This window comes from Treponema bryantii NK4A124 (assembly GCF_000421345.1).
Lineage (GTDB): Bacteria > Spirochaetota > Spirochaetia > Treponematales > Treponemataceae > Treponema_D > Treponema_D bryantii_B.
Genome location: NZ_ATWV01000011.1, coordinates 57672 through 115342, shown reverse-complemented (window position 1 = coordinate 115342; position 57671 = coordinate 57672). Strand labels below are relative to the sequence as shown.

At 42.8% G+C, this 57671-nt stretch carries 44 protein-coding genes and 1 tRNA gene (2 of these 45 cut by a window edge); 28 read left to right on the top strand and 17 right to left on the bottom strand.

The features are described from left to right. A protein-coding gene (locus G626_RS0111720) for an exonuclease SbcCD subunit D (RefSeq protein WP_022932977.1) crosses the window boundary here: on the top strand, positions 1-295 show its 3' portion. The gene continues 839 nt to the left of window position 1, outside the view; 295 of the gene's 1134 nt are visible here — the last part of the coding sequence; the start codon falls outside the window, past its left edge; its stop codon occupies positions 293-295. Further along, complete coding sequence (locus G626_RS17650) at positions 295-3066, top strand: AAA family ATPase (RefSeq protein WP_022932976.1); 2772 nt, start codon at positions 295-297, stop codon at positions 3064-3066. The genes G626_RS0111720 and G626_RS17650 overlap by 1 nt, the downstream gene beginning before the upstream one ends. Here the strand turns inward: G626_RS17650 and G626_RS0111710 are convergent. From G626_RS0111710 to G626_RS0111695, 4 genes are read right to left on the bottom strand one after another with little or no spacing between them, the layout of a single operon-like run. After that, positions 3063-4583 carry an NAD(P)H-hydrate epimerase gene (locus G626_RS0111710; RefSeq protein ID WP_022932975.1) on the bottom strand — a complete coding sequence of 507 codons (1521 nt, stop codon included), beginning with the start codon at positions 4581-4583 and terminating at the stop codon, positions 3063-3065. The genes G626_RS17650 and G626_RS0111710 overlap by 4 nt on opposite strands. A gap of 19 nt (positions 4584-4602) precedes the next feature. Further along, complete coding sequence (locus tag G626_RS0111705; RefSeq protein WP_022932974.1) at positions 4603-4977, bottom strand: hypothetical protein; 375 nt, start codon at positions 4975-4977, stop codon at positions 4603-4605. A 1-nt stretch (position 4978) separates the two neighbouring features. Further along, on the bottom strand, positions 4979-5947 hold the full coding sequence (gene lgt, locus G626_RS16505; protein ID WP_022932973.1) for a prolipoprotein diacylglyceryl transferase: 969 nt from the start codon (positions 5945-5947) through the stop codon (positions 4979-4981). A gap of 10 nt (positions 5948-5957) precedes the next feature. Further along, positions 5958-7106 carry a nucleotide-binding protein gene (locus G626_RS0111695; RefSeq protein ID WP_022932972.1) on the bottom strand — a complete coding sequence of 383 codons (1149 nt, stop codon included), beginning with the start codon at positions 7104-7106 and terminating at the stop codon, positions 5958-5960. 71 nt (positions 7107-7177) lie between these two features. On the opposite strand from G626_RS0111695, the gene G626_RS0111690 reads away from it, so the two are divergent. The 4 genes from G626_RS0111690 to G626_RS17645 are packed head-to-tail and all read left to right on the top strand — an operon-like array spanning position 7178 to position 11443. Next, entirely contained in the window at positions 7178-8668 is a 1491-nt protein-coding gene (locus G626_RS0111690) for a S41 family peptidase (RefSeq protein ID WP_051142234.1), read from the top strand. A 12-nt stretch (positions 8669-8680) separates the two neighbouring features. Next, entirely contained in the window at positions 8681-9517 is an 837-nt protein-coding gene (locus tag G626_RS0111685; RefSeq protein WP_022932970.1) for an RsmE family RNA methyltransferase, read from the top strand. Between the two features lie 3 nt (positions 9518-9520). Beyond that, positions 9521-10261, top strand: a complete 741-nt coding sequence (locus tag G626_RS0111680) for a WecB/TagA/CpsF family glycosyltransferase (protein ID WP_022932969.1) — start codon at positions 9521-9523, stop codon at positions 10259-10261. Between the two features lie 21 nt (positions 10262-10282). Next, complete coding sequence (locus G626_RS17645) at positions 10283-11443, top strand: sigma 54-interacting transcriptional regulator (protein WP_022932968.1); 1161 nt, start codon at positions 10283-10285, stop codon at positions 11441-11443. On the opposite strand, the gene recQ is transcribed toward G626_RS17645, so the two are convergent. Continuing rightward, positions 11427-13289 (bottom strand): DNA helicase RecQ, encoded by a 1863-nt coding sequence (recQ, locus tag G626_RS0111670; protein ID WP_022932967.1) that lies wholly within the window; start codon positions 13287-13289, stop codon positions 11427-11429. The genes G626_RS17645 and recQ overlap by 17 nt on opposite strands. 46 nt (positions 13290-13335) lie before the next feature. Here recQ and G626_RS0111665 point away from each other — a divergent pair. Further along, a tRNA-Leu gene (locus G626_RS0111665) sits at positions 13336-13418 on the top strand. Positions 13419-13456: 38 nt separating this feature from the next. Here the strand turns inward: G626_RS0111665 and G626_RS0111660 are convergent. Beyond that, positions 13457-15031: a YifB family Mg chelatase-like AAA ATPase gene (locus G626_RS0111660; protein ID WP_022932966.1), complete on the bottom strand. Its 1575-nt coding sequence runs from the start codon at positions 15029-15031 to the stop codon at positions 13457-13459. 292 nt (positions 15032-15323) lie between these two features. On the opposite strand from G626_RS0111660, the gene G626_RS0111650 reads away from it, so the two are divergent. The 4 genes from G626_RS0111650 to G626_RS0111635 all read left to right on the top strand — a co-directional run bounded on the left by G626_RS0111650 (position 15324) and on the right by G626_RS0111635 (position 21172). After that, positions 15324-16751 carry an MGH1-like glycoside hydrolase domain-containing protein gene (locus G626_RS0111650; protein WP_022932964.1) on the top strand — a complete coding sequence of 476 codons (1428 nt, stop codon included), beginning with the start codon at positions 15324-15326 and terminating at the stop codon, positions 16749-16751. A gap of 12 nt (positions 16752-16763) precedes the next feature. Continuing rightward, a complete protein-coding gene (locus G626_RS0111645; protein ID WP_022932963.1) occupies positions 16764-18293 on the top strand; it encodes a Ppx/GppA phosphatase family protein in 1530 nt (509 codons plus the stop codon). Between the two features lie 61 nt (positions 18294-18354). Beyond that, positions 18355-20493: a polyphosphate kinase 1 gene (ppk1, locus tag G626_RS0111640; RefSeq protein WP_022932962.1), complete on the top strand. Its 2139-nt coding sequence runs from the start codon at positions 18355-18357 to the stop codon at positions 20491-20493. A 97-nt stretch (positions 20494-20590) separates the two neighbouring features. Beyond that, positions 20591-21172: a hypothetical protein gene (locus G626_RS0111635; RefSeq protein WP_022932961.1), complete on the top strand. Its 582-nt coding sequence runs from the start codon at positions 20591-20593 to the stop codon at positions 21170-21172. A gap of 48 nt (positions 21173-21220) precedes the next feature. Here the strand turns inward: G626_RS0111635 and G626_RS0111630 are convergent, their stop codons facing one another. From G626_RS0111630 to G626_RS16490, 6 genes are all read right to left on the bottom strand, one after another. Then, complete coding sequence (locus G626_RS0111630) at positions 21221-21868, bottom strand: L-threonylcarbamoyladenylate synthase (RefSeq protein WP_022932960.1); 648 nt, start codon at positions 21866-21868, stop codon at positions 21221-21223. Further along, entirely contained in the window at positions 21865-22506 is a 642-nt protein-coding gene (locus tag G626_RS0111625) for a histidine phosphatase family protein (protein WP_022932959.1), read from the bottom strand. Before G626_RS0111625 ends, G626_RS0111630 begins: the two co-directional genes overlap by 4 nt. Positions 22507-22514: 8 nt before the next feature. Continuing rightward, positions 22515-24626, bottom strand: a complete 2112-nt coding sequence (locus G626_RS0111620; protein WP_022932958.1) for a helicase-associated domain-containing protein — start codon at positions 24624-24626, stop codon at positions 22515-22517. Continuing rightward, a complete protein-coding gene (locus tag G626_RS16495; RefSeq protein ID WP_022932957.1) occupies positions 24619-26361 on the bottom strand; it encodes a DNA repair helicase XPB in 1743 nt (580 codons plus the stop codon). The genes G626_RS0111620 and G626_RS16495 overlap by 8 nt, the downstream gene beginning before the upstream one ends. A gap of 95 nt (positions 26362-26456) precedes the next feature. Beyond that, positions 26457-27521 (bottom strand): PTS transporter subunit IIC, encoded by a 1065-nt coding sequence (locus G626_RS0111610; RefSeq protein WP_022932956.1) that lies wholly within the window; start codon positions 27519-27521, stop codon positions 26457-26459. Between the two features lie 226 nt (positions 27522-27747). Further along, positions 27748-28434: a YkgJ family cysteine cluster protein gene (locus tag G626_RS16490; RefSeq protein WP_022932955.1), complete on the bottom strand. Its 687-nt coding sequence runs from the start codon at positions 28432-28434 to the stop codon at positions 27748-27750. A gap of 374 nt (positions 28435-28808) precedes the next feature. On the opposite strand from G626_RS16490, the gene G626_RS0111600 reads away from it, so the two are divergent. Further along, positions 28809-29825, top strand: a complete 1017-nt coding sequence (locus G626_RS0111600) for a LacI family DNA-binding transcriptional regulator (RefSeq protein WP_022932954.1) — start codon at positions 28809-28811, stop codon at positions 29823-29825. A gap of 40 nt (positions 29826-29865) precedes the next feature. Here G626_RS0111600 and uvrC read toward each other — a convergent pair whose 3' ends face one another. Next, a complete protein-coding gene (gene uvrC / locus G626_RS0111595; RefSeq protein ID WP_022932953.1) occupies positions 29866-31842 on the bottom strand; it encodes an excinuclease ABC subunit UvrC in 1977 nt (658 codons plus the stop codon). A gap of 3 nt (positions 31843-31845) precedes the next feature. On the opposite strand from uvrC, the gene G626_RS0111590 reads away from it, so the two are divergent. After that, on the top strand, positions 31846-33378 hold the full coding sequence (locus G626_RS0111590) for a fibronectin type III domain-containing protein (RefSeq protein WP_022932952.1): 1533 nt from the start codon (positions 31846-31848) through the stop codon (positions 33376-33378). A 26-nt stretch (positions 33379-33404) separates the two neighbouring features. After that, positions 33405-36647 (top strand): tetratricopeptide repeat protein, encoded by a 3243-nt coding sequence (locus G626_RS0111585; RefSeq protein WP_022932951.1) that lies wholly within the window; start codon positions 33405-33407, stop codon positions 36645-36647. Here the strand turns inward: G626_RS0111585 and G626_RS0111580 are convergent. Together G626_RS0111580 and murJ are read right to left on the bottom strand one after the other, a co-directional pair. After that, the gene (locus G626_RS0111580; protein WP_022932950.1) at positions 36644-37792 is read right to left on the bottom strand and encodes a M24 family metallopeptidase; all 1149 of its coding nucleotides are present in this window, start codon (positions 37790-37792) and stop codon (positions 36644-36646) included. The two genes, G626_RS0111585 and G626_RS0111580, sit on opposite strands and share 4 nt — an antisense overlap. After that, a complete protein-coding gene (gene murJ / locus G626_RS0111575) occupies positions 37789-39414 on the bottom strand; it encodes a murein biosynthesis integral membrane protein MurJ (protein WP_022932949.1) in 1626 nt (541 codons plus the stop codon). The genes G626_RS0111580 and murJ overlap by 4 nt, the downstream gene beginning before the upstream one ends. Before the next feature lie 130 nt (positions 39415-39544). Between murJ and G626_RS0111570 the strand changes: the two genes are divergently transcribed. The 7 genes from G626_RS0111570 to G626_RS0111535 all read left to right on the top strand — a co-directional run bounded on the left by G626_RS0111570 (position 39545) and on the right by G626_RS0111535 (position 48220). Further along, positions 39545-41257: an adenylate/guanylate cyclase domain-containing protein gene (locus G626_RS0111570; protein ID WP_022932948.1), complete on the top strand. Its 1713-nt coding sequence runs from the start codon at positions 39545-39547 to the stop codon at positions 41255-41257. Then, the gene (locus tag G626_RS0111565; protein ID WP_022932947.1) at positions 41236-42720 is read left to right on the top strand and encodes a hypothetical protein; all 1485 of its coding nucleotides are present in this window, start codon (positions 41236-41238) and stop codon (positions 42718-42720) included. The genes G626_RS0111570 and G626_RS0111565 overlap by 22 nt, the downstream gene beginning before the upstream one ends. Positions 42721-42747: 27 nt before the next feature. Then, a complete protein-coding gene (locus tag G626_RS0111560; RefSeq protein WP_156003318.1) occupies positions 42748-44166 on the top strand; it encodes a hypothetical protein in 1419 nt (472 codons plus the stop codon). Further along, positions 44159-45856, top strand: coding sequence for a peptide ABC transporter substrate-binding protein (locus G626_RS16485; protein WP_022932945.1), 1698 nt, complete (start codon positions 44159-44161; stop codon positions 45854-45856). The genes G626_RS0111560 and G626_RS16485 overlap by 8 nt, the downstream gene beginning before the upstream one ends. 189 nt (positions 45857-46045) lie before the next feature. After that, entirely contained in the window at positions 46046-47389 is a 1344-nt protein-coding gene (locus tag G626_RS0111550) for an acetate kinase (protein ID WP_022932944.1), read from the top strand. Positions 47390-47561: 172 nt separating this feature from the next. Continuing rightward, positions 47562-47855 carry a type II toxin-antitoxin system HigB family toxin gene (locus G626_RS0111540; protein ID WP_022932943.1) on the top strand — a complete coding sequence of 98 codons (294 nt, stop codon included), beginning with the start codon at positions 47562-47564 and terminating at the stop codon, positions 47853-47855. Beyond that, positions 47855-48220 (top strand): helix-turn-helix domain-containing protein, encoded by a 366-nt coding sequence (locus tag G626_RS0111535; RefSeq protein ID WP_027727149.1) that lies wholly within the window; start codon positions 47855-47857, stop codon positions 48218-48220. The genes G626_RS0111540 and G626_RS0111535 overlap by 1 nt, the downstream gene beginning before the upstream one ends. Before the next feature lie 95 nt (positions 48221-48315). Here the strand turns inward: G626_RS0111535 and G626_RS0111530 are convergent, their stop codons facing one another. Next, complete coding sequence (locus G626_RS0111530; RefSeq protein WP_196800489.1) at positions 48316-48633, bottom strand: helix-turn-helix domain-containing protein; 318 nt, start codon at positions 48631-48633, stop codon at positions 48316-48318. A gap of 125 nt (positions 48634-48758) precedes the next feature. Here G626_RS0111530 and G626_RS0111525 point away from each other — a divergent pair, with 125 nt between their 5' ends. The 4 genes from G626_RS0111525 to G626_RS0111510 all read left to right on the top strand — a co-directional run bounded on the left by G626_RS0111525 (position 48759) and on the right by G626_RS0111510 (position 55823). After that, positions 48759-49256 (top strand): hypothetical protein, encoded by a 498-nt coding sequence (locus G626_RS0111525; RefSeq protein WP_022932941.1) that lies wholly within the window; start codon positions 48759-48761, stop codon positions 49254-49256. Between the two features lie 163 nt (positions 49257-49419). Beyond that, positions 49420-51378, top strand: a complete 1959-nt coding sequence (locus G626_RS0111520) for a substrate-binding and GGDEF domain-containing protein (protein ID WP_022932940.1) — start codon at positions 49420-49422, stop codon at positions 51376-51378. A 217-nt stretch (positions 51379-51595) separates the two neighbouring features. Next, positions 51596-52768, top strand: coding sequence for an acetylornithine/succinylornithine family transaminase (locus tag G626_RS0111515; RefSeq protein WP_022932939.1), 1173 nt, complete (start codon positions 51596-51598; stop codon positions 52766-52768). Further along, entirely contained in the window at positions 52749-55823 is a 3075-nt protein-coding gene (locus G626_RS0111510) for a hypothetical protein (protein WP_022932938.1), read from the top strand. Before G626_RS0111515 ends, G626_RS0111510 begins: the two co-directional genes overlap by 20 nt. A 128-nt stretch (positions 55824-55951) precedes the next feature. Here the strand turns inward: G626_RS0111510 and G626_RS0111505 are convergent, their stop codons facing one another. Continuing rightward, positions 55952-56617, bottom strand: a complete 666-nt coding sequence (locus G626_RS0111505; protein ID WP_022932937.1) for a hypothetical protein — start codon at positions 56615-56617, stop codon at positions 55952-55954. A gap of 157 nt (positions 56618-56774) precedes the next feature. Between G626_RS0111505 and G626_RS0111500 the strand changes: the two genes are divergently transcribed. The 3 genes from G626_RS0111500 to G626_RS0111490 all read left to right on the top strand — a co-directional run. Then, entirely contained in the window at positions 56775-56981 is a 207-nt protein-coding gene (locus tag G626_RS0111500) for a hypothetical protein (protein ID WP_022932936.1), read from the top strand. Further along, positions 56968-57306, top strand: a complete 339-nt coding sequence (locus tag G626_RS0111495) for a type II toxin-antitoxin system PemK/MazF family toxin (protein WP_022932935.1) — start codon at positions 56968-56970, stop codon at positions 57304-57306. Before G626_RS0111500 ends, G626_RS0111495 begins: the two co-directional genes overlap by 14 nt. A gap of 96 nt (positions 57307-57402) precedes the next feature. Continuing rightward, a protein-coding gene (locus G626_RS0111490; RefSeq protein ID WP_022932934.1) for a tetratricopeptide repeat protein crosses the window boundary here: on the top strand, positions 57403-57671 show its beginning. The gene runs 637 nt beyond the window's last position; the window shows 269 of its 906 coding nt (coding positions 1-269); it begins with the start codon at positions 57403-57405; the stop codon falls past the right edge of the window.

Below are 57671 nucleotides of genomic sequence, written 5' to 3'. Positions count from 1 at the left end.
TGAAAAAGATACTAATAATCATGAAGATTTTATTGATATTATTCTGACAGATGAAAACGAGGTTATGGATGCGCTTACAACCCTTCGTTCAGTTTATCCGAATGTAATTAAAATTACTTATGACAATAAAGCAAGCAGGGCTGCTGAAGAAACTGAACAGCTTGGCGCTATGAATGCACAGAATCCTATGGAAATCTTTGAAGCCTTTTATACATCCAGAAGAGGAGCTGATATGGATGATGAGCAGAAGGATTATGTGAATTCTCTTATTGAAAAAATCTGGGGAGAAAACTGATGAGACCTCTTAAGCTTGTAATGACAGGATTTGAATCCTATAAAGACAGAACAGAAATTAATTTTGAAGAACTGGGAAACAGAGGACTTTATCTGATTACCGGTGATACAGGTGCCGGTAAGACAACTATTTTCGATGCTATAACCTTTGCTCTCTACGGAAGTCCCAGCGGGGCAGACCGAAATGTAGAAATGCTGCGTTCACATTTTGCAGATGAAAATACTCCGACTTTTGTTGAACTGGATTTTGAAGCTAATGGGAAAAAATATCATATCAAAAGGAATCCGGAATATGAGCGTAAGGCCTTGCGGGGGGAAGGTATAACAACAGAAGCGGCAAACGCAGAATTACAGCCTGACGGGCAGGAGCCGCTTTCCGGAGTTTCTAAAGTAAATGCCGAAATAGAAAGAATTCTAAACCTCAAAAAAGAGCAGTTTTGCAGTATCGCAATGATTGCACAGGGCAGGTTTCAGCAGCTGCTGCTTTCGAAAAAAGATGATAAAGAACGTTTGTTCCGTGAGCTCTTTCATACAGAAAAGTATGAGAGCTTGCAAAATCAGTTAAAGAGCGATAAGAGCCAGGCTCTTGCTTATTTGAATGAATTAAAGCTGCGTATGGGAGAGGCTTTATCTGGATTTATTTTCAGCGAAGAAGATGAGGAAGCAGAAAAGATAAATCAGATAAAAAACTCTTCGTATGTAAAAGAAGAAGATTTTGAGTTTTTGAAGAACTTTGCTGCTAAGGATGAGAAAAAACTTTCGGAGCTTATTTCACAAATAATTGAAAATGAGAAAAAACTGGAAAAGGTAAATGGAGACCTTCAGGCAGGAAGTGAAAGAATTAAAACGGAAGAAAAACTGACTGCTGCAGAAAAAAATCTTTCCGAGAAGGGAAAAAATCTTGAGGGCTTGAAAGAGGTTGTTACCAGAGCAGAAAAAGAGGCAGAAAAGCTGCCGGGGCTTGAAAAAGAAAAGACATTACTGGAAGCTTCCTTAAAAAAATATGAAGAAATATCAAAGAAAGAAGATGGATTAGAAAAACTGGGTGAAGAAATCAAGACAGCAGAAAAAAAAGAAATTGAACTTGAAGAAAAGAAAAATAAATATGAAGCTGCAATTGAGACGGCTAAAGTAGAACTGGCTGCCTTGAAAAATGCCGGAGAAAAAGCCAGCTCTTATGAGATTAGTCTGGAAAAAATATCAGAAGAAGAAAAAGAAATAAAAGATATAGAAAAGCGTCTTAGTGAACTGATAAGAAAAAAAGAAGAGCTTGTCATTTCACAGAATAAGGTTGAGCAGATAAATTCTCTTGTAGTCCAGACTAACAAAAAATATACAGATTTACTCAGACTATTTAATCTGGAGCAGGCAGGTATTCTTGCAGAAAAGCTTGAAGAGGGTTGCGAATGTCCTGTCTGTGGTTCAAAAGACCATCCTCATCCGGCAGTAAAATCTTCGGAGGCTCCAAACCAGACAGAGGTAGAGGAAGCAAAAAAAGAAGCAGATAGAGTAAGCAGTCAGTCAACCAGCCTTGCTGTTGAAGCTGCTCAAAAGAAAACTGAAGCTGCTAATTCTGAAGCAGAAATCAATAAGCTGCTTAAAAAGTATTTTTCATCTCTTTCTGCTGCAGACAAAGAGCTTGCTTCCGAAATTGTAAAAAGAAAAGAAAGTCTGCAGAAGGATTATGAAGAAACAGAAGCTAAACTTCTTGAAGAAAAGAAGGCAAAGTTTCGCCATGAAGAAATAGAAAAATCTCTGCCGGAAATAGAGAGCAGCCTTAAGCAGACAGAAAATGAAGCTTTAGAAAACAACTCAAAAATGGCTGGTTTGAAGGCAAAACTTGAAACAGAAGCAAAGAATCTTGAAGCTGAAAAATCGGGGCTTAAATATAAAACTTTTGCAGAGGCTCAGAAGAGTTTTATGCTTCTTGAAAATCAGATAACACAATTAAAGGGTGCCTTCGAGTCTGCAAATAATAACAGAAATGACTGTGAAAAAGAAATAGAAAATTTGAAGGGTGAAATTAAAAGTTTAAATGAACAACTGAAAAAAACACAGGCCCTTGATATGGAAAAGCTTAACAAAGAAAAACTTAAGCTTTATGAAGAAAAGAATTCTATGAATACCCAGCGTGATTCTTTGAGTGAACGGAAAGGAATAAATCAGGAAAGTCTTAGAAAGATAGAAGCGCTTATTCCGGAAATTGAAAAGGCAACAGATCGGTACAATATGATAAGTGCACTAAGTGATGTTGCAGCCGGTTCAAACCGTGGGGCCCGAGGCAGACCTTCTCTTGAAACTTACGTACAGATGAATTGCCTGGATTTGATAAATCGGAGGGCTAATCTGCGTCTTAAGAAAATGACAGATAATAAATATGAGCTGCGACGCAGGGTAGAAAAAGATGGTTCCGAACTTGGTCTTGATCTGAATGTAAAAGATTTTTATACCGGACGAGAAAGAGAAGTTCAAACTCTTTCTGGTGGTGAACAGTTTCAGGCATCGCTTTCACTTGCACTTGGACTCGCAGATGAGATTCAGGATAATGCTGGCGGAATAAAGCTGGATGCAATGTTTGTAGACGAAGGATTTGGAACTCTCGATTCTGAAACCCTGAATAAGGCAATGCGGGCCCTGGAAGATCTTTCTCAGGGTGAAAAACTTGTTGGAATTATTTCACATGTGGAAGAGCTCGAAAACCGTATTCCGAAAAAGATTTGCGTAAAGAAAGATGCAAGCGGCGTAAGTCATGCCAGCTTGATTCAAGATTAAAGTAAAGATAAAAATACTTCCGGTGTAAGGTTATAGTTTTCAGAGCCGGTCTTTTGAGAAATCAAGGCGTGGTGTTCCGCGGCGGTTATTGCGGCAGATTTTGCTGGGTAGCCTTGTGCAAGGAGGGCTGCGGCCATTCCTGCGAGAAGGTCACCGCTGCCACCTTTTGCGAGGGACTGCGCTCCGTCTGTGATTACAAAAGTTTCTCCCCCGCATGCAATAAAAGTGTTTGCGCTTTTCATAATCACGGTGCTTTGAGGGAAGCGTGTCGTAAGGTAATTACCGGCAGCAATTCTTGATTCGGGGCTTTCTGCGAGTGCTTCGATAGAAAAATCTCCTTCCGCTCCGCAGTGTTCAAGCAGCCGCTTGAGTTCCGAAAGATGAGGTGTAAGAATGATTCTGGCGTTCTCTATGCTGTTTAAGCTGTCGAGAAATGCCGGGGTTTCAGGGGAAGTCAACATTCCTGCATCCAGGACTGCAGCTGGAGAGGTCGTTGAAGTCTGTGAAGTCCGGCTGCCGGATGATTTAAAAGAGTAAAACCAGTCTGTCAGAATTTTTGCGGTATCTTTTGAGAAGTCAGAAAAACCAGAGCCGGCAAGAATACAGCTTGTCTTTTTAGGAAGGCAATCAGAAATCATAAGGGCCGGCGAAATTTTAAACTGATTCAAATCGGAGCTGTTTGATTTTAAAAGGCTTGTAAGCCCGCTGCCAAAACTCATTGCTGCAGAGGCAGCGAGAATTGCGGCACCGGATTTATCACCGCAAAGCACTGCAGTGTGACCAAACTTTCCCTTGTGAACGGCGCGGTTTTTGCGAAATGGTAATTCGCGGTCTTCGGGCTCGACCAGAAAGAGATCATTTACCTGCGTCTGCAAAGATGATGATTCTGTGTCTGCTTCAAATTTTTCTCTTGCAATTCCCAGATCTGCTACAATAATCTTTCCGCTTACTGCCTTTGCAGTGTCAGAGTAAAGGGCCAGCTTCTGGCATCCCATTGTAATACTGTAATCTGCAGAAAACTCAAGAGCAGAAGGAATATCGCAGGCAAGTTTGCAGGCCCGGCTTTTGTTCATAATGTCTATGATTTTTTTTACATCAGGAGAAAGCGTACCGTGGAAACCAGTACCATAAATACAGTCTGCAATATAGTCATCAGCAGTCAGGGATTTGCATAGTTTTTCAAAGAGAATCTGGAAGTCAGGCTCTTCTGAAGCATTAATTATTTTCAGACCAAGTCTTCTGCACATTTCATACTGAGTTTTAGCTTCCTCGGCAGCAGGGGCTTCAAGAGCAAAAACAGTTACGTTTATCTTTGTCTGTAAAAGTCTTGCAAGAGCATAACCGTCGCCGCCATTATTGCCTTTGCCGCAGACGATTACAAGGCGGCTTTCTTTTGTGCAGAATTCCGCCATTGCCCTTGCTGCGTTTTCCATCATCAAAAAGGGGGGAATGGCAAATTTTTCTTTTGCCTTTTTTTCGAGTTCCGAGGCTTGCTGACAGCTGAAAATTCTTTGCATCTGCAGTGACCGATTTTATTTAGTTAAAAATTTCTTTGAAGGTATTACCGATTTCTTTTCCGGCTTCTTTAAGGTCCTCACCGGCTTTTTTACCAGCTTCCTTAATATCCTTTCCGGCTTCTTTTGTGCCTTTTTTTATTGCTTCCTTGTCTTTTGAAGCTTCTTTTTTGGCTTTAGCCTTCTTTTTTTCGAGTTCTTTTTCTGTTCTTTCAATTTTGCGATTAAGGGCAGCTTCACTTAACTCGGCATATTCACCGGCATGAGTCTTCATTTTAGTAAGCTCAAGTTCAAGAGCAACAATATCTTTTGTGAGATCTGAGTCTACGGCAAAGATGGCAGGCTGAAGAAGTGTGATAACAGAAAGTACAAGAGCAATTTTTTTAGCTTTAATCATTTTAATTCTCCTTTTTAGAAAGACGCCAGTCGACAAATGCATAAATAAGAGCAAATGCAATCATTAAAAAGCAGAGTATCTGACCGGTAGAAATATTTAAGAGTGATGTTGATGTATACAAAGGTGCGTTTGTATCTTTAGCAATTCTGTAGCCGAGATCTGCATCCGGTTCACGGAAGTATTCAATAAAGAAACGGAAAATACCGTAGCCGCCTGCGTAAATTGCACCGAGCATGCCGTCGAATTTTTTATGCTTGCGGCAGAACCAGATAATCAGCCATAAAACAATGCCTTCAAAAAAAGCTTCGTAAAGCTGACTAGGATGGCGGGGAAGATTTACGAGTCCGCTGCCGGAAAGTTCCATTCCGATTTTTGCAGCGAAGTCCTGTACCCATGGGAGTCTTGCAGAAAAACGTTCAGCATCAGGGAAAACCATACCCCATGGCATTGTAGTTATACGGCCATAAAGTTCGCCGTTCAAAAAGTTTCCGAGGCGGCCAAAGGTGTAGCCCAGTGGAATGGCACAAACCATTGCGTCGCTGAATTTAAGAAAAGAGCGCTTTTTGATTTTGCACCATATAAGCATTCCAAAAAGACCGCCGACAAAACCACCGTGGTAAGACATTCCGGCAAGGCCTGTAAAATGACCGGATGCATCGAAAGGCCAGAAAATCAGCCAGGGCTTATGGCGGTAGAGTCCGCTTGTGTCATAAATCAAAGTTGAAAAAATTCTGGCACCAATTAAAAGAAAAATGATTCCTGTGAAAATAAAACTGAACAAATCATCTTCAGTAGTTTTGATGCTTTTTGAATCAAGAGCACCTTCGGTCCAGACCTTACGAAGAATAAAGTATGCAGTAGCAAAAGCAAATGCGTACATAAGGCCGTACCAGCGCAAAAGTTCAAGAAATTTTACACCCGGGAAAATCTGTGGGTGAATCCATGAAGGGTAGTTGATGTATAAAAACATGTTGTAATCCTTAAAGCTTAAATCCCTGCTGGCTTGCTTTTATCAGCTTAGACTTAAGCAGGTTGTTTTCCTTTCGCAGCTGGGTAATTTCATACTGCTGGGTCTTTATCATTTCTGCAAGCTCGCTGATGGAAAGTGAACCGCTTGAAACAATATCATCAATTCCGGAAAGACGGAAGTTGAAGTCTTCATTTGCATCTTCTTCAACATCCTGGAAGTTGTCGCCGTTAAAGCTGTCCGGATTAAATTCTGCGTCAAACTCGTGAGCTGGTGTAGAAATCACCTTGTCTGCAATACGGTAAATTGCCTGACCAAGTACAGACTGAGGCTTATAAACTACAACCGGCAGCTGAGAAGCAAGAGCCTTATCCTGCAGCATATCGCGGTACATAAGACCAAGGTATTCAATTTCAAGACCAAGATACTGATTGCAGGAAGATTTGATTCTCTGTGCGCGGTCGGCATCCTTAGGGTCTTCAATCATATTCATAACAAGACGAGGACGAAACTGCTGCATGCGGTTAATGAAAAGCTGGGTAGTCTGAGGATCCTGCTGAGCAAGTCCCTGAATCAGCTGCGGAATGTAGAGCTTCTGCATTGCAGCTGAATCTTTTTTAAGTTCGTCCAGGTAGGCGCGGCCAGGAGTTCCTTTTTTGAAGGTAGTGTAAAGCAGACGGAAAACAGCGTTTTTCAAAAAGAGATAGCCGTTTAAGGTTGCAGTAACAGCCGGAGCCGAAACGATAATTCCCTGCGGAGAAAGAAGGAACATGTCCAGAATAAACTGATGAGTACCTGCACCAAGGTCAAGAATTATATAATCTGTATCAATATTCTTAAGGTTTTTGATGAGTTTAACTTTCTGTAAATGTTTAAGCGAAGTGAGGTCTGGAATCTGGCTGTCGCCCGCAATAAAGCTTACATTCTGATAGTCGGTTGGCTGAATGATTTCGCGGAAATCATTTTTTTCTGTAAACCATGAGCCAAGACTTGCTTTTCCCGGTCTCTGACCGATTACGAGATGAAGATTTGATGCACCAAGGTCGAGATCGGCAAGAACTACGCGTTTTCCCTGCTGACCAAGTGCAATTGCTAAGTTTGCAGATAAAAGGCTTTTTCCAACACCGCCTTTTCCACTTGCTATAGGTATTATTTGTGACATAGCATTGATTATACCACAATTATCTATAAAAAGGTAGATTTTTTGGTTTTTGTGTCATACAATATATGATTATGAAGAAAATCATTAAGATTATTGCGGTAGCTTTTCTGCTTTGCTCATTTCAGTGTTTTGCCGAGTCTTCGGTCGAAAATGATTCAAAAATCACCAGTTTTCAGTATGTAAAAAAGCTTAATTCTGTTTTTGATTTTGTTCAGCAGAATTATGTTGATGAAATAGATCCAAAAATCCTTTATGAAGGTGCTCTTAAGGGCATGCTTGATGCAATCGGCGACCCTTATACCCTTTATCTTGATTCAGATTACATGAGAGATCTCAACGATACAACCTCAGGCAGTTTTGGCGGCGTTGGTCTTTCAATTTCAAAGGCAGCAGAGTCTACTCCAAGTAAGCCTGCTTATGTAGAGGTTGCTTCTCCAATCGAAGATACTCCGGGTGCCAGAGCAGGAATTCAGGCCGGAGATTTGATTTCTGCAATCGACGGACTACCAACTCCAAGCATGACAATGAATGAAGTTCTTGCTCACCTGCGCGGAGAAATCGGAACACCTGTTACCGTAACAATTCTGCGTGGAAGCAGCATGAAGTTTGATGTAACACTGATTCGCGCCCTTATAGAAGTTCCGACTGTAAAGTATGGAATGATCGAAGGAACAAAAATCGGCTATGCCCGCCTTATTCAGTTTACTCCGGATACAGCCCAGCGCCTTCAGGATGCTTTAGACAGCTTTGAAAAGAAGGGCTATGAAGGGCTGATTATTGACCTTCGCGATAATCCGGGCGGACTCATTACTTCTGCCGTAGATGTTGCAGATAAGTTTATTGATAACGGTCCTATCGTTTCTACAAAGAGCCGCCTTCTTTTTGAAAATACACAGTTTTCTGCAAATAAGGATAAAACAACAGTTCGCCAGGGGTTGCCGATTGTTGTACTTATAAACAAGGGTGCAGCAAGTGCTTCAGAAATTGTTTCAGGTGCCCTTAAAGATTATCATCTTGCATATCTGGTTGGAGAGCGTACTTACGGAAAGGGCTCTGTACAGCAGGTAATTCCTCTCAGCAATACAGACGGAATCAAAATCACTATGGCCCGCTATTATACTCCTAGTGATATGAATATCGACAAAATTGGAATTCCGCCGGATGAAGAAATTAAGAATCTTGCAGACTTTAATGAAGATGAAGAAAAGCTTTATGTTGATATGATTAAGTCTGAAATTATCAGCAAGGCAGCGGAAGCAAAGCCAAATATGACAGAGGCTGATATTGCGGCAGAAGCTGTTAAGGTTGCAAAGGAATATCCTATTGATCAGAGAATTATCCGCCGTCTTATCCGCATTCAGGTGCAGAAGACACAGCCGGCCGTTCTTTATGATTTAGATTACGACCTTCAGCTTAAGGCTGCAATTAATGCTGTTCAGAATAAAGAATTTGCTAATATGCTTAAAAATACAAAGACCTTGCGTCAGCTTCAGGAAGAGGCTGAAGATTCTCAGCCTACAGATGGCAAAGGTCTTACTGCAAGCAGCAGCATAAAGAAATAACTTTAATTCAAGATGCGGCAACTCATTGTAGAAAATAGACAGATTCACAAGGGGCTTATTCAGCTGGAAGGAAAGGATTACCGCTATTTAAGGCAGGTACTCAGGGTACGTGCCGGCGATATGATTAGTGTAAGACTACCGGACGGTAGTTTGAATAATGCAACTGTTGCAAAGATTGATGAAAACAACCGTTGCATAACCCTGCAGATTTGTGCGGCTACCGGTGGAACTATAACCAGAGGAGTTCAGGCAGAAGAGATTTCTGCGGCAGGAACTTCCGGAAGGGTTGAATACTGGCTCTTTCAGTTTTTGCCCAGACCTCAGAAATTTGAACTTATTGTAAGGCAGGCTACAGAATGCGGAGTGGCAGTAATTGTTCCGGTTATTGGTGAATATACGGAAAAAAGTTCTGTCCAGGCCCTTGAAGGTGCAAAAAAAGAACGTCTTGAACGCATTATAAAAGAGGCCCGTCAGCAGAGCGGCTCTCCGGTGGATACCCGGGTTACTGAGCCAATGAGCCTGGAGCAGGCAATTGATTCGTGGAAGCGTGGTTTCGATACGGCCTCCGGCCTACTCAACCACCAGAATGTTGCCTTTGTACTTTCGGAACGTGATGATTGCAGCGGTAACCTGGGGGGGGCAGTGCAGAAGGCGGGTGGCCTTGATAAAATCAAAAAGGCTGCAATAGCAGTTGGCAGCGAAGGCGGAATAAGTCCTGACGAGGTAAGGCTTCTTGAAGAAAAAGGTCTTTTTGTTCCGATTCATTTTGCCGTAAATATATTAAGGTGCGAAACAGCGGCTCTTTATGGAATTGCAGCTGTACAGTCAATGATACTAGGTGGGGTGTAATAAATGTCAATTAAACGCATTTCTTTAATAGGGGTTCCAGTAGATGTAATACAGCCGGAAAATCTTGAGAACGAAGTTCTTGAGCTGCTTGCAAAGCCGGGGACAAAACAGATTGTTTTTCTTTCAATCTGGAATCTTCTTAAAGCCAGACACAAGGGCGTTTATTCAGAATGCATTCAAAATGCAGATTTAATTATTCCAATTTCAAAGAGTATTCTTAAAGGAGCCAAGTTTCTCAAAAAGGATATTCCAGTACGCTATAATCCATTTGAAGCTGTAATCAGAATCCTTTCGATTCTCGACTCTCATTACAAGACCCTATACCTTTTTGGTTCAAGCAAAAAAACAATCAATAAGGCAGAAAAAAATATCAAAGATACCTTCCGCAATTTACGTGTAATCGGCCGTTATGGCGGATATTATCCAAAGTCTGTAGAGGATGATATTGTCGAAGCTATCTATAAAGCTCAGCCTTCTCTGGTTCTGCTCAGTGACGGAATTAAAGAAAAAAACTGCTGGCCTTATAAAAGACGCAACCGTTTTTCTACCAGCATCTTCCTTTACTACAAGGATGCCTTTGGAATTTTTTCAGAGCGTGTAAAACGGGTAAAGGAATCAACCTTCAATAAAGGACATGAAATATTTGTTGAGGTTCTTCATAACCCCTTCAAAATATTTTTGCTTTTGCCATTCATGTGGTATATAATTGTTTTGGTTTGGTACAGACTTTTTAGACATAATTAGTCGTGCCATTTTGGAGAGAATGTGCCTGACGTTCAGGATGTTATAAGCTTGTCGCTGGTTTCAAGGCGACAGGATATTGTAAATTTTATAGAGGCTATGTGTCCGGATGAAATACTTCTGACAATAGCCTCTGGTTTTTCTACATTATCGTTAACAAATACAAGACTCTTGCTGATAGATGCTTCGCTTTTCAAAGATTATGATTTAAAAAATCTTGAATACGGAGAAAAATGCGCCGAGTTTTCAATTTGTATACTTCCTCAGGATATACCTTCTGAGGTAATGATGTATGTGGAAAGAAACTTCAGATATATAATTCCTTTCCCTGTAAATGCTGATTACTTCCGTTCTTTTGCACTGCGTGTTGCGGGAGAAACAGTAAAGATAAAAAAAGGTTATATTTCTCAAAAATTGACTCAGGAAAAAATTCCGGAATCTTTTTTCGGCTATTTTCTGGGAAATTCCAGCATCATAAAAAAAGTCAGAGGACAGATTCTCAGGGCAGCATATTCAAGAGAGCCTGTACTGATTCTTGGAGAAACCGGAACCGGAAAAACAACTGCGGCAGAGGTTATTCATACCATGTCGGAAAGACGCGAGAAGAAGATGGTAAGCGTCAGTCTTTCTACAATTGTGGAGACACTGGCAGAAAGTGCCTTTTTTGGACATGTACGCGGCTCTTATACAAATGCAGAAAGTGAATGCCGCGGTTATTTTGAAGAGGCAAATGGAAGCAGTCTTTTTCTGGATGAACTTGGAGTTGCTTCAACTTCTTTGCAGGCAATGCTGCTTACAGTACTGGAGACAGGAAACTATAAAAAAATCGGCGAAAGTAAAGAACATCATACAGATGTAAGAATGATTTTTGCAACAAATGAAAATCTGGAAAAAATGCTTGGCAACGGTCGTTTTCGAAAGGATCTGTATTTTCGTATTTGCGACAATCTTATCTGCATTCCTCCGCTAAGAGAACATAAAGAAGATATAAGGGGAATGGCAGAAAATTATCTTGATCCGGGGGTAATGATTACCGATGAGGCAGTGGAGCTGCTTCAGGAATACAGCTGGCCTGGAAATATCCGGGAGCTGCATAAGTGCCTGCGTAGGGCCATGCTGAACAGCGGAAATAATGTGATTACAGCGGATATGATAGACTTCGGTGAAATCAGCTTTCCTCAATAAGCTGCAGAATGGCCCTGCCGAATTCTTCGGCCTTAAGACGACCTATTCCATAAACATTCAAAAGTTCGCCCCTGTTTTTAGGCTTTTTTGCGGCCAGATCGAGAAGAGTTTTGTCTCCAAAAATCATGTAAGGAGCGATATTCAAATCATCGGCTTTTCGTTTTCGCCATGATTTAAGTTTTTGAATGATTGCTTCGGCCTGAGCGTCATTCACTGCCGGTTTTTCTGCAACAATTTTTTCTCCGCGGACATTCGTGTTATAGCGCAAGCCGGTTTGACGCATAGGCAGCATGAGGGAATCTCTGGAAGCAACAAAACGTTTTCCTGCTGTCGTTAATTCGAGGATGTTATAGTCGCCGGTTTTTCTAATATAATTTTCTGCAATCAGAAGGTCACACAGTTCCATCCATTCCTGCTTTGAATATTCAGTTCCAATGCCCCAGGTTGAAATTTTGTTATGACCGTTATCAATTATGCGCTGAGCTTTTGATCCCAGCAGTACGTCTGTTACATATCCTGCACCAAATCTCTGATTTGTTCTGATTATACAGCACATAAACTTCTGGGCAGGAATAGTAACATCTTTGAGTTCAGCAGCAGGAGAAGAACAGATGTCACAGCAACAGCCTTCTGGAGATTCGGGATTCTTCTCATAAGTTTCACCGAAATAAGCCAGCAGGGCTTTTCTTCGGCAGGTTCTGCTGGTGGCATAGTGAATCATTCCCTGTAAAAGAAGTTCTGCTTTTTCAGGGTCGGCAGAGTCATCTATAAAATATTTGATTTTGTGAATATCGCCCGGGCTGTAAAGCAGGAGGGCAGAAGATGGAAGACCGTCGCGTCCAGCACGGCCGATTTCCTGATAGTATTCTTCAATTGATTTTGGTAAATCATAATTGATTACATAGCGGACGTTCGGTTTGTTAATCCCCATACCAAAAGCGATTGTTGCGACAATAATCTGAACTTCATCCTTAATAAACAAGTCCTGATTTTTTGCGCGTACTTCATCAGAAAGGCCTGCGTGGTAGGGCAGGGCAGAATAGCCTTTTTTATCCAGAGTCTGAGCAATCTCTTCTACCTGTTTGCGCGAATTACAATAGATGATTCCGCTTTCGCCTGCATGTTTTCTGATGTAGTTGATTACAGTTTCCATTGCGCCCCGTTTTGGCTGAACTTCAAGAAAAATATTTTCGCGGTTAAAGCTTGAAATGAAAACCTTTGGATTTTTCATTCCCAGATTTTTACAGATGTCCTGACGTACATGCTCTGTTGCAGTTGCCGTAAGTGCCAGCATTACTGCATCAGGGAAAAGGTGGCGCACAGAAGCGATTTCAAGATAATCCGGGCGAAAGTCGTGGCCCCATTGAGAAACACAGTGGGCTTCATCAATTGTTATGCTGGAAATTTTTAGTTCAGGGCTTGTAAGAAGTTCCCGGATTCTACTGGTAGCCAGTCCTTCTGGAGAAAGATAAATGATTTTCACCTGACCCGATTTGATTTCTTCTGTTGTTTTGCAGTAGTCTTCCCAGCTTAAACTGCTGTTTAGAAATGCAGACTGAATGCCTGCTGTTTTGAGGGAAGAAACCTGGTCCTGCATCAACGAGATCAGGGGAGAAACAACAACGGTTATGCCTTTAAGAATAAGGGCAGGCAGCTGATAGCAGAGAGATTTGCCGCCGCCGGTAGGCATTACTGCCAGGGTGTCGCGGCCTTTGAGTACGTTTGCGATGATGTCTTTTTGAAGAGGACGGAATTCATCGTAGCCGAAAACAGTTTTTAATACGAGCTTTGGATCTGAGCCTTCAAAGGCGTTTGCAACAATTTTCACATAATTATTATAACACATTTCTACTTGATTTATCCTCCTGTTTTTGATATATTTAGCAAATCACGCCGGAGTGGTGGAATGGTAGACACGACAGACTCAAAATCTGTTGCGAGCAATCGTGTAAGAGTTCAAGTCTCTTCTCCGGTATCTGAAGGCTTCCTGTTTCAGGAAGCCTTTTTTTTGCTTTACAGCTCCGGGACCAGGTTTGTGCAGAGTTTATGAAACTCGACTGCCTCGGTCATGTGTTCCGCGGTAATGTCTTTGGAGCCGGCCAAGTCGGCTATGGTTCTTGCGACTTTGAGGCAGGATGAAATGGCGCGGGGCGAAAAGCCGTAGCGTAAGGTTGCGTTGTCGAGCAGCTTGCGGCCCTCTGTGTCCAGAGGACAAAAGTCGAGAATCTCCTGAGGTGAAAGACGGGCGTTTTTTATTCCCTGGCGTTTGCGCTGGGCTTTTACGGCGCGGGCTATGTCCCGGCGGATTTCTTCAGTTGTTGTCAGGCCCGGTCTTTCTTCTATGTCTGCTTCCTCTTCACTTTTATTTTCAACAAATACACGAAGGTCTATGCGGTCCAGCAGGGGAGCAGAAAACTTTTTCCAGTAGAGTTCAATGCTCTTGAGGCTGCAAAGGCATATTTTTGAATGTGAGCCGTAGTTACCGCAGGGGCAGGGGTTTACCGCCATGAGCAGCTGAAAGCGGGCCGGGTAGGTTGTACTGCGACCGGCTCGGCTAAGGGTTATGGTGCCGTTTTCCAGAGGAACACGGAGCATCTGAAGAACGGACGAGCGGAATTCTGCCGCTTCGTCCAGAAAGAGGACTCCGTTGTGAGCCAGTGAGATTTCTCCCGGCCGGCAGGTTGGACCGCCGCCACAGATGCCTTCGATGCTTGCAGTCTGGTGTGGAATCCTGAATGGCGGAATTCTTATAAGAGGTTCTGAAGGCTTTATAAGGCCTGCCAGAGACCAGATTCGTGTAACAGACTGGGCCTCGTCTGTCGTCAGTACCGGATTTATTGCCGGGAACTTCTGGATAGCCATAGTCTTTCCGCAGCCCGGAGCTCCCAGGGCTATCAGGTTGTGTCCTCCAGCGGCTGCAATCTGCAGGGCCCTTACCAGCTGCCTCTGCCCCTTGAGTTCTGCATACTCGTAGCCAGGCGCAATTTCAGGAAAGTAAACCCCATCAGTTTCCGTACAGCCGGCAGGAAGAGCCCCTTCACCTGTGCCCAGAGAAGAGCGGGATTCGTAAAAGGAAATGTCGCTCAAAGCCCGAAAGGCGTTTTCCAGCGAATCGGCCCCATAAACCTGAACTCCAGCAATCTCGCGGGCCTCATCTGCGTTCTGGACAGGAACAATGCAGCGCATGACCCCGCAGGCTGCCGCAGTAGAAACTGCCGCGTGAATCCCCTTAACTGCCCTTACATTCCCGGACAACTCAAGCTCTCCCATCACTAAAACAGGATCGGACAGAAAATCTGTACGGCCATCGGCCACGGCTTTTGCTGCCAGAACTCCCAGCGCTACAGGAAGGTCAAAGCCGGCTCCTTCTTTACGCAAGTCGGCCGGGGAAAGAGAAATGAGAACTCTCTCCGGCGGATACTCGAAGCCCGAATTACGAATCGCCGCCTGCATGCGTTCCCGGGATTCCTTTACAGCCCCGTCCGCCAGCCCTACAATATCCGTCGCAGGAATCCCGCGGCGTAAATCAACTTCCACAGTAACCAGTGCCCCTTCATATCCGAAGGGAGAAAACGAATAAATCTGCATAATGCCTCCACAGATAAAGTAGACAGACTTGTATCGTTTTAGGCAGTTTTTTGGAAAAAAAGTTTAAAAAAATTGCAGATTCCGGTAAATTTTGAAAAAAATCAGGAAAGAGGAGAAATTTTCTACTTTTTTTCAAAAAATCAGCTCTTACCCCTTGAATATGAAAAAAAAATTTGTATAATTTTGCGAAATTTTTTATCTATTTTCGAAAAAGTGTGTTATATTATATGTAGCGGTTTTGTCCTCTAAGCTTTCAGGCACCGCTATTAACCGCAAAAAGTAGGAGTTGCTTGTGAATAAGCACGATTTTCCAAAAATCCATTTTTATGATCAGGATTTTGTAGACATTTATAATAAGACATGGTCTTGGGTTTCTTCTTTGTGGATTAACCCGGAAACCGGAGAGCAGGATTCAGAGGGCTTATTTATTTATCCGGAAAAGGACAAGCTGATTATCAATCAGTTTGAGTCTATCTTCTCAACTTTCTTCCTTGTATATTCAAACAGGAATTTTGATGCCTGCAAGAATATCGATTATTTTTATGCACGTCAGGAAAAGTCTGGAGCTATCCGCTGGAAGTATGATGTTAAGACAAATCAGCCGGTTCTCGAAAAGGACAATAAAGAAGGTGTAGGTCTGCCTCTTTTTGCATTTGCAGAATACAATCTCTTCCATAAATCAGCTAATAAAAAGCGCATTAAGGATGTAATGCCTGCCCTTCAGAAATATATGGCATGGCTGGATGATACATTTAAAAAGCCAAACGGACTTTATTCAGTTCCTGTAAGTGCTTCTTCAATGACAAACTCTCCTCGCGAGAAGGTTTATTATCCTGTAGATTTTAATGCCTGCATGGCAATCAATGCATCTTATATGTCGGCTCTTGGTGATATTCTTAACGACAAGGATATCAGCTTCCAGTACCGCAAGATGTACTTCTCACTTAAGACAAAAATCAATTCTCTTATGTGGGATAATAATTCAGGCTTCTACTATGATCTTGATAAGGAAGAAAAGCAGACTAAGGTAAAGACAATCGCTTCTTACTGGACAATGCTTGCAGAAATCCCTAATGCTGATAAGGCAGATCTTCTTGTAGCTCATCTTAATAACCCTAAGACTTTTGGTACAGAACATCCGTTCCCAACTCTTAGTGTGGATAACCCTAACTTCAGCGAAGACGGAAACGGCTACTGCGGTTCTGTAATGCCAGCCTTCAACTTTATGGTAATCAAGGGCCTCGAAAAATATGCTCAGTATGAGTTTGCCCGCGAATGTGCAATCCGTCACCTTTACTTTGTTCTCGAAGGTCTTATGCCTAACGAAAACAAGCAGCCTGGTGACCTCTTTGAAGCTTACCTGCCTAACAAAGAGGGCCGTGCAAAAATTAACAAGAAGGACTGGGCTCGTTCCCGCTATCTTCTTACAGCAGGCCTTTCTACAATCGCACTTATGATTGAAAATGTAATCGGACTTTCCATCAGCCTTCCTCGTAAGACTGTAGACTGGATTATTCCGAACCTTGAAATAATGGGTATAGAAAACCTTTCGCTTAAGCGCAACTTAATCACAATTCTGTCGAACAAGAGTTCGCGCGGCTGGGAAATCCAGATGGAAAGCGAAAAGCTCTACTACTTTACAATCAATATCCTCGATCAGAAGAAAAAGACATTGCCGATTCCAAGCGGCAAATGTTCTATGCTTATCGACAAGCTATAAGCGGAGGTTACAGTGGCAGCCCCTGAATCAGTTATTGAAATAGGTTCGACAGGGGTTCGCCTCCTCGTAGCCGAATTTTCAAGTGATGGAAAACAAAATATTCTCGACCGTTCCGAAAAGCCCCTGCCTTTGGGTAAGGACGTTTTTACCAGCGGAATTATAAGCCAGGATACACAAAATCAGCTGATTCAGATTCTTATCCGTTACCGGGAGCAGCTGCAGGCCTGGGGAATTACTCCTGCTGAATGCACCTGCGTTGCCCTTTCTGCCTTCCGCGATGCAAAAAACTCTGACCCTATTATGGACCGGATTCTTGTTCAGGCCGGTTTCCACGTACGAATCATAGATGGTATTGAAGAAAACAAACTTATGTATCTGGCTGTTTCTGACTGTATTAAAAACCAGACCTCGGCTTTTAAAAACGAAGATACTGTAATTCTTGTGGTTGGCGGTGCTACTACCGAAATTATGATGATGTCTGAGGGAAAGATGGCCGGAGTTCACAGCCTGCGTCTTGGTACTGTACGAATTGACCAGCAGATGAAAAATCAGACTTCATCTTATTCTGATATTCAGCGTTATGTTCAGGAATCAATTAACAATACAAAGGGTTCTCTTGAAAGTGAATTGAACCTGAGCGAGGTCCGCCAGTTTATTGCTGTTGGTCCTGATATTACTCTTGTGGCTTTGAATGTTGGCCGCCCGGTTTCTACCTTCCTTTGGGAAATTGATAAAAATGATTTCTCGGCTTTTGCAAAAGAGATTCAGGGCTACTCTGTTGATGAGTGTGTTGCCCGTTTTAAAATTCCTTACAACGAAGCAGAGACCCTGCAGGTAAGTCTTTTGATTTATGACCTCTTCCTTCATCTTACAAAGGCAGAAAAACTGCTTGCTCCGGAAACTAATATCCGTAATGGTTTGATTTTGAGCCAGCATTCAATTGAAAACGAAGAGCTGCAGAAGGAATTCAATATTCAGATTACCGCTTCTGCCCGTAACCTTTTGCGCAAATATCATGGCGATGAAATGCATGCCGAATGCGTGCGTATGATTGCGGTAAAGATTTACGATACTTTGAACAATGACCTTGGTTACAATGAGCATGTAAGAACACTTCTGGAGACGGCGGCAATTCTTCACGATATTGGTGGCTTTATCCGCTACGACAATCATAACCTGCACAGTTCTTACATTATAAGGAACTCAGAGATTTTTGGACTTTCCCGCAAGGACAATACAATCGTTGCAGAAATTGCAAAGTATCATAAGGGTAATTCGGTTCCTCAGGATGAAGACAGCTTCCTTATGCTGCCCCGTTCTGACCGTATGACAATTTTAAAGCTTACGGCAATTCTTCGTATTGCAGATGCCCTGGACCGTGGTCATATCCAGAAGTTCAATGATTTTTCTATTAAGCTGCAGTCCAACTCGATTGTAATTCATACTAAATCTTCAAAAAATACAGTACTCGAAAAAATTGCCCTCAACGAAAAGTCCGGCATGTTCGAGTCAGTTTTTGGTTATAAGGTGATTTTGCTGTAAGTACGGTGGTTGAGTAGGCGAAGCCGTATCGAAACCACCGTGGTACTCAGGAGGATGTTTTATGCAAGAACGTTTTTTCAACCGCGAGCTCAGCTGGCTCGAGTTTAATGCCCGCGTTTTATTTCAGGGGCTTAATAAAGAGCTGCCTCTGCTTGAGCGCCTTCAGTTTTTGTCTATCGTAACTTCTAATTTTGATGAATTCTTTCAGGTCCGTGTAGCCGCAATAAAACGTCTTCTTGCAGAAAATCCTAACTTTGTTGATGTATCAGGACTTTCCCCTCAGATGGTTTATACTTCTGTTTCTGCCCGCGCCCATCAGATTATCCGCAGTCAGCAGGAATGCCTTATGCAGGATATTCTGCCTGCTCTTGCAAATCAGGGACTGACCTACGTTACTCCAATGCAGTATAGTCAGCCACAGTCAGATTATCTGAACGGTATTTTTAATTCAGAAATTTTCCCTCTGCTTACCCCTCTGCGCACAGATACAGAAGCCTTTCCTCATATTAAAAATCTTACAACCTACGCGGCCTTTCTGCTGGCACCTATCGCTGGTATTAAAAAGTCTGCCGGGGCAGAAGAATTCCGTGGTAGTGAAGATGCTCCGCGAATTGCTTTAGTGGAAGTGCCGGATGGAATTCGTAATATTTACTGGCTTTCGGGAAATAACGGGGCTGGTGGCCGGGGCGGTCAGTTTGCCTTACTGCAGGATATTGTTACTGAGTTTGGAACCAAGCTCTTTCCAGGTTTTGAGGTTGAAGAAACTTTGCTCTTTAAGGTAACCCGTGATGCAGACTTTGCTGTAGACGAAGATGCGGGAAAGAATTTTATTCACGCAATGGAAGATGTTTTGATTCAGAGAAAATCTTCCTTCCCGGTTCAGATGACCTGTAATTCTTCAAGTACAAAAATCCAGAAGTTTTTGATGGAAATGCTGGAGCTGGCAGAAGATGATGTTTACCGTGTAGACCAGATTATAAATCCGGGTGACCTTATGGAGCTGCGGGAAGCAGACGAAAGCGGGGAGATGAGCTTTGAGTCCTGGGAGCATTTTTATCCGGCAGATCTTCCTGAAGAAGAGCCTTACTGGGACACTCTTAAACTGCACGATAAAATACTTCACGTGCCGTACGAAAGCTACGACCCGGTTGTAAAATTTATTTCTGATGCGGCAGATGATGATGATGTGCTTGCAATCAAAATGACCCTTTACCGAACCGGCCATAACTCTCCGATTATCGATGCTCTGGAGAGGGCGGCTCAGAGAGGAAAGCAGGTTGTGGTTCTTGTTGAACTTAAGGCCCGCTTTGATGAGGAGCGTAACATTGCCTGGGCTAACGAGCTTGAGCAGGCCGGCGTTACTGTAATTTATGGTCTTGTAAATCTTAAGGTTCATGCAAAAATCTTAATGGTGATTCGCCGCGAAAGTGATACAATCCGCCGCTACGTTCACCTGGCAACCGGAAACTATAACACTAAAACTGCAAAGCTTTATTCTGATATTTCTCTCTTTACCGCTAATCCGCAGATTGCAAATGATGCGACACTTTTCTTTAATCTCGTAACAGGCTATTCAACTTTGCAGAATATGAACTGTCTGAGTATGGCGCCGGTTACAATTAAGTCCCGCCTCATTGCAATGATAAACCGCGAGATTGAACGCAGCCGTCCGGAAAATCCGGGCCTGATTATTGCCAAGATGAACAGCCTTACACATGAGGAAGTTATTTCGGCTTTGTACAGGGCGAGTCAGGCCGGGGTTAGGGTTTTACTGAATGTTCGTGGAATCTGTATGCTGGTTCCGGGGCTTGAAGGGCTCAGCGAGAATATCCGGGTGCTTTCTATCGTAGACCGCTACCTTGAACACTCGCGAATTTTCTATTTTCAGAACGGAGGCACACCGGAGCTTTACTGTTCCAGCGCCGACTGGATGAACCGCAACCTGGACCGCCGCATTGAGCTTATGTTCCCGATTCTGGATAAGGCAGCCTTTGAAGATGTAAAATCAATTCTCGATACTTACTTTGCCGACAATGCAAGAGCTATGGAGCTTCAGGCAAATGGAAGCTGGCTGCCGGTAGTACGGGGTAAAAAGGAAGATGTCGTTCGTGCCCAGGAAGTACTTTATAAAAAATATAAAGAGCTGGAAGAAAAAAAGCCGACAGCCGGCGAAAAAAAGTTTGAAGTAAGACGAAAATAAACAAAAAAAATAAAAAGAAAAAACAAAAGTGGTAGTATAAGTAGTGACCTTATGGGTTATATCATTATAAAATAAGTTTAGCGCGAGGAGGTGCTATATGAAAAAAACTTTATCACTTTTGGTTGTTGCTTTTGCAATGTGCATGATGATTTTTGCAGAAGACCCGGGGCTCTATGTAAAGAGTGGAGAGACCAGTACGCCTGTAAAAGTAACAAGATTGGTAAACAGCAAAAACTCAGGATCAGCCGGAGGTTTTAGCATTGGTAAGGCAGAGCACAAAATGAAAGGCCTTACATCCGGCGTAAATTATGCAGAAGGTGATTCTTTAATCTTTGTTTTTACCCCTAAATCAGGAAAGAAAATTAAACTTGCAACCCCTTTTGGAGAGACCAGTACAACAGAAAACTTTCTTCTTTACAAACTTGAAGTAGGAAAAAAAGAAAGAAAAGTTTCCACCGGTATTGAAATAATGGGATTCAATACAAAAGAAAATGGTGGAGCAGAACTGCCATTCACTCAGATCGATGACAACACTTATGAAGTAAAACTTGAGAACCTGGAGCCTGGTGAATATGCATTATTCTATACTCTACTTTCTGAAGGCGGAAAGAAAGCAGCTTCAGTCTTCAACATCGACCCTGTAAGCTGGGACGAAGCCTGGTGTTTTACAGTTGAGTAATCTTTAGCTCTTAGATGAGAAAGACCGCATTTTGTGTGCGGTCTTTTTTTATATCTGAACGCTTCCCTGTCTCAGAACTTTTACATTGCCATTTTCAATTGAAACAAGAGTCGAAGGCAGGGCTCCTTTTTTGTCTCCGTCGTCTATTATCAGGTCTACTTCGTTTGCGAACTCTTGTGTGATGGCGTTTGTGGTGTCGAGGACCGGCTGGCCGCTGCGGTTTACGCTGGTGCTGAAAATCGGGGCCTGGCAGCTGGCAATAATCTTGCGCAGCCATTCGTCGCCCGGGCAGCGGAAGGCTACGGTGCGGGATTCGGGGATGGCTGTGGCTGCGAGAGGTGAGTTGTCTTTTATGTGCACGATGATTGTGAGGGCGCCCGGCCATTTTGCAAGCAGTTCTGGCGGAATATCATCATCTGTATAAAGACGGATATCTTCGGGTTTTGCAATCAACTGGATAAGAGGTTTTGTTTCTGCACGGCCCTTGATGGCGCGGATTTTTGCGTCGGTCTGGAAGGTGGCATGGGCTGTTGCTGTGGTGGCGCTTGTGTCGCTGGCGGCCGTGTCACTGTTGACCAGGTCTACGATTCCGCTGAAGCCGTAAACTGTGTCTGTCGGGATTATTACTATGCCGCCATTGCGGAGAGTGTCGGCAGTTTTTTCAATTGATGAAGGGTCTGATTTTTTTAGAATCATTTTGTGCCTCGGGTATAAGGATTTTCATGAGCCTGATCTTCGGCGGTTTTTGTCCATTTTCTTCCGTCGAAGGTGTATACGGTTTCTTCGCAGTTACCCTTGAGTCCGCTGCCCCAGAAGTTGTCAATTCCATGTCCGTCCAGGTAGCACATCATGCCTGCCAGAAGAGCACCGTGGGCAACAATCATAATGCGGGCGTCCGGGCGACTTTTCTGAAGAGGTTCAATTATTGTTTGAACAAAAGTTTTTGTTCGTTCGCAGACAGACTCAAAAGTTTCTCCTCCCTCCGGAGGAATGTAGCGGCCTGGATCTGTGAAAAAATATTTTCTTGGATGGTCTGTGTTAATCCAGTCATCATAAGGAAGCCCTTCCAGATTTCCAAAGGAGATTTCTGTAAGAAGAGGATTTTTGATAATAGGATAAATTTTGTGCCCCCGGATAAGGCAGGCTGTTTCGTAAGCCCGGTTCAAAGGCGAGGAATAAATGCAGTCAAAATCAATGTCTTCTGAATCCAGACGTTTGCCTAGTTCAGCTGCCAGCTTACGGCCATTTTCATTGAGGTCGATATTTTGTGCACCCTGAAAGCGTTTTTGAGCGTTCCAGTCTGTGGTGCCGTGTCTTACAATGTAAAGTTCCATAATGTATCCTAAAAACGAAGCCGACGCAGATGTGTGATTCGGCTTACTAAAAAGTTTTCAATTTCTTTTGTCGGTTCAACTTCAAAACGCATAACAGCTTCGCCCGGTTGTTTTGAAATTCCCAGAGGGTGGCCGACGATTGTAAAAAAGTCTCCCTTACCGTCTGCAGCAGGCATTTGCAGCTCCATCAAATCATCATCCTTAACGGCTGCTTCAATCAGATGAACCTTGCCGGAAAAATCCATTCCATCAGCTTCCAGAATTTCTGTGCGTACTGCTGCGGTTTTCAACTGATTTTCTGAAAGAATCAGGCGGCTGGAAATTCTGTGGGTAAGGCTTTCCTTGAGCTGCTTTTCCATATCCTGAGATGCAAGACTGCCTTTTAATTTTTTGAGCAGTTTGTCTGCTTCAACCAGAGAGGTCTTTTTAATTTCGAAACTATCAGCTTGTGCTTTATTTTGGCCGGCCGCAAGAACTCCGATTTTGTGTCCATCACGTAAAAGAGGGAAGCTTGAAAATTCTGATTTTGTTTCAGATGATTTTACATTGCCGAGAAAATCCAGAGAGCTTTCTGCAATAAAGTCAGAAATGTCCTGGCCTGCCGGAATGCTCAAAAGGTAAATGCCTTCAGCCAGTTTTTCCTTTATGTATTTTTTGATATTAGGATTGTTTTCCGCAAGGGCTATGTTATTGTCTCGAACCTTAAGAACATAGCCGTGGTAAAGCATGGCAGAGGAGTAAGAGTTGTACCATTCAGTAATGTTGATTTTTAGGTTCTGAGGAATCTGATAGTTTGTATAGTTTGAAAGGCAATCAAAAATTGAATCCGGATTCCAGCCTGCATCAAAGCCGCTGGCAGCTGACTGTCTTGTAATTTCAAATTCGGTTACAACCTCGCACTTTTTAATCATCATAAAATCTGTAAGTGGAAGTAACTGTGAAAGTGAAAGCCCAGGCAGAAGAGTGACGGTGAAGGTTGAATCAATATTGAGAACTCCGGTTTTTGGGCGCTCCTGCAGGGAGTGTGTCGAATCCTCATTTGATAATGCTTCTGCGGTTTTATACAAATCAAGGCCATCTTCCGTTTTTCCAAGCTTCTGTAAAAGTCCCAGCTCCATAGCGCAGTCAATCATGCGGTCAAGAAGCTCTGCATTCTGCACGGCATCATTTCCTGCTTCCTGACGGGCAGCTTCGAGAATCATACTGAAGCGGCTTTTTCTGGCAAGGGCATTGCCGTCCTGAGTATAGGTACCAGCCAGAAAAGCGAGGCGGAGAATTGCCGCTCGTGTAAAACCGGATTCCGGAATCGAAGAAAGACAGTCGAGTAAAAGCTGGGCTTCTTTTTTAAGTCCGTCCCGGCTGAAGCGGGAAACTGCAGCGGCACACAAAAGTGCATACTGCTGAGCCTGACTCAAGGCGGCAAAGGCTTTTACTTTTGAGGCTTCGAGACTGTAGCCTTTGTCGCTTTCTGTAACAAGCGAAAGGTTTACAAAAGCAGTCATCAAAAGTTGAAGAAGCTTGTCCCTGCCGGGGAAGATTTCTGCAAGACGGTTCTTATCATTCTTTTTGATTGTGCCGTCTGCTTTGCAGGAAATGCCGCGAACCTTTATATAAGACAAAAAGGCAGAAAGGAAATTCGGAGAGATAGTGAATACATCATCAATTGAAATACTTGCGGCCTTAAAATCCGGGAAAATAATTTTTGTATCAAGATAAGGATTAAGAGAATCTCTGAGCAGGGGATTAATTGCAAGAAACTCTTTTCCGCTTATTTCGTCTTTATCGGTGTAAATTAAAAGACGTTCAGTAAGATTAATTATTTCTGCATAAAGTTCTGTAATTGTATAGGCACCGCTGAAGAACTGTATCAGAGTTTCCTGAGAGGCTTTTGGAATCAGGGAGAGGGCTGTCAGAATTTCAACATCAAAAGAATCCATGAGAGTAAGAATGCTCTGAAGATTTTCTTCCCGGCGGATAAAACTTGCAAGCTGTTCGGTGAGGCGCTGCTTGTTGTAAGGTGTTTTGATTTCACCCAGGTAGAGACGCATTGTGTTGAAAAACTGCTTGTCTGGCAGAGAGGCAATTGCTTCCTGCCAGCGTGAGATTTCGCTTCTATTCATCCAGATTCAACTCTCCATCATATCTTACAATTTTATATTCATAGCCCTGTTCGGCAAGAAACTTCTGTCGGTTAGAGCCGAATTCTTCTTCTACAGTACTGCGGGTAATCAAAGTAAAGAAGCGGGACTTGCGCTCTTTTGGTCTGAGAATACGGCCGAGGCGCTGAGCTTCTTCCTGTCGGCTGCCGAAGGTGCCGCTTACCTGAATTGCAAGAGAAGCATCCGGCAGGTCAATTGCAAAATTGGCAACCTTGGAAACAACCAGAACCCGGATTTTTCCTTCGCGGAAATCCTGGTAGATTTTATCGCGTTCTGCGGTAGGCGTTTTTCCTGTAATTATAGGACAGCCTAACTCCTGTACAATTTCATCCAGCTGCTGAAGGTACTGGCCTATTACAAGAATTTTATCATCCGGGTGCTGATCAATAATTTTCCTAACTACCGGTAGTTTGTCTGGGTTCATGCTGGCAATTTTGTGCTTTTCACGAACAGTGGCAACTGCGTAATCAATTTCTTTATAAGCGGGCAGGTCTATTCTCACTTCAATGCATTCGGCAGTTGCAATCCACTGGTCGCGTTCCAGTTCCTTCCAGGGTACATCGTAACGTTTAGGGCCAACAAGACTGAATACATAACCTTCACAGCCGTCTTCGCGAACGAGAGTTGCGGTAAGACCGACTCGGCGAACAGCCTGCAGGTCTGCAACTACGCGGAAAACCGGGGCCGGCAGCATGTGAACTTCGTCGTAAATAATAAGGCCCCATGGACGCTCGTGGAAAATAGAAAAGTGAGGGTAAGGCCCTTCCTTGTCCGGTCTCCAGGTAAGCACCTGATAGGTTGCAACGGTTACCTGCTTTATTGTTTTTGATTCACCGGAATATTCTGCAATCTGGTCTGCAGTAAGTGTCGTTTTGTCCAGGAGCTCGTCTATCCACTGGTGAACAGCAGAAATGTTTGTTGTAATAATAAGCGTAGAGGTCTTGAGCAGATCCATGATTGTCATGCCGACGATGGTTTTGCCCGCGCCGCAGGGAAGTACGATTGTACCAAAGCCGGTTCCAGGTCCCTTGTCGCCTACGAGGGCGCGGGCAGCACCGCGCTGGTATTCGCGGATTTCGAGTTTCTTGCCGGCTGCTGTCGTTTGGCGTAGAGACACATCAAGCGGTTCTCCATCAATTAAAGCCACTTCATCCTTTACCGGCCAGCCAGCCTGGAGAAGAAGCTGCTTAATTGTTCCTCGGTCTGTCAGCTTAAGAAGGAAAGAAAACTGAGGTGCACCGTCGCCGTCGATGCTTGCCGTCAGCAGCTTTTTTACAGAATGATTTGCGCCAATTTCCTTGAAAATAGGAAGAGATTCTGCAACAAGATAAAGGTGGTGTTCAAGGACTTTTTTATCACTCCCTTCCTTTACTGGAACTTCAATATCCGGGCCTTCAATCAGCTTGATTTTTCCGAAGCGGCTTGCAGTTTCCTTGAGCCAGGCAACCACAGATTGAGGCACATCATAGCGGGCATATTTTTGCAAAACAGCAGCCGCATCATCAGCTGAAAAACCTGCAGAAGCAGCGTTCCAGAGGGAAAGAGGAGTAAGTCTGTATGTGTGAAGATGCTCAGGAGATTTTTCCAGCTCGGCAAAAGGAATCAGCGCATTGCGGCATTCCTCTGCCAGAGGTGCATGCACATCCAGCAGCAGCGAGCGGTCTCCCTGAACAATCAGCGGGTTTTCATAATTCATCGCAACAGATAATTATAGCAGAAATGCGCTGATTGTAGAATAAGATATGAAGAAATTATTGAAGAGACCCCGAAACAAGTTCGGGGTGACATCTGCTAGTTCAAAGCGAGGTCGCCTTCTTTAATCCAGCCGAGTTTACGGAAGAGTAAGCCGAGTGCCCAGCAGAGTACTGCAGGCAGTACGATACAAATCAGTACAAGGCCAAGCCAGTCTACAAAGCCCGGCTGAATTGCTGCGGCACCGTGACCGATTGCGACTTCGCTTGGTTCGTACCAGCCGGTAATTACACCGATCTGACCAACAAGACCACAGGTTCCCATTCCTGAGCTTACAGCGGCGCCGTTCATTTCCATTTTGAAAAGGCAGGTTGCGATAGGGCCTGTAATTGCGCTTGTGATAATTGGAGGTAACCAGGTTTTTGGATTTTTGATGATGTTAGGCATCTGAAGCATTGAAGTTCCGAGACCCTGACTTAAGATTCCACCCCAGCGGTTTTCGCGGAAGCTGAGAACTGCAAAGCCAACCATCTGGGCACAGCAGCCGGCAACTGCGGCACCACCGGCAAGCCCTGTAAGACCAAATGCGGCGCAGATTGCGGCAGACGAAATTGGCAAAGTCAGCGCAACACCTACAACTACAGAAACAAGAATACCCATCCAGAATGGATGAAGCTTTGTTGTCCATACCAGGAACTTTCCAACAGAGCTTGCGGCAGCGCCAATGTACTTAGCAGTCAGAACTGTCAAAAGGGCGCCAACAAGAATTGTAACAGCCGGAGTTACGATGATATCTACCTTTGTTTTTTTGCTTACGAGGCAGCCCATTTCTGCGGCGATGATTGCAATAAGAAGAACTGCAAGTGGACCGCCGGCGCCGCCTGTTACGTTAGCGGCGCTTCCTACTGCTGCCAGCGAGAAAAGTACCAGGGCAGGCACTCCCATTGCAAAACCAATTCCAATTGCCATTGCTGCGCCGACTACATGGGCGTCTGTTGCGAAGTTTCCGGCATCAACCAGAAACTTGAAAACAACATTCTGGTTCAGGCGGAGAAGCTGCTGTCCCAGAGTTTTGATAATTGTTCCAATCAACAGGGATGCAAAAAGTCCCTGAGCCATACCAGACATTGTGTCGATTAAATAACGCTTTGCGTATTTATTCATCGAGATACTCCTTGAATGTGGTTTCGATACACTTTGCTTCGCAAAGCACTCAACCACCTGTTTTGTGAGAAAAATAAAAATGTTCAGTAAATTACTTGGTAGATGTGATACGCGGTGCGCCGTGGCGTCGCCGGTAATGCAGGACTCTATGGACTCTGGCCTTTAGTTCATCTCAAACGTAAAATCTTTGGAAAAGATATCAGAAATGTTATGGAAGGGCAAGTGGTTAAGCTGCCATAGGTGGCGCCCCGGACGGCGAGCCATTCGGATTATCATTTCCGTTGTCGTTCATGTTGATGAGCCACAAAAGACGGCGGATAGTTGGCGGCAGAATGTCGCGGATGAGTTCTGTTTCCCCGGATGCAGAGGCTGCAATTGATTCTGTGAAGTCGCTCATAAGTGGCGGCACAGCACCAAGGACTTGCAGAGTTTCGCTTTCGGAATACTGGCGTTTTGCAAGCGGAGGCTTATGGGCGGCAAGAATATCATCCGGGTAGAACTTGCAGGGCCGCCAGGTTTTGTCTCCATTGCGGGAACGGAAGCTTGAAGCTCCAAAAAGGCGGCAGATAAACGGGCGTCCATTATAAATTGAACAATGATAGGGAGAAGCCGGATTGAAAAGCGGACAGGTTTTGCCGTTATCAAAAGGGAACTTGTTCTGGGCAATCTGCAGGGCAATGTCGTTTTGATTTTCTATGAGCCAGGCTGCCATGTAAAGAAACTCGCCTTCCATTAAGTCGGGCTCAAAGCCTTCGCAACAAGAGCCGCAGCCCTCGGGGCAATAAAACTTCGCAGCGTCGTACCACTGCTTTTGTTCGCACGCTATTCTTTCATAGGCGGCTTCCATTTGGACTAAAGTTTCATAAACAGAAGTGCCTTCCAATTTTTCTAAAACACCAGCGATTTGCGACATATTTGCCTCGATGGTGAGAAAGAATATCGAAGTGTTTTGCAGATTTCAAGATATTTTGTAAAAAATAAACGAAAAATTATAGCGGGCGTTACGGGCGGCGCTTGAGCCCGTTGGGTGGGGTAGCGACCAACGAAGTGGGCGCGTAGGGCGGGGCTCCGCCCTCCTTTTTTATATACCGTAGGGGAAATCCCCTATTCCTAGGCAAAGTATTTAGGTTTATCCTTTTACTTAGGCAACCGGTTGCCTAAAAACTATTTTTTCATATTACGGGTTCCTCCTGTATGTTATCCCGTGATTTGAGACTGCCGACCTTGGGAAAGCCGTATTCCTGCCGGGTCGGCTTTTTTTTTCATCTATTTTGTGGGGTTTTTACTATGGTTACTATTTACGACATTGCTGAAGCTACGGGCTATTCTGCGCCAACTGTCTCTAAGGCCTTAAACGGTCAGGGCTCTTTGAGTGAGGAGACCAGACAGAAGATTATGTCCAAGGCTAAGGAGCTTGGCTATGAACCAAATATTACTGCCCGCACTCTCACCACAAAACGTTCTTATCTTATTGGTGTAATTTATGATGATACCGGAATGAATATGGGCTTTGCTCATCCGCTCTTCTCGCCGGTGCTTACCCGTTTCCGCGAAAAAATTGAAGCGGCTGGTTACGATATTATTTTCCTTTCCCGCCATTTTGACATGACTTATTTTTCTCATGCAAACTTCCGCTCTATTGATGGCGTGATTATCATAAACCCGGCAACAAATACTCCTGCTGATTTTGAAGATTTTGTAAAAACAGATTTGCCCCGCGTTTCTACAAACTCGGTTTTTGATGGAATCTGTACCGTAATTACGGCGAATGAGCAGGGCGGTTATGAGGCTGCTGAATATCTTGTAAATCATGGACATAAAAAAATAGGTTATATTTCAGGTCCTGTTGATGGTATTTCTACAGCACCGACAGAACGTTATGAAGGCTTTAAAACCGCGCTGGAAAAGCATCATCTTTATGACGAATCTCTTTATGAGATTAGTGCAGCCTGGGACAAAAAAAGCGGAGCTGAAGCCTTTGGCCGTCTCATAAAACGCCGCAAAGACCTCACTGCAGTTTTTGTAACTAACGATCAGATTGCCTTTGGTATTTATGATTATGCAAAAAAGCATGGCATGCGCATTCCGGAAGATATTTCTGTAATCGGTTTTGATGATGAAATTGCTTCTGAATATTTAGGTCTCACAACCTTCCGCCAAAGTACTACAGAAATTGCCGACATTGCGGCCCAGATGATGCTGGACCAGATTGATGGAAAAGAAGTCCCTCCTATTATCCGCTGCCGCCCGGAGCTTGTGGAGCGGAATTCTGTGAAGACAATCAAAGGTTTTAGATTCTTTTAATGGATTGCCACGTCGCCCTTTGGGCTCCTCGCAATGACGCTTACTCGCCGTAGTCCGGTGGATTTTCCGCCGCCGCCAGAGCCGCACTTGCCAGGTCTGCAATGTAGCCTGCCTCTGCGGCTTTTTCTTTTGTTGTGCCGGCCTGGCCCAGAGAAAGACGCTGAAGGTCTTTTTTCTCCTTGCGCTGAGCGTCCAGGTCGCGGGCTTTTAGTAAAATGTCTGCGGCTTCGTCGGCGCGGACGTGCAGGCACTGGGCAACGGCGCTTTCTTCTGCGACGGCGAGGTTTTCCAGAGTGAGGAACTGACGCTGTAACTGAAGGGCCCGCTTTTCACCAACTCCAGGCAATTCGAGGAAAATTGATTTTGTGTTTTCTTTTGTTCGCAGCCTCTGGTTTCGGCTTGTGGCAAAGCGGTGAGTTTCGTCTCGCACGCGCTGGAGCAGGCGCAGGGCATCGCTTCTTTTTGGCAGGCAGATTGGAGTGCTGTTGCCCGGGCGGTAAATTTCTTCATCGCGCTTGGCAAGACCCGCAACCGGGATGTCCAGCCCCAGGGAGTTGAGAATTTCTTCTACCGCATTTACCTGGCCTATACCACCATCAATTAAAAGCAGGTCAGGAAGTTCGGCCTGCTCGTTGAGAAGTCTGGTATAGCGGCGGGAAACAGCTTCCTTCATTGAGGCGAAATCGTCTATGAGGCCGTCGGTTGTGCGCAGACGGAAGTAGCGGTAGTTCTTTTTATCCGGGTTGCCGTTATAAAAGCTGATGAGGGAGGCAACCGGCCACTTACCGCCGATATGGGCAATATCAAAACCTTCGATTCTAACCGGCAGAGTGTCGAGGCCAAGCTTTTCTTTGAGTTCTTCCATGGCAGGAGTGTCACCGCGGTCGCGAAGGCGGCGGACAATATCTTCCTTTGCATTCTGCTTTGCCATCTGAATGGCGGCAACGTCCCGGGGCAGGTCGCGGGAGGCAACCATAATTACCTGGGATGTCGACTTCTTTTCTTCATGCAGCCAGCGGGAAATATGTTCAAATTCGCTGGTCTGGGGAATGTAAACCTGAGGCGGAATTGTATGAATATCATCATAAAAGACAGCCATAAACTCGGCTATGAGGTCGTCGTTATCGTTCAGCGATTCTGCCCGGTAGTTTTCACGGCCCAGCAGCTTGCCCTGGCGAATCTTGAGAACTGTAAAGCTAACCAGCTCGCCTTCGCTGTGGTAAGCAATATAGTCGCGGTCATCAGAATCAAAACTTTCTACTATATTCTGATTCTGCAGAACCATAAGGGCTTTAATGCCGTCGCGCAATCTGGCCGCTTTTTCAAAGTCCAGAGCCGCCGCAGCCGCCTTCATCTCTGCCTGAAGGTCCTTTACTCTTTCTTCACCTTTTCCCTCAAGTAACTTTTTAATTTCACCGATGTATAAATTGTAGGAGTCTTTAGAAATTTTATTACAGCAGGGAGCCTGACACTGCTTCATGTGGTAGTAAAGACAAGGGGTATCCCTCTTACGGAGAGTCCTGCAATGACGGATTGGATAGAGCTTGAAAATTGCATCAAGAAAGGTATCCAGAGCCGCAACATCCGGGAAGGGACCGAAATAGGTTGAACCGTCCTGTAAAATGCGGCGCGTCTTATAAATCTTTGGGAAATCCTCTTTTGTGATTCTCAAGACAGGGTATGATTTACCGTCTTTAAGACAGATGTTGTAGCGGGGATTGTACTTTTTAATAAGGTTGTTTTCCAGCAGCAGAGCTTCGTACTCGTTTGCTGTTGTGATGTATTCAATAGAGTTGGCGTGGGAGATTAAAAGTCTTGTTTTTACGCTCTGTTGTCCTGAAAAATAGGAAGACAGGCGGTTCTTAAGACTCTTTGCTTTTCCCACATATATTACGGTGCCTTCTGCGTTTCGCCACAGATAGACACCACTGGATTGAGGAGCTTTCAGAGCTGTTTCGTGGAGGACGTCGCGGACTGTGCGTGCTGCGGCTTTTCCACCGGTAGTTTTGGCTGTCATGTTATGTTAGGAAATTGTATCAAAAAAAGACTTCTTATTATAGCGCTTTCGGCTGTGATGTGTGCCTGTGGTGCGGCTGGACTTTTTGCTAAGGAATATCTCTTTGGTGGGAAAAACGGCTGGCCTGTATTTATGCAGCAGGAAGGAATTACAACAGGAAAGGGCCGCTATGGATATGACTGTATTGAACTTGCCTCAAACTCTTTTGTTTTTGATGAATACACAGATTTATTAATTGATTTTGAAGATGCCGATATGCCGATTTCGGACGGCGATTATGTAATTAATAGAAATAGTTTTCAGCAGACAAATCAGACAAAAAATGAAAAGGCTGCAGGACTTAGCCGTAATATGGGAGGTCTTGCAATTTCCGGAAAACCGGGAACCTTCTTTGGGTCAGAAGGCTTGATGGGTTCCTTCTCTTTTGAATTCTGGCTTTGTCCTTCGATTGCAGAAAACGGGGAGATGGTTCTCAACTGGGAATCTTCAAGAAACGAAGACGGTCAGCTTGTATTTCAGGTAATTAACGGCACTTTTGATAAGGGCCACATCAAATGGGAACTGAATAATATTTTTGATTTATATCAGAATGAAGCCGGTAAAAATGAAGTTGAACTTAAGGGCTCTTCTAAAATCATTCCTGATACCTGGAGTTATCATGTACTTTCTTTTGACTGTGAGACCGGAATTCTTGAATACCTTGTTAATGGAATTACAGAGGATATAACTTATATAACTACCGATCGTAAGGAAAGCGGAGATGTTAGTCTTGTCTATCTTGGAACTCCTTCTGAAGTCGCTATTTGTTCTGAGTATACCGGTAAACTTGATGATTTTAGAATTCTTCGCAGACCTTACAGCCCGCCGGATTATCAGTCTGCTGAAAATGCCGGAAGTATTGGTCACATGCAGTATCAGCCGGGTGGCGGCCGTTTTGTTACAAAGCCTATCATGGTTTCTACCGGTTCGGTGCTTAATAAACTTGAAGCTGAAATGAATGTTCCTGCTCAGACCGCGGTCTGCTACTACGTACGTTCTGGTGAAAACTTTTTTGGCTGGACAGAAAATGAGCCGGAGTGGAAGCCGGTTGAAAGCGGAGAAGAACTCAAGGGAATCACAGGACTTTATTTCCAGGTTATGGCTGAGCTCATGCCGGACGGAAACGGAGAAAAGACTCCGGCAATTACTTCTATTTCTCTAGACTTTACTGAGCTGCCGGAACCGCTGCCACCATTTGTGGTTAGGGCAGTTGCAGGTAACGGAAGTGTTACAGTTTCGTGGAATTATTCGGTGGATGATACAGCAGGCGGATATTACCTCTACTATGGAACACGACCGGGAGAATATCTTGGCCGTATGGCAATAGAAGGCCAGTCGCCAATCAATGTTGGTAATACAACTTCCTATACAGTTACAGGACTTGAGAACGGAAAAATATATTATTTTGCGGTTGCAGCCTGGTCTGCATACGATATGAGGGTTGTAGGAAATCTTTCTAAAGAAGTATTTGCACGACCATTAGCAAGGTTAAAATAAGGGTTATATAAAACAGGGGAAATACTATGGCAAACAGTTTGATTTTGACAAAGGCACAGAATGCAATCACAGCTCACGACTGGGCAACTGCGGCTCGCTACTATAAGGAGCTGCTCCGCAACGACGAGTCTAACGCCGAATACCTTAAGGAGCTTGGCAGCATTTATGTGCGTGCAGGCGAAGATGAAAAGGCTATTCCTTACTATGAGCAGATAATTACCTTCAAGCCGGAAAACACAGACGCAATGGTAAGCCTGGGAGCTATTTTCCGCCGACTCAAACGTTATGAAGATTCTGTAAATATTCTTCATAAGGCCCAGGATATTTCTTCTGCTAACCCAAACATCAACTACAACCTTGGCTTTACCTATAAAGAGATGGGCGATTATGATGATGCAATTGATTCTTTTGAATCTGTAATCAGCCGTAACCCCGACGACGTTCTTGCTCATAATCATCTTGGTTCAATTTACTTTGCAAAAAAAGAATATGACAAAGCAATTGCCGCTTATAAGAAAGGATTGCAGGTAGATCAGAATCATCCTATTTTGAATTATAATCTTGCTCATGTTTATGAGAACATGAAAAATTATCCGGAGGCTGTTCGCTGCTATGAGGTTGCCTTAAAAACCCGTCCGGGCTGGCTCGATGCAATCCGCGATTTCAGTGAACTGCTCATCAAGTGCCAGGAAACAAAACAGGCACAGGAGCTGGTTGAACAGTCAATTAAACTGCATCCGGATGATGTTGAAATGCTTTGTATTCTCGGCCGTATTTATCTTAATCAGTTCGATTACGACAATGCGACAAAAACCTTTAAGCGTGCAGAAGATCTTAAACAGAATGATATTGAAATTCTTGTAGGACTTTCGAAGTCTCTTGAAAAGGGAATGAAGATTGATCAGGCAATGGATAAGATTCTTGATGCTGTTGATATTGCTCCTGAAAATCTTGATGTTTGCAAGCAGTATGCACATGTGCTTCTTTCTGCCCAGCGTTACGAAAAGGCACTTGATTTGATTAAGACAATTGATGAAAAGAGCGATGGAAAAGATGTACAGATTCTCGATTTGTATGGTCAGTATTTTGTCTGCCGTGGTGATGAAGAAGCTGCAAATACTTATTACGATAAAATCAGAAAACTAAATCATCATTATAAAGACTATATGATTAATGCTGCTGATCGTTATATTCAAACAGGAAACTATGAAAAGGCAGAAGAAATGGCCGACAATTTTGTTGCCAGCCGCCCTCACTTGCCGGAAGGTTATAATCTGTTAGGTACAATTAACTCGGCACGCGGTGAACTCAATAAGGCAAAGGCTTCTTATGAAAAGGGAATCGGTTTGAAGAATCCTAATGTCTTTGCAGTTAAGGCTCTCGAAAAAATCAATTCTGAACTAGAAGCAAATAAAGAAATTTACAACGACAGTGAAAGCCCTATAGAAGTTGATGCAGATAAGCTCACAGAGGAAGAGGGCGGAAATATTGCAGATGATACAAGCTTCATCGCAAGTGATGAGGAAACTGCAGATCAGCTCGATGCACTTAATGCAAACGGAGATTCAGAAGCTGAAGAGAAAAATGATTCTGCTCTGCATGGTCTCGAAACTACACCTCCGATTGAGCAGGCTCTAGCCGGAGAGGAGGGGGACTTCTGGGAAGACTTTGATGATGATCCTAATGCAGAGGCAAAGCCTATTACAGAAGAAGACGACTCTTATGATGAAAATGAAGAAAATCCGGATCTTATGTCAATGATGACACCGGATGCAGCAGAAGATGATAATTCGCTGGAAAACGGCCTTTCTGAAGATGAAGGTGGATTTGATTTTTCTGATTTTGAAGATGCTCCGGCTGCAGGTTCTGATGTTGATGCGGCTACTGCTGCGCCTGATGAAGAGCCGGCTGTAAGTGCGCCTGCAGAATCAGAGATTAGTCCTGCTGCAAAGCCTGAGGCAGAAACAGCCGCAGAGCCTCAGCCTTACCAGGAGCAGGAAACTCTTTCACAAGCTCAGAAACTGATGGACGATTTGAAGCAGCAGCAGAAAGAGATGGAAGACCAGAAAAAAGAAATGGAGCAGCAGCAGAAGGACTTTGAATTGCAGCAGCGTGAGTTCGCTTTACAGCAGAAGGAACTTGCAGATGAACTGAAACAGAAAAATGAAGAGATGATTCAGGAGGCTGTTGGTAAAGCAGTGGATGAAGCTGTCGAAGAAAAACTTTCTGGATACGATTTGCAGCCTGCTCAGGAAGCTGTAGTTGAGCCGGAGGTGGAAGAGTCTGCAGAAGAAGAGCCGGTAGCTGAGACACCTTCAGAAGAAGTGCCTGCAGAAGATGTTACTGCTGAAGAAGCCCCATCAGAAGAAATTCCATCTGATGATTTTGACCTGCAGCTTTACGACGAAGATTTCGGTGATACGGATTTTGCTGATGAGAATGATATTTCTTCAAGTGAGTCAGAAGATATTCTCGCAGAAGAGGCAGCTCTGGATGGTTTAGATTCAGATGATTTTGCAGAGTCAGAGGAAGCAGCAGAAACCGAAGTTGAACCTGAACAGGAACCAGAGTCAGAACCTGAAACTGAAGAAGAAGTTCAGACAGAAGCTGAGTCAGAAGACGAGGAAGAGCCAATGAATGATGATATGTTAGTTGGAATCTCTGCACAGGAGTTTGAAGAATTAACTTCAGACCCATTCGTAACCGTAGATGATATTTATAGCCTCACCGGTTCTGAGAGTCCGGAAGCAGAAGAGGCTGCTGTTGAAAAGTCGCTTGTAGAAACAGCTGCAGAAAACGAAGATCTTTCAGATGATAACTTTGTTACAGCAGATGATATGGTTGATAAAATCGGCCGCATACTCAATGACGACAAAACAGCAAAAGATTATGCTGCAGAGCTTGAACTCTTCAAAAAACTCAGAACACTTTCAAGCTTCCTGCCGGAAAAAGATAAGAACTCATATGATTGCTGCCGCATGCGCATGGTAATTGAATACATCATTCAGAAAATGTCCGGCAAACCAGGACTTCTTCTTACTGCAGAGTCGCTCATTAAGTCCGGAGTTCTTGGCGAAGAATACAATCGTCAGCTGGAAGACTGCTGCGAAGAAGAATTGAGCAATGATCTTATCAGACATGTAATTTCAGATATGAAAAAACTTGCAGAAGGACTTGAAGACAAATTCCTCTGCAAGGCTTTGTGTGTAAGTGCAGATGCCATTCTTGAGCAGATTGCCCTTATAGACCAGCAGGTTGCAATTTTCTAAAGTCTGATAATTCTTGAATGAGTAATAACCTCATTGCCGTCTTCGGTGATGAGGACGTCATTTTCGAGCCGGGTACCTCCGATTTCAACATCGTAGAGGCCCGGCTCGCATGTTAAAATCATACCAGGTTTAAAAAGTACCTCTGGCGCGGTGCGAGGACTCACACGTGGCTGCTCATGAATCTCAAGACCAATTGCGTGGCCCAGTGTATGAGGCATCTTTCTTTTTGCAGCAGCGAAAACGCTGTCTGCCTTTTTCGCTGCTTCCATGATAGGACGGCCTGGCTTGTATAATTTTACGCATTCATCATAAGCCTTCTGAACCAGGTCAAGTTGTTTTTCCTGGGCGGCCGTCAGAGGTCCTTTAGCAATTGTTAAAGTAGTGTCACTTGTATATCCGTTATAAACAACGCCAAAGTCCAGAATGGAAAGTCCCTGGGCCGGCCATTCTGCCGCGGTATATCCCGGGAAGGCGTGAATTGCAAAGCTGCGGGAAGGTCCTGCGGCCAGAGTATCAAAACCTGTTCTCTGGCAGCCGTGTTCACGAAGACGTTTTTCAATCAAAAGGGCAACATCGCTTTCTGTTTTGATTTTGCCCTTGCGAACCTGCTTTTCAATTTCATCAATAATCAGGTCGCCTACGCGGGCAGCCTCGCGGGTACATTCAATTTCATACTCATCCTTTACCATACGGCTTTCTACAACAAACTGATGAAGGCCGTCTTCCTTGCAGCGGCAGTCGTAGCTGGCAAGGGCATCAATAAACTTAAGGTAAGTCGGATAGGTAAGGTAAGGCGGAAGTTCAACCTTGCTGTTTTCTCCGTGAGTATAGCAGACGTTGAGTACCGCAAGAATTGCGTCTATGTCCTTGTTTTTATAGCGGGTGTAAGGAACAAGCTTGTCGTACTGGGCCTGCTGGCGGGCAAGGTTTTCGTCCCAGGGAACAAGCACAGTATAGCCGTCTGAAAAAATTATGAGTACGCCGTCGCTCGGGTGGTTTGTATAATATGGCAGGGCCGGTTCGCGGTGCTCTTCACTGTCTATAAATACGCAGGCACCTACGCCGTGGGCCTGCATTTCGCTGGCAAGAGTCTTTCGGCGGGCACGGTAGATTTCTTTTAATTCATCGTTTGTATATTTTTTCATTTCCTAACCTTCCTTAAAATCACTCCAACAATCTCATCTCTGGTAATCACCAGCTCCAGCACTCCGATTGTGGCAAAGGCAAGTGCCGAAATTACAACTGGTGCTCCATAGGCAATCAGATTTGTCTGGTCTTCAAAAGCCCTTACAAGGAACTTATGCAGATAATAAGTCGGCAGGGCAGCCACTACAGACAAGACGCACATCTTAAGAGCGTAAATCAGAGTGCCGCGGGCTAGGCGGCCAACTTCAATAGCTTCCATTTTTTTCATAAAGATAAAAAGAAAAAGTGTGTTCAAAAGACTGGCAAGACTCAGGGCAAGTGCAATTCCGTTTCCGCCCATCGGCTTAGAAAGTATAAAGACGAGCAGAATGTTTGAGCAGAAATTTATAAGTCCCGCAATTGTCGGAAGCTTTGGCTTTTTTTGAGCATAAAAGGCCGGTGCCATAATTCTGTTCAACGCAATAAAAAGCAGGCCCGCAATATGAAAGCGGAAAATGCCAAGGGTCATAGCCACAGAATTATCATCAAACTGATTTCTTTTATACAGCAGGGAAATCAGTTCGCGGCCGGTAATCAGGGAATAGGCTGTAATAGGGATAGAAATTAAAGTCATGATTTTGATTGCCTGGAGCAGCATTGAATTAAACTGAGTCCAGTCCCTTTTATTTGCAAAGCCAGAAAGATCCGGCAGAATTACGGTTCCGATTGAAACTGCGAAAATGCCGAGAATCAGCTCCTGCAGGCGGATGCTGTACTGAAGGCTCGAAGCTATTCCGGGACCTACGCGTTTTGCAAGTGCGGTAGAAACTGTGTCATTAAGCTGATAGGCTGCAATTCCAATGATTGTCGGAGCAAGCAGAGCCATAACCTTTCTGGTTCCCGGATTTGTAAAAGCTTTGCGCAGTGAGGCAAGGCCGGTCTTCCAGCCGGTTTTGTAGACAAAAGGCCACTGGAATATAGCCTGAACTGAGCCCCCGATAATTGTACCGATTGCCATAGCACGTGCCGGATTTGAAGTATGTGGAGCGAGTGCATAAGTTGAAAGAACTACGATTCCGTTGAACATAACAGGAGTAAAGCCGGAAGGTGCAAAAATTCCGCAGGTATTTAAAACGCCCTGGAAAAAGGCTGCTACAGAAATCAGGAAGAGGTAAGGGAACATTATTCTTGTGAGAACTGTAGTTTCCTGGAACTCAAGAAGGTAATATTCCATTTTTGCAGCATAATCAGCTACATCAGGATTTGGGGCCTTACAGAAAATCGGAATGATAAAAGGGGCAAGAAGAATTCCAAGACTTACAACGCAGGCTGTAAGAAAGGTTACAAGAGTGAGCGTTGCATTAAGAAATTCCTGGGTTGTTTTTTTGTTTTCGATTGTATCTTCTTTTGCAAGATAATCCTTAAAAGTAGGAATAAAAGCAACGGAAATTGCATTTTCTGCAAAAAGCTTACGGAAGAGATTAGGAAGCATAAATGCAACAGAAAAACTGTCTGCATAAAGTCCGGTACCTAGAAAGGATGCCTTTGTCATTTCGCGGACAAGTCCCATAATGCGGGAAGCAAATGTCATGAGGGTAAGTACAAGACCGGATTTGACGATTGATTTTGTTTTTTTCGACATAGGGTAACTATAAAAAAATTGCGTTTTTTATTCAATTGATTTATAATTTATAGTTACTACAACGTTTGCGATAATCAAAACCCATCTATTTAAAAATCCGTAAATTGAAATTTTATTTTGGAGGCTCATTGTGTCTGGCAAGGTAAAAATCTTTTCCAGAGTTGGAAAGACGCGGATTATACCGATTGGCTTAAAGATGCTGCTCATCTTTATTATCCTCATTCTTCTTTCGAACTTTATAACGAACTTTATTTCGCTTCAGCTTACCCAGCGTCAGATAATCGATTTGAATAATACAATTATGGTGAGCCAGCTGAAAGAGCTTTACACAACTTCATCAAATCAGTTTCAGATTTATTCTTATTCCGGAAACAGAGATGAAAGTATTGATACTATGTGTAAGGTTGCCCGAACCGGTTTTGCAAATCCCAACAGCCTTGCCCTTGGCGTAACAGATGATGGTGGAATTGAATTTTTAGCAGATGCAAACGAGCTTGCGGTCATTCCTCAATTTGATGCTGCGGCACTTAAACTGATAAATGACAACAGGCAGAATGGGGTCGAGGAAGGTTCCATTTCTTTTGCCTCTCCTTATGGAGACTACTTTGGCGTTTATAAATATCAGAAAGATTGGGGCTACTATATAATTCGTGCCGAGCTTCGTTCCGATCTTAAAGAAGCCAATTACAGAATTTACGGAATCATTTCTGCCCTGATTATTATTTTTACATTCCTTTTTGTTGCGGCCGGATACATCACAATCCGCCGTGAGTTCAGACCTCTCCGTTCCTTTACAGATGACCTTATTGAAATGCAGAAGAAAAAACAGCTTGCCCTTATCGATATTTCAAAGGCACCGAATGATGATGTTACTTACATGGCCGCATCCTTCAACTCGCTTTCAATGCAGGTTAATAATCTTCTCGATACCTTCCAGAAATTTGTTTCCAAGGATATTGTTGCCAAGGCATATGCCGGTCGCGATGTTGGCCTTGAAGGAAAGCAGCGAGACCTCGCAATGCTCTTCTCTGATGTAAAGAGTTTTACTTACCGTACGGAAACTTTGGGTAATGATATTATTGAAGTTTTGAATGTTCACTATAACCGTGTAATTCATAACGTTCATGAAAACTCGGGAATCGTCGGTTCTATTATTGGTGATGCAATTCTTGCAATTTACGGAACCATGGAGTCAAAACGTTCAAAGGCTTACAACGCAGTAATTTCTGCCTGGAACATTACAAGGGCAACTGCAGAATTGCGACAGGAAATGCAGGCCCGCCGTGAAGAAATTGAAAAGACACGAAAGCTCACAGAATCAGAAGAGAGAGTCTTCCAGGCTGTAATGGTTGATGTTGGAGTTGGTATTGACGGCGGTAAAGTTTTCTATGGAACAATCGGACGCAACGACTTTGAAGACCCTCGTCAGTCTCATATGACAAACACCGTAATCGGCGATACCGTAAACTCTGCTTCACGTTTGGAGGGACTAACACGAATCTACCATATTCCGGTAGTTGTTTCGGAATCAATTAAGGACGAGGTAAGTGCTGAAACTGCACGCTATAAATTTATTGAAATTGATACAGTTCAGGTAAAGGGAAAAACCAAGGGAAAGAAAATCTACTTCCCATTCGATACAAACGAAATGGACCAAGGCCTGCTTGAACAGTATGCAAAATTTGAAGAAGGCTTAAAGGCTTACTACGACGGCGACTGGAAGACAGCCCGCAAAATATTCAAAGGTCTTGAACTGGATGTCACTCAGGTATTCCTTGAGCGAATGGGGACAAAGGGCGCACCTGCAGATTGGAGCGGAATATGGGCAATGACAACAAAATAACAGAAGAAGAAAAATCAAATCAGATTCATAAGGAAGTAATGCTCTTTCTTGGAAAAGAGCTGGAGCGTATTCATCAGACATCTTCTGAGCAGACATACAATATCGAAAAGGAATACGCAAAGTCTAAGAAAAATCATTCTCCTTTTTCGGCACTTATGCTTATCAGCTGTTTTTTAATTGTTCTTGCAATTGCCTTTATAATGACAAAAACGATCTCTTCTCACAACGAAGAAATTACAGTAAGTGTTGCGGAGTTTGATGACCTTAATCTTAAGAATCTTCTGAACACTGTTGGCGCGGCTCAGGCAAATTACGACAATGCCGTAAAAAAACGGGCAACGATTGAAGGTGATATGACCGTAAAACTTAAGGCTGCAGAAGACGCTCATACAAATGATATTTTCGTAATTGACTCTATGACCCGTCTTGCAAAAAGAAAACATACAGAATTAGTTGCAGAAGCTGATAAAAAATACAGGGAAGCGCTTGCTGCAATACACGAAGAGTATGACGGCCAGCTTGCCCAGGCAGATAAAGAAATAGAAGAGTACAAAAAGCAGCTTGCAGAGTTTGATGCAGCAAAAGTTCAGGCAGCTCAGGAAAAGGAAAAGGCTCTGGATTCAGAACGCCGTGTTAAGGAACTTGAGCAGAAGAGAATAAAAGATCAGTACGAAAGCCGCATTGCTGAAATGAACCAGAAGCTTGCAGATACCCAGCGCCGCAATTCAGAAGATATGCGTGCAGCAGTAAGTTCTGTTTCTTCTCAATACCAGGCCGAAATTGCTTTGCTGGATCCAAGATTAAATGATTCAAAGGCAGCTTCAATTATTTCTAGTGCAAATACTTCTGCTGCAGCAGATTTTAATGCGGGCACAGCTATGAGCGAGCGTGGAATCAACTCTCAGAAAATTTCTACTGCAATGAACGAGTATCAGACTCTTTATGATAACTATTCTTATCTTGATAAGGCGGTAGCAGCTCTTCCTCAAAAGAACTCCATACCGGGCTATGTAAAGGCTTCTCATAAACTGGTTAATAAAATGAGCCAGCTTTTTGCAGACACTACGGCAAAGCTTCATAAAGAAAATGTGGAACTTAATGGAACTATTGATAAACTTACAAGTGCTCTCGACCAGAGCCGGAAAGATGTTGCAGAGCAAAAGGGCTATTTTGAAAATTCTTATGAAACACTTATGGCTCTTGCAAAAACAAGTGCAGTACTCGAGTTTGCAAGTGATTATGAACATATGCCGGTTTATGTCGCAGGAAAAGCCCGTTATCTGATTACAGAGGAGGGGGCAGATGCAGAGTTTAAGGCAGATAAAACAATAAAGGGAAAAATTCTGAGGGCCGCTGATGACACTTTCTATTTTGAAGTTGGAAATGACAAAAACGGCGAACGTTTAGAGGTAAATTTCGAATCTATTGCTCCAGGAACTCCTGTAAAGATTTTAAGCAAGTAATTGGGAATTCCTGCCGATAATAGAAGAATGGAAGTGGATAATTTTAATCAGGCGCTGCAAGAAGCCCTAAGTAAAAAACAGGAATGGTATAACTCAGAATGCCTGCAGGAACTGCTCAGTCAGTACAGACTTTTGCATACATGTGTACGAAATTTGTATGAAAGTTTTTTAAAGAAGTCTTTGATTATTCCGGATCCTTATCGTCTGGACAAGAAGATTTCGTCCATCGTAGTGCCGGAATCATCACCATTTGCAGAAAGCGATATTCCGAATATTTTTGGCGAACGTTTTTCAAATTATGAAACGATGCTTGATTACATTTGTACCTACTTCCGCTTTTCCGTAGAAAATTTCAATCTTCAGAATGTAAAGCAACTGCTTGATTTCAATAATGTTTTTGAATGGGATGACCTTTCAATGAACAATGCCAAAATGAACACCAGAGCTCTTGCAATCACAATTAATAGTGCTAAAAATGGAGCCCCAAATGTTGTTCAGAGTATGATTAATGACAGCGTTGCAAAGTGTGCCCAGGCATTAAAAGCAATTGGAAAGATTCTTAATGAACTTGGAGTGTTTCAGCGCGAGCTTTACAAGGGTGGCCTTAGAAAGGATTTGTTTGAACATCCTGAATTCAACAAGGAAAAGGCCGCAGAGTCCCCAGAAGCAGAGCTTGCAGAAATCAAAAGACTTTATTCAAAGGTAACAGGCAAAAAGAATTTTTATAATGATCTCGTAAATGAAATTATAGAAGAAGATCATGGTCCGAACAAAGAAGCAAAGCAGGCTGCAGTTTTGGAAAGGCTCGCCATTACAAATGTAACAAAAACCGAAACAAAGAAAAAAACAGGCCCTGACCCAAAAGAAATGCTTATGCAGACAGTTCTTGCAATAGGTGCCTGTGCTCCAACTCTGATTCAACTTCATGCAAAACTAAGTGAAAATTTTGATATTCTTTTTACACGTAAAGCTACCTTGTGGAATAAGCTTGTGGCAATTTTAAGAAAGGCCTTAAATCTAAAAGAACCTGAAAGAATTTGTCAGCTTCCGGTAAAGGATGCAAAGACAGGAGTTGAGAGAATTCAGAAAATCAACGTAACAGACTTTGTAACAGATCTTTCTAAGAAAGAACGTGTTTATACCGGTATCGCTTCAAAAGGTAATGAATATCAGCGAATTGAATCTGCAAACGAAGATGCAGTTCTTAGTTTTGTAAACAAACAGATTTCCGAGCTTCAGTCTGAATTTGTAATTATCAATTCTTTTGACGCATACTTTAAGAATGAAGTAGCAACAGAAAATAAAGCGAAAGTCAAAGGTATGCAGATTGAGCTTTCTGCCTTGCGCAATTCCATAATAAATGCTAATAAGAAACGCAGTGATTATGCTTCTTTCAAAGAAGAAAGTGAGCAGATGCGTAAATTAGGAATTACAGATAATGTTTAGAAAAATCAAAAAAAATATCAGATTTGCCGCCATGCTTTTATGTGCGGCATTTGTTTTAAATCCGCTTTTTTCTCAGACTCAGGAAACAGAGCCGGATGCAGAAAATGAGCTTACGCCGGAAGAAGAACTTGAAATAGAAGGTGCTGAGGAAAGTAAGCGGGCTTTGAAAGACAAACTGCCTCAGGAGCTTCAGCAGAATTTTATAATTGTAGAGTCGGTTCGGGCTCACGAATTAAATCCGCAGATTACAAATTACTCAAGCGACTCCCAGATTCTCAATGGACTTTTTGAAGGTCTTTTTACTCTGAGTCCTGTTTCTCTTGAGCCTCAGTATGCAATAGCAAAAGAGTTTAAAATTTCCCGCGATAAAAAACGCTGGACAATTACGCTGCGCGATGATGCCTTTTTTAGTAACGGAGAAAAAATTACAGCCGAGAGTGTACGTGACAGCTGGCTTCGTATGCTTGCAAATCCGGCTTCTCCTTATTCTTCACTTTTTGATATTGTCCGTGGAGCAGAGGCCTTTAGAATGGGCCAGGCAGATTTCAGTGAGGTTGGAATTTATGCAAGTGCAGAAAATGTTCTTTCTATATACCTGAATGCGCCTGCAAATTATCTTCCAAAGATTTTGTGCCATACAGCCTTTTCAATTACTCATAGTAATCCGGAAGTATACAGCGGCCCTTATGAACTTGAAATAGTTGCAGAGCGAAAATATATTCTTAAGAAAAATCCTTATTACTGGGATAGTAAGAATGTTACGCTTGAACGTATAACCTTTGTTCAGTCTGATAATGCAGATGATAATACCTACTATTATAATACTGGCGCAGTAGACTGGGTAACTGGCCAGGTAAATCAGCAGAAGCTTCTGGATCTTAAGGCAATTCAGCTTAGTGCAACTTTTGGAACAGGTTATCTGTATTTTAAGATGAGCAATAAAAAGCCTGCAGACAGCAAGTGTTCTAAAGTCTGGGATTTGCCCGAGTTCCGTAATGCAGTGCTCGAGGCTTTCCCCTGGGATGCAATGCATAAAAAATATCTGATACCTGCTACAACCCTTGTTTATCCGCTTTCGGGCTATCCTCAGATAGATGGTTTTGATTATACGGACGCGATTGAAGCTTCCCTTAAAATGAAGGATGCCCGTGCAAAATATAAGCTGGCAGAAGATGAAGTTATTCCTCTTGTAATGCATATTTTTGAAAATGAGTTTACAGAAGAAGATGAAAAGCTGATTCGCGAAAGTCTTGAGCCCCTTGGCATTGCATTAGAAATCCGCAAAATTCCATCATGGCAATATTACGCCACAATCGCGGAGGCCGATGCAGATATCCTTGTAACTTCCTGGATTGGTGACTTCGCGGACCCTCTGGCTTTCCTGGAGCTCTTCCGTAGCGGCTCTACAATGAACGACTCTGGCTGGAAAAATTCACAGTTTGACGCGCTTCTTGAGCAGGCCGCAAGTGCCGGTGAAAGCGAACGCCTCAATCTTTTGGGCCAGGCAGAAAATATTTTGCTGGACGAGGGCATGGTTATTCCTCTTTACCGCTCGGTAAGTTCGAGTGTAATCGACCTTTCAGAAGTCGGCGGCTGGTACGTAAATGCCTTCGATGTTCATCCTTTGAAGTATCTTTATAAAAAACAGCCGAAGTTTAACTCGGCGAATATAGTAATGGTGGTTGAGTAGGTGAAACATTGAGCTGGTGGTTGAGTAGGCGAAGAGTCGAGCAGGTGGTTGAGTAGGCGAAGCCGTATCGAAACCACCTTATTGAAAATCATATTATTTTTTTTATACTAAATGCGGTGGTTTCGATATACGCCATACGGCGCACTCAACCACCGTATTTTTTTTGCATACATTTTTTAGGAGATATCAATGGTAATCTTAACATTGAACTGCGGTTCATCATCTGCAAAGTATCAGGTTTATGACTGGGACAACAAAGAAGTAATGGCTAACGGTGTTGTAGAGCGCATCGGAATTGAAGGAAGCTGCATTACTCACAAGGCTAAGGGAAAGAAAACAGAAATCGAAAGCCCTTGTCCAACTCACAAAGAAGCAATCGAACTTATCATTAAAGAAATCACTGACCCTGAAGTTGGTGTTATCAAATCTATGGACGAAATTGGAGCTGTTGGTCACCGCGTACTTCATGGTGGCGAAAAGTTCACAAAGTCTGTTCTTATTACACCTGAGGTTCTCGACGGTTTCCGCGAGGTAGTAGACCTCGGACCTCTCCATATGCCAGCTAACATCATGGGTATTGAAGCTGCTCAGAAGGTAATGCCAAACATTCCTCACTCAGCTATCATGGATACAGCATGGCACCAGACAATGCCGGAAGAAACTTTCCAGTACGCAATTCCACGCGAATGGTACGAGAAGTACGCTGCCCGCCGCTACGGTTTCCACGGAACATCATTCCTTTATACAGCAAAACGCGCTGCAGTTCTCCTTGGAAAAGACCCGAAAGATACAAACCTTATCATCTGCCACATTGGTAACGGTTCTTCTATGTGTGCTGTTAAAAACGGCGTTTGCTACGATACAACAATGGGTATTACTCCACTTGAAGGTCTTATAATGGGAACCCGTTCTGGTGATTTGGACCCAGCTCTTCCTTTCTACATCATGAGAAAAACTGGAATGTCTGCTGACGAAATGGACAAGGCACTCAATAAGAAGTGTGGTTGTCTTGGTATTACAGGAAAATATTCTGACCGCCGTGATATCGAAATCGACGCCGCAAAGGGCGATAAGCTCTGCCAGCTTTCTATCGAAATGGAAGCATTGAGAATCAAAAAATACATCGGTGCCTTCATGGCAGAACTCGGCCACGTAGATGCAATTGTTTGGACAGCAGGTGTAGGCGAGCGCGGACCAATCACACGTATGAAGGCTTGTTCAGGTCTTGAAAACTACGGTATCAAGATTGATGCACAGCGCAACGAATGGTCATTCACAGGTAATGCAGAAACCTACATCCACGCTGACGACAGCAAGACAAAGATTTTCGTAATCCCAACAGACGAAGAGCTCGTAATGACAGAAGATGCCTACGCTCTTATGAAGGGAACTTACGATGTTCATACAAACTTCAAGTACAGCTTCCAGGATCCTAACTACGTAAACAAGGCCCGCGAGGAAGGCTTGAAAGGCGACCTCGTAAAGAGACCAAACATCGCTAAGATTTTGGCTCGCGATATTATCGGAAAATAGCCGATGCGAGTTTTGCGAACGCAAAACTCGGTAAGCACGCGAAAGCGTGCGACGCTCAGAGGCAAGCTGTGCTTGCCGACTTTTCTATAATTCGAAAAGTCACAGATTTCAAATCTGTGACTTTTTTTTTATTCTTCTTGACAGTTCCCAAAATGGGAACTATATTATTTATATGCATGTTATTTCCAGAAAAACTTTGAGCGATTATTGGCAAAGGGTACCAGAAACTGAACAGCCTTTGAAAGCCTGGTTTGCAGAAGCTCAGAAAGCTCAATGGAGCACACCAGCAGAGATAAAGGAGAAGTATCGATCTGCAAGTTTTTTAAATGGAAATCGTGTTGTATTTAATATTTGTGGAAATAAGCATCGCCTAATAGTGCGCATTAATTATGCTTCAAAAACGGTGTTTATAAGATTTGTTGGAAGTCATGCAGACTATGATAAAATTAATGCGGAGGAAGTATAATGGCATATAACAAGCTTATAAAGAATGAGAAAGAATACAAAGAAGCTCTTAAAAGAATAGAAGAATTGTTTGATGCTGAGCAGGGCACTCCTGAAGCAGATGAACTTGAACTTCTTGTAGCACTTGTTGAATTGTATGAAAAAGAAAAATATCCGATAGAAGCTCCAGATCCTGTAGAAGCCATTAAATTCAGAATGGAACAGGAGGGGCTTACGAATGAGGATATGGTTCAGTATCTTGGAAGTAAATCCAGAATTTCTGAAGTCTTTTCTCATAAACGAAATTTGAGCCTTTCAATGATAAGAAAACTTGTGGCAGGCCTTCATATTCCAGCTGATGTTCTTATTGGTGCTGCGGCTTTCTAAGTTATTACTCTTATCATTTCAAAGAGGGTCGAATTCGACCCCTTTAAGTTCTAAACCCCTCGAGGGGTTTAATTATGGCGAATTCTGTATACTTATTATTTCTCCAGATTATTTACAATCCTTTCTATAAAGTTAAAATCATTTTCTGGAAGACGTTCTATCTTTTTAATTGTAGATATTCGATTTTTAGATTGATCGGAGAGTTCAGAGGTAGCTTTTCCGAGAACAAGGTATTCAACAGTTACATTTAATGCTTTTGCTATCCTTACAGCAAGTTCAACTTGAGGTTGGCTTCCATTTGTTGTAAGGTAATGATCAATCGTATGTTTACTGATTCCGGTTTTATTTGCTAATTCTTTTACTGTCATATCTTGAAAAGTCAGCTCATCTTTTAAATTTTCTCTAAAACTCATGTACATAGAATATTCAATAATGCTTATTTTCTTTGCTTGACAATTCAAAACTCAATATTTATAATTTTTAGTTATTCAGATATGAATATAGATATATTCAAATATTAAGATTTAGAGGTACAAATATGAAGAAAATTATTGGTTTTTTGCTTTTGATATTGCTTTCGGGACTGATTTTTGCACAATCAAATGCGAATGATACACAGGCTGCAATAGTAAATAGCCTTTTGATTCAACAGCTTATTAATCAGCAGAATGCTCAACAACAGCAGAATAATGTTCAGGAAGAAAAGAAAAAATCAAAACGTCCATCTTCAGAAGAAGATTTACTTGATTTAGGATATAAACGTTTTAAATTTGATGAAGATGCAGAGGATAATATTGTAATTCAGAACAACAAAAGTGATGAATACGAAGTAGATATTTATGCTGTGAATAAAAGAAATTCTCTTGGATACTATGGATCTGTATTGGTAAAAGGAAAGTCAGGGTATAAAGGCAATCCTTTGGATGATGATCTTGATAGTTATAGATGTATTTATATGAAGGTTTTGAATGATGAGGATGCTTTTATCAAAAATCTTGGTGAGAAGCATGATGATCAGTATTTTGAAATCCAATAGTAATTGATACTTATTATATAATTAAGCTCGTAAGTTTCTTACGAGCTTTTTTTATATGTAAATATAATGGGGCGTAGCGGGCTGAAGCGAGGGGGAGACTTCCCCCTCTTACTAACAAAAAAATTCTTTATCAATCTACTAAAACGGTAGTATAATAGAATTTATGAAAAACATCGCTGTACTAGTTTATGATCTTACAGTTGAATACAATATTGTCGTAACGGATGGCATCACCGATTTTTTTAAGGATAAGGATGATGTTCACGTTATTATTTCGACAACAAGTTCGCCGCATAATGAGCGCTTTCAGTATGAGTATCAGTACTGGACCTCGGTTGAACTGCTTAAATCAAAAAATATTGATGCAGCGATAGTTGTAACTAACACTTATTTTAATTCAATTAGCCTTGAGGAGCTTACAAAGGCGCTCGAGTGTCTTTTGCCGATTCCGATTATTTCTGTTTCCAATCCGCTGACCCTTCCGGGAAATCACTATACTACGGTTGCCTGTGACCTGGCTTACGAGCAGATAGTTGAGCACCTTATCAAAAAACATAATAAAACAAAACTTGCCTTTATGAATGCTTCTCTTACTCATTCTCCAGAATCAGAGGAAAGAGAAAATGCCTTCCGTGCGGCAATGAAAAAGTTTGGTCTTGAGGTAAATGAGGACTGGATTTACGACGGGGATTTTACTCCAAAATCTGCCTACGATTGTTTTAAGGAAAAAATTAAAAAGGGTGACAAGCTTCCTTTTGAGGCCATTCTCTGTGCCAACGATTATATGGCGGCCGGCTGCGTAAGTATTTTTTCAGAACTGGGAATTTCAATTCCTGGTGATGTTATTGTTTTTGGATTTGACAATGCTGAAGTTGCAACTAACTGCGACCCTATGCTTTCTACCATCAGTCAGAGTGTTGCTATGACCGGCTACAAGGCTGCAGAACTTGTTTATGATGTTTTGTGCGGAAAAGAGCCTGCTCAAAAATCTGTAATTCAGTCTTTCCCAATGTTCAGGCAGTCCTGCGGTTGCATTCCTAAAACTGTGAAGGATAAGGGCTATCTTGATGTGGAAGGCAAACTGTGCGAGTCTTCAGTTACGCAGATGTCTGGTCTCAAGCTATTTAGCAACAGCATAAATGATATGGCAACAATCTTCCATTTGCTGACAATGACCGATACCGTTCCCCGCCTTCATGAATTTTTTAATACCGTAGTAAACAATCTTAATGTTGTGCATATCGGAATGCTTGCCATGTGTATTTATGACGAGCCGATTGATCTTTCACCACAAGATGATTTTGAAATGCCGGATAAGGCCCGCCTGCTTTTTCTGGTAGACAATGAAGCAAAAGTGAAGGAAAACTATTATGAAAAGGGCGGAATAGAATTCTCCCCAAAAGATGAAATACTGCCTGGTCGACTTGAAAACTTTGCCAGAGGAAATTATTTTGTTCTGCCTGTTTTCCTGCAGAGTGAAAATTACGGATATCTGGTCTGCCGCTTTCCTACAAGCAACTATCCGGTTTATACAATCTTCCTTAAGATTCTTGTAAACTCCTTCGTTCATTCTTATGTTTTTTCAAAGAAGGAAGAGGAGAAGGCTATTCTTGCAGAAAAAAATCAGAATCTTAATTTTGAATCTAAAACTGATGAGCTTACCAAGCTGTTCAATCGGCGCGGCTTTTACGAATATGGTCAGCAGCTGCTCGATGTTTCTGTTGCGGCCGGTCAGACAGGTTCTGTTTTCTTCTGCGATCTAGACGGCTTAAAAACTATTAACGATACTTATGGGCACGAAATTGGTGACCTCGCCATTAAAACCGAAGCTAAGGTTTTGCGTGCTGCCTTCCGCGATTCAGACATGGTAGGCCGCCTGAGCGGTGATGAGTTTGGAGTTGTAGCTCCATGTCTTCCGGCCCGCAAGGTTGATGTGATTCGCGAGCGTTTTAAGTCTTTGAACGAAGAATTCTCGCAGGAAGCAGGTCTTCCTTTTACTCTTTCCATCAGTATTGGCCCTGTTGATTTTGATGAAGAACATGCTGATTTGAAGGAGCTTTTGAAGGCGGCCGATAAGGTGCTTTACGAAGAAAAAAAGATAAAGCACGCGAAAAAGAACTAACCACGGTGGTTGAGTAGGCTGAAAGCCGTATCGAAACCACTGATTTTATATTGCATTTTTATTCAAAATTTGCCATAATTTCTGCATATTTATACGTTATGGTGGTTTCGATACGCTCGCTATGCTCGCACTCAACCACCGGGCAAAAGGACGTTTATACGGTGGTTGAGTAGGCTGAAAGCCGTATCGAAACCACCGAACCAAAGGACGGTGAAATATGGAAAAATTAATTGTAAACAACTACGGTTCTTTCGACGTGACCTTTGAAAAAGCAAAGGGTTCAACAATGTGGGATGTAAATGGCAAAAAGTACATCGACTTTATTGCCGGCATCGGAGTAAACTGCCTTGGCCACAACTACAAGCCTCTTGTTAAGGCAATTTCACGCCAGGCTCGCCGTCAGATCCATATTTCAAACTACTATTTTTCTGATGTAGGACTGGACTTTGCAAAGGGGCTCCTGCAGGTAACCGGCTTTGAGCGCGGCTACTTCGGAAACTCAGGTGCCGAAGCAAATGAAGCAGCCATCAAGCTCGCCCGCAAATACGGCCAGCTCAACGGCGGCGACAAGCGCAAAACTATTGTTACTCTGGAATCTTCTTTCCACGGAAGAACTCTTGCAACCCTTACAGCAACCGGTCAGAACCGCTTCCACCCGGACTGCTTTGCTCCATATCCGGAAGGCTTTAAGACAATTAAGGCAAATGATTTTGATGCTCTCAAAGATGCTTTTGACGACACAACCGCAGCCCTCTTTATCGAGTGTATTCAGGGCGAGGGTGGTGTAAATCTTATAGATCCAAAATGGGCTCAGGCTGCGGCCGAGGCTGCCCGCGCTGCAGACGCAATCGTAATGGCAGACGAGGTTCAGACAGGCGTTGGACGTACAGGTACTTATCTTGCCAGCGACTGGCTTGGCTTTAAGCCTGAAGTTGTAACTCTCGCCAAGGGAATTGCAGGCGGCGTTCCAATGGGAGCCTGCCTCTTCCGCGGAAAGGCTGCAGATGTTTTTGTAGCAGGCGACCATCAGTCTACTTTTGCAGGAAACCCTCTTGCTTGTGCCGCAGGTCTTGTTGTTCTTGAAACTGTAAGCGACCCGGACTTCCTCGACAGAGTAAATCATGCAGGTGACTATATCCGCGGAAAAATCTCAAGCTGGAATCTTCCTATTGTTAAGGATGTTCGCGGACGCGGCCTTATGATTGGAACTCAGATTGACCCGAGCATTAAGCCTTTTGATATTGAAGTACGCTGTCTTGAAAAAGGACTTTGTACTACAACTGCGGGCAGCGACGTTGTTCGCTTCCTCCCACCGCTCAATATCTCAGACAAAGAAATTGACGAAGGACTTGCAATTTACAAGAGTGTACTTGAAGAATTCTGTAAATAAAAGCTTAGGGCTGTTTCTTTTACTTTTGTTTTTTTCTCAAACACTTTTTGCGGCTAACGTGCTTAGCCGCCCCCGAAAAATGTTCCTGATAAAAACTGAACATTTCGATATCATCTATTCAAAAGAAAGCGAAGAAACAGCCCTGGTGCTTGTAGAGCAGGCCGACTTGCTTTATGCAAAAGCCGCAGAAAAACTCAATTCAAAAATCAACAGAAGAATGCCGGTAATTATTTCACCAGATTCCGATGAACTTTCGGTTGATTATACAGCCTATCCCTATAACCGTATAATCATTTTTGATTCTCCGGCAAATTACGATACAGCTCTTTTTGAAGATACTCTGCTTTCACTTTTTTACCGCGAAATATATATGGCACTGACCCAGTCCATAAGAGATCCTTTTAATCAGTTTATTTCAAAATGGCTTGTGGGAGAAGAATATCAGCCGGTTGCCCTTTTTAATATGCCTTATTCTTTTATAGAAGGAAACGCATATCTTGCAGAGAGTGAAGAGGCCGGACAAGGCCGCCTTAATGACGGATATTTTCTTCAGATTCTCGCCCAGGCAAAGCTCGAAAATAAATTTCCAAAGTGGACACAGATTATAGCAGTCCGCGATACCTATCCTGGAGAAGAACTTGCCTATGCCGCAGGTGCCGGCTTTGCAGCCTTTTTAATGAATACTTACGGAGTAGAAAAATATGCTCAGCTCTGGCAGGAAAGTGGAAAACTGAATCCGCTTTTGACCCGGGGAGTATTTTTAAAAACCTATGAAATTACACTGAATGAATTGTGGACACAATTTGAAGCCTCTGTACCTCTACCGGAAAATCTTATAGAGGCAGAAACTGATAAAAGAGATAGAGAGGCAAATTACGAGCATCTTCTTATAACAGAGTATGGAACAGTCTGGTATGACAGAATCAGACACGAAGTTGATATCTTTGATAAGAAAAACATTTTTAAAATGCGACAGCTGCTTTTTCTTGCAGATAATGTTGAGCGCATGTCCCTTTCGCCGGATGGCCGTTATCTTTCAGTATCCTATAGTCAGGCCCGCCAGATGGAAGGTCTTTCAAGTTATTATACCTGGATTTTTGATTTAAAAAAGCGGCGCTTTTTAGATGCCAGATACGAGCTCCGCGATGTTGCAATTGTTACAGATTCAAAGGGCAGAATGGCAGTGGCCGGAGTAAATGTAAAAGATTCACTTGCAAAACTCGAAGTCTATACACTGCCGGCAGACGATGCAGAAGATGATGATATTATAAAGCTTTACGAATGTCAGTTTGAAAGAAACAGAATTCCTTTTTCGCCAGTCTATGCAGGTGAGGGTTATATTTCTTACATTCTTGCCGAAGGAAATGCACGCTTCCTTTGCAGGTTTTCTTTCGAAGGCAATGGACTTGAATCAAAATGGATAATTGCAGATTCTGCTTCAAGCCCGCTCAGAATACAGCAGCTTGCCTGGTCTCCAGCCTCAGACCAGCCCTTTTACACTTTTTCTTTTACAAGACCGGGTCTGCACTCTTTCGCCAGAACAGGTTTTATTTATCTCACAGAATCCTTCGAACCTCAGAGCGTAAAACTTGCTGCAGCCGATGTCCCTGGCGGCATGAACTACGCAGTTCTTTCACAGAAAGATCAGACAATAGTTTACAGCTCAAAAAAGTTCGACATTAATCAGCTGGCAAGACTTCCTTTCAGCGACCTGCCTCTGGAAGACGGAAGCATTCAGAAAACAGACATAAGAAACGAAGTTTTCTACAGCAATCAGTTTATTCCGGAAACTGCACTTTCCGACTATAAAATCCGCCGCTACAATCCTTTTAAGTATATGCTGGATTTTTCCTTCCTGCCGTTTTTCTCCCTAAAGCAGATAGACCTTACAGAAGGAAATTTTTACTGGCCGGGCCTTGGGCTCACAATTGAAAGCCAGACAGACCCCTGTTCAAATACCCGCATGCTTCTTTCCGGTGGCTGGACCTATCTCCCCCTCGATTTCTCCTGGACAAGTAACATACCTTCGTCTTACGTAGCAAAGGTAAGGGAAGAGTCTCAGGACATCAGCAAAGATAAGTCTGCAGCCTTTTATCTGGAAAATTCTTCTACACCAGTTTTCCTCAGGGCAGGCACAATTTTCAACTGCAATCTCGAGGGAGAATATACATTAAAACTGGCCGCAGGAGGGCAGTGGAGCATACCGCTTGGCATAGCCCTGCGCCGTCTCATTTTCGACGTCCAGTATTTTTATTCAATATCAACAGATTATTACGACCAGACCCAGGCAGAGCTGCGGCCAAGCCTTGCAGACTGGCCTTCTTTAGAAGAAGCCTATGCCTTGTCCCAGCTTTCCATGAAAGTTCAGTATACAAATATCCATCAGTACGGTTATTCAGTTTTTGAAAAGAGGGGACTAACTCTTGGCCTTCGCATTTATTCAATGTGGGACATGTACGAGGTAAAGCTGTTACGACAGGCTCGTGAAGAACAGGAAGGAAACGAAGAAATCAGCCGCGAAGAGGAACTTACAAATGCCCAGCAGAAAAATCTCCTCTCAGACAGCATGGAAGAAATAACTCAGCTGAATGCAGGCTTCTTTGCAACAATAGCCATTCCCCGTCTTAATCCCCTGCATAATATAAAGAATCTGGTAATAAGCATGCCGGCCCTCCTCAAGGCGGAGTTTGTAAACAAAGCCGGTACAGCCCTGGAGGCCAGTTCAGAAGTTTTATTAATAGGCTACGAAATGCACGACAGCATAATTCCTGCAGTTCTCTATACCCGTCGTGCCGGCCTATGGTTCGGTTACAACATGGCCCTCGTTTACAACACCGCAGAAGTCCGCCTGCCAGACATCCGCCACGAAAACTACCTTGCAGAAGTCTTTACCGACATTTCCTACACCTATGCCTTTTATATGATTCTCAACCTGGACTTAAACATCACCCTGGGAAAACTTTCCGCCATCCCAATCAACACAACCCTCATCGGCTCCTTCTTCCCGCAAAGCAAAGGTTATCAGATTAGCCTGGATGTAAAGCTGCATTTGTAATTTTTTGATGAGATTTTTGATTAGTTTCCTTTTGCAATTGTTGTTTCCCAAAAAAAGTCTTCACCCTGTAAGGTAAAAGTACCTTGTACTAACAAATTTAAGGTTTCTTACTTTCTTTATTATATGCATCAACTACCGCATTTTATTTCTATCTTAGTTATTACACCATCAGTTGCGTAGAAAATTAAAGTCATAATTTCTTCATCAATGAAATTGGCTGCATCAATTGAGATTCCTTCTTCCGAATAATATAACGAAAATAAATTATCTTCTTTCAAATCAATTTCATAAAATGAATTATTATCATAATTCCAGCTAAAAACATCTGAATCTTGTTCATACAAATCCATTACCATTGAAAGAGGCACTCCAACCCTTATACCTCGTTTTGTTGTATATTTATTTGACTCAGTTTCCAAAGACAATATAGCCCCATTTTTATAATTCCATACAACAGTTAAATCATCGATATTTTTTTTACACCAAGAATTAATCTCTGTATAACTATCAAGATTTATTCCTTCAATTTTTCTAATATTATGATATAAACAAAAATTTTGTTTTTCTTCCGTGAATAACGAAAATTCTATTGTAACCTTATCATCATAAGCCGAATCATCCCATTGTGGATACATTTCCTTTTTTTGTACTTCAATAGGTTTTACCTCTTGTAATGCATTCCGATTCTTTTCTTCAGAATTTACATTTTCATATACATCTATATTTTTAGATTGTTTTTTTTCACAAGATAATAGTAGAATTAATGCTATCAATAAAATAATGTTTCTTTTCATTGTGTAAAAACTAAATTTACCTAGTGTTCCAGTAAATATTTAACAAATTTTACAGCAAAAACATGATAAAGGAAACCCTAAGATAGAGGTTGTTAGAAATTAAAAAAAAATTCAATTTTCATTAAATTTATGCTATGATATTATATGGAGGTCTTGTATGTCAGATGCTCTTGAAGATGTAGAAAATAGAGTTCGAACTTTCTCTTTAGCTGAACAAATTCATTTGCTCAACTTTGTTGCTAGTAACATAAATAAACGGACTTCTCTTTTAAATTATCAATATTCTGAAGAAGAATCTTTACAAAAGATGCGGGAAGCAAGTCTTGCAACTGTATGGGAGACTGTAAAGAATGACTCGTGGTGATATATACATGCTTGATTTCGGTATTCCTTTTGGTAGTGAACCAGGAAGACGCCGCCCGATAGTAATCATTCAGGCAGATAAAGAAAATCTGGATAATCTTAATACAAAAGTTGTTGTTCCACTTACATCAAATACTATAAATGCAGAACTTCGAGGAAATGTTTTTCTTCCTAAAAAAGAATCTGGTCTTTCAAAAGATTCTGTTGCTTTAGTTCATCAAATAATTGTAGTAGATAAAATCCGTCTTGAAGAAAAAATTGCAAAGCTTCCGAAAAATCTTCTTTCAAAAATCGAAGAAGAAATCGACTACGTAACAAAAGAATAATCACATAACAAAGGTTCGTAGCCGACAGGCAGTCAAGCTGCCTGCGGTACAACCAATTGTTATGTGGACGCCCGCACTGGGGCGCTTGGAGGAAGAATGAAAAAAAGATTTGTTGTTTTACTCACATTATTGTTTACATTTCATTTATTATTCGCAGAAACTAACACAGAAAAATTCTGGAATTTATGGAATTCAGATAATCATGAAGAAGCTGAAGAATTACTTCAAAACTGGGAAAAGAAAAATAAAAAAGATCCAGAATTATATGTATGTTATTTTAATATGTATCTTATGAAAGCATCAAAAGAACAGATGCATGTTGAGTCATTCTTACCTGAAAATTTCAATGGACAATATATGGAAGG

Bases quoted from the DNA above. Each gene is read 5' to 3' on its own strand.
- G626_RS0111530 (WP_196800489.1), bottom strand. From the start codon at position 48,633: ATGAGTTTTAGAGAAAATTTAAAAGATGAGCTGACTTTTCAAGATATG.
- G626_RS0111525 (WP_022932941.1), top strand. From the start codon at position 48,759: ATGAAGAAAATTATTGGTTTTTTGCTTTTGATATTGCTTTCGGGACTG.
- G626_RS16490 (WP_022932955.1), bottom strand. From the start codon at position 28,434: ATGTCGCAAATCGCTGGTGTTTTAGAAAAATTGGAAGGCACTTCTGTT.
- G626_RS0111585 (WP_022932951.1), top strand. From the start codon at position 33,405: ATGGCAAACAGTTTGATTTTGACAAAGGCACAGAATGCAATCACAGCT.
- G626_RS16485 (WP_022932945.1), top strand. From the start codon at position 44,159: ATGTTTAGAAAAATCAAAAAAAATATCAGATTTGCCGCCATGCTTTTA.
- G626_RS0111625 (WP_022932959.1), bottom strand. From the start codon at position 22,506: ATGGAACTTTACATTGTAAGACACGGCACCACAGACTGGAACGCTCAA.
- ppk1 (WP_022932962.1), top strand. From the start codon at position 18,355: ATGCAAGAACGTTTTTTCAACCGCGAGCTCAGCTGGCTCGAGTTTAAT.
- G626_RS0111710 (WP_022932975.1), bottom strand. From the start codon at position 4,583: ATGCAAAGAATTTTCAGCTGTCAGCAAGCCTCGGAACTCGAAAAAAAG.
- G626_RS0111695 (WP_022932972.1), bottom strand. From the start codon at position 7,106: ATGTCACAAATAATACCTATAGCAAGTGGAAAAGGCGGTGTTGGAAAA.
- G626_RS0111680 (WP_022932969.1), top strand. From the start codon at position 9,521: ATGTCAATTAAACGCATTTCTTTAATAGGGGTTCCAGTAGATGTAATA.
- G626_RS0111495 (WP_022932935.1), top strand. From the start codon at position 56,968: ATGACTCGTGGTGATATATACATGCTTGATTTCGGTATTCCTTTTGGT.
- lgt (WP_022932973.1), bottom strand. From the start codon at position 5,947: ATGTTTTTATACATCAACTACCCTTCATGGATTCACCCACAGATTTTC.
- G626_RS0111620 (WP_022932958.1), bottom strand. From the start codon at position 24,626: ATGAATAGAAGCGAAATCTCACGCTGGCAGGAAGCAATTGCCTCTCTG.
- G626_RS0111705 (WP_022932974.1), bottom strand. From the start codon at position 4,977: ATGATTAAAGCTAAAAAAATTGCTCTTGTACTTTCTGTTATCACACTT.
- G626_RS16495 (WP_022932957.1), bottom strand. From the start codon at position 26,361: ATGAATTATGAAAACCCGCTGATTGTTCAGGGAGACCGCTCGCTGCTG.
- G626_RS0111630 (WP_022932960.1), bottom strand. From the start codon at position 21,868: ATGATTCTAAAAAAATCAGACCCTTCATCAATTGAAAAAACTGCCGAC.
- G626_RS0111520 (WP_022932940.1), top strand. From the start codon at position 49,420: ATGAAAAACATCGCTGTACTAGTTTATGATCTTACAGTTGAATACAAT.
- uvrC (WP_022932953.1), bottom strand. From the start codon at position 31,842: ATGACAGCCAAAACTACCGGTGGAAAAGCCGCAGCACGCACAGTCCGC.
- G626_RS0111550 (WP_022932944.1), top strand. From the start codon at position 46,046: ATGGTAATCTTAACATTGAACTGCGGTTCATCATCTGCAAAGTATCAG.
- G626_RS0111660 (WP_022932966.1), bottom strand. From the start codon at position 15,031: ATGCAGATTTATTCGTTTTCTCCCTTCGGATATGAAGGGGCACTGGTT.
- G626_RS0111515 (WP_022932939.1), top strand. From the start codon at position 51,596: ATGGAAAAATTAATTGTAAACAACTACGGTTCTTTCGACGTGACCTTT.
- G626_RS0111540 (WP_022932943.1), top strand. From the start codon at position 47,562: ATGCATGTTATTTCCAGAAAAACTTTGAGCGATTATTGGCAAAGGGTA.
- G626_RS0111610 (WP_022932956.1), bottom strand. From the start codon at position 27,521: ATGAATAAATACGCAAAGCGTTATTTAATCGACACAATGTCTGGTATG.
- G626_RS0111690 (WP_051142234.1), top strand. From the start codon at position 7,178: ATGAAGAAAATCATTAAGATTATTGCGGTAGCTTTTCTGCTTTGCTCA.
- G626_RS0111560 (WP_156003318.1), top strand. From the start codon at position 42,748: ATGGAAGTGGATAATTTTAATCAGGCGCTGCAAGAAGCCCTAAGTAAA.
- murJ (WP_022932949.1), bottom strand. From the start codon at position 39,414: ATGTCGAAAAAAACAAAATCAATCGTCAAATCCGGTCTTGTACTTACC.
- G626_RS0111590 (WP_022932952.1), top strand. From the start codon at position 31,846: ATGTTAGGAAATTGTATCAAAAAAAGACTTCTTATTATAGCGCTTTCG.
- G626_RS0111580 (WP_022932950.1), bottom strand. From the start codon at position 37,792: ATGAAAAAATATACAAACGATGAATTAAAAGAAATCTACCGTGCCCGC.
- G626_RS0111600 (WP_022932954.1), top strand. From the start codon at position 28,809: ATGGTTACTATTTACGACATTGCTGAAGCTACGGGCTATTCTGCGCCA.
- G626_RS0111685 (WP_022932970.1), top strand. From the start codon at position 8,681: ATGCGGCAACTCATTGTAGAAAATAGACAGATTCACAAGGGGCTTATT.
- recQ (WP_022932967.1), bottom strand. From the start codon at position 13,289: ATGTGTTATAATAATTATGTGAAAATTGTTGCAAACGCCTTTGAAGGC.
- G626_RS0111535 (WP_027727149.1), top strand. From the start codon at position 47,855: ATGGCATATAACAAGCTTATAAAGAATGAGAAAGAATACAAAGAAGCT.
- G626_RS17650 (WP_022932976.1), top strand. From the start codon at position 295: ATGAGACCTCTTAAGCTTGTAATGACAGGATTTGAATCCTATAAAGAC.
- G626_RS0111635 (WP_022932961.1), top strand. From the start codon at position 20,591: ATGAAAAAAACTTTATCACTTTTGGTTGTTGCTTTTGCAATGTGCATG.
- G626_RS0111505 (WP_022932937.1), bottom strand. From the start codon at position 56,617: ATGAAAAGAAACATTATTTTATTGATAGCATTAATTCTACTATTATCT.
- G626_RS0111500 (WP_022932936.1), top strand. From the start codon at position 56,775: ATGTCAGATGCTCTTGAAGATGTAGAAAATAGAGTTCGAACTTTCTCT.
- G626_RS0111565 (WP_022932947.1), top strand. From the start codon at position 41,236: ATGGGCAATGACAACAAAATAACAGAAGAAGAAAAATCAAATCAGATT.